The sequence below is a fragment of the Kribbella sp. NPDC050241 genome (assembly GCF_044459685.1).
Classification (GTDB): Bacteria; Actinomycetota; Actinomycetes; order Propionibacteriales; family Kribbellaceae; genus Kribbella.
This window is the reverse complement of sequence record NZ_JBITJE010000004.1, coordinates 1-54,880: the sequence shown is the minus strand read 5'-3', so window position 1 is coordinate 54,880 and position 54,880 is coordinate 1. Positions and strand designations below refer to the sequence as shown.

The 54,880-nt window shown below is 67.9% G+C and carries 58 protein-coding genes (1 of these 58 cut by a window edge); 31 read left to right on the top strand and 27 right to left on the bottom strand.

Features of this window, described 5'->3' with window-relative positions:
- A protein-coding gene (locus ACIBG5_RS20525; protein ID WP_396393077.1) for a quinone oxidoreductase family protein crosses the window boundary here: on the top strand, positions 1–62 show its final stretch. It extends 910 nt beyond the left edge of the window; only the last 62 of its 972 coding nucleotides appear in the window; the start codon falls outside the window, past its left edge; the stop codon is at positions 60–62.
- A 264-nt stretch (positions 63–326) separates the two neighbouring features.
- On the opposite strand, the gene ACIBG5_RS20520 is transcribed toward ACIBG5_RS20525, so the two are convergent.
- A complete protein-coding gene (locus tag ACIBG5_RS20520; RefSeq protein WP_396393076.1) occupies positions 327–791 on the bottom strand; it encodes a hypothetical protein in 465 nt (154 codons plus the stop codon).
- 181 nt (positions 792–972) lie between these two features.
- On the opposite strand from ACIBG5_RS20520, the gene ACIBG5_RS20515 reads away from it, so the two are divergent.
- From ACIBG5_RS20515 to ACIBG5_RS20470, 10 genes are all read left to right on the top strand, one after another.
- Positions 973–2,217: an MFS transporter gene (locus ACIBG5_RS20515; RefSeq protein ID WP_396393075.1), complete on the top strand. Its 1,245-nt coding sequence runs from the start codon at positions 973–975 to the stop codon at positions 2,215–2,217.
- 179 nt (positions 2,218–2,396) lie between these two features.
- Positions 2,397–3,737 (top strand): diguanylate cyclase, encoded by a 1,341-nt coding sequence (locus ACIBG5_RS20510; protein WP_396393074.1) that lies wholly within the window; start codon positions 2,397–2,399, stop codon positions 3,735–3,737.
- Between the two features lie 72 nt (positions 3,738–3,809).
- A complete protein-coding gene (locus tag ACIBG5_RS20505) occupies positions 3,810–3,959 on the top strand; it encodes a hypothetical protein (RefSeq protein WP_396393073.1) in 150 nt (49 codons plus the stop codon).
- A 78-nt stretch (positions 3,960–4,037) separates the two neighbouring features.
- Positions 4,038–5,264, top strand: a complete 1,227-nt coding sequence (locus tag ACIBG5_RS20500) for an ROK family transcriptional regulator (RefSeq protein ID WP_396393072.1) — start codon at positions 4,038–4,040, stop codon at positions 5,262–5,264.
- Entirely contained in the window at positions 5,261–6,559 is a 1,299-nt protein-coding gene (locus ACIBG5_RS20495; RefSeq protein ID WP_396393071.1) for an extracellular solute-binding protein, read from the top strand. The genes ACIBG5_RS20500 and ACIBG5_RS20495 overlap by 4 nt, the downstream gene beginning before the upstream one ends.
- 12 nt (positions 6,560–6,571) lie before the next feature.
- On the top strand, positions 6,572–7,546 hold the full coding sequence (locus tag ACIBG5_RS20490; protein ID WP_396393070.1) for a carbohydrate ABC transporter permease: 975 nt from the start codon (positions 6,572–6,574) through the stop codon (positions 7,544–7,546).
- Positions 7,543–8,382 carry a carbohydrate ABC transporter permease gene (locus tag ACIBG5_RS20485; RefSeq protein ID WP_396393069.1) on the top strand — a complete coding sequence of 280 codons (840 nt, stop codon included), beginning with the start codon at positions 7,543–7,545 and terminating at the stop codon, positions 8,380–8,382. The genes ACIBG5_RS20490 and ACIBG5_RS20485 overlap by 4 nt, the downstream gene beginning before the upstream one ends.
- A gap of 19 nt (positions 8,383–8,401) precedes the next feature.
- Positions 8,402–9,871, top strand: coding sequence for a glycoside hydrolase family 3 protein (locus ACIBG5_RS20480; protein WP_396393068.1), 1,470 nt, complete (start codon positions 8,402–8,404; stop codon positions 9,869–9,871).
- The gene (gene nagA / locus ACIBG5_RS20475; RefSeq protein WP_396393067.1) at positions 9,868–11,076 is read left to right on the top strand and encodes an N-acetylglucosamine-6-phosphate deacetylase; all 1,209 of its coding nucleotides are present in this window, start codon (positions 9,868–9,870) and stop codon (positions 11,074–11,076) included. The genes ACIBG5_RS20480 and nagA overlap by 4 nt, the downstream gene beginning before the upstream one ends.
- Positions 11,077–11,173: 97 nt before the next feature.
- Positions 11,174–12,022, top strand: coding sequence for a DeoR/GlpR family DNA-binding transcription regulator (locus ACIBG5_RS20470; protein WP_396393066.1), 849 nt, complete (start codon positions 11,174–11,176; stop codon positions 12,020–12,022).
- Positions 12,023–12,028: 6 nt separating this feature from the next.
- On the opposite strand, the gene ACIBG5_RS20465 is transcribed toward ACIBG5_RS20470, so the two are convergent.
- Genes ACIBG5_RS20465 through ACIBG5_RS20445 form a run of 5 tightly spaced genes read right to left on the bottom strand, consistent with a single transcriptional unit; the run spans position 12,029 to position 17,368 of the window.
- The gene (locus ACIBG5_RS20465; protein ID WP_360448247.1) at positions 12,029–12,889 is read right to left on the bottom strand and encodes a carbohydrate ABC transporter permease; all 861 of its coding nucleotides are present in this window, start codon (positions 12,887–12,889) and stop codon (positions 12,029–12,031) included.
- The gene (locus tag ACIBG5_RS20460) at positions 12,882–13,856 is read right to left on the bottom strand and encodes a sugar ABC transporter permease (RefSeq protein WP_360448248.1); all 975 of its coding nucleotides are present in this window, start codon (positions 13,854–13,856) and stop codon (positions 12,882–12,884) included. The genes ACIBG5_RS20465 and ACIBG5_RS20460 overlap by 8 nt, the downstream gene beginning before the upstream one ends.
- The gene (locus tag ACIBG5_RS20455) at positions 13,853–15,124 is read right to left on the bottom strand and encodes an ABC transporter substrate-binding protein (RefSeq protein ID WP_396393065.1); all 1,272 of its coding nucleotides are present in this window, start codon (positions 15,122–15,124) and stop codon (positions 13,853–13,855) included. Before ACIBG5_RS20455 ends, ACIBG5_RS20460 begins: the two co-directional genes overlap by 4 nt.
- The gene (locus ACIBG5_RS20450) at positions 15,121–16,296 is read right to left on the bottom strand and encodes an NAD(P)/FAD-dependent oxidoreductase (protein WP_396393064.1); all 1,176 of its coding nucleotides are present in this window, start codon (positions 16,294–16,296) and stop codon (positions 15,121–15,123) included. The genes ACIBG5_RS20455 and ACIBG5_RS20450 overlap by 4 nt, the downstream gene beginning before the upstream one ends.
- Entirely contained in the window at positions 16,283–17,368 is a 1,086-nt protein-coding gene (locus ACIBG5_RS20445) for an amidohydrolase family protein (protein WP_396393063.1), read from the bottom strand. Before ACIBG5_RS20445 ends, ACIBG5_RS20450 begins: the two co-directional genes overlap by 14 nt.
- Positions 17,369–17,562: 194 nt before the next feature.
- On the opposite strand from ACIBG5_RS20445, the gene ACIBG5_RS20440 reads away from it, so the two are divergent.
- Positions 17,563–19,860: a CehA/McbA family metallohydrolase gene (locus ACIBG5_RS20440; RefSeq protein WP_396393062.1), complete on the top strand. Its 2,298-nt coding sequence runs from the start codon at positions 17,563–17,565 to the stop codon at positions 19,858–19,860.
- Positions 19,860–20,288 (top strand): hypothetical protein, encoded by a 429-nt coding sequence (locus ACIBG5_RS20435; RefSeq protein WP_396393061.1) that lies wholly within the window; start codon positions 19,860–19,862, stop codon positions 20,286–20,288. Before ACIBG5_RS20440 ends, ACIBG5_RS20435 begins: the two co-directional genes overlap by 1 nt.
- On the opposite strand, the gene ACIBG5_RS20430 is transcribed toward ACIBG5_RS20435, so the two are convergent.
- Positions 20,269–20,424, bottom strand: a complete 156-nt coding sequence (locus tag ACIBG5_RS20430; protein WP_396393060.1) for a hypothetical protein — start codon at positions 20,422–20,424, stop codon at positions 20,269–20,271. The two genes, ACIBG5_RS20435 and ACIBG5_RS20430, sit on opposite strands and share 20 nt — an antisense overlap.
- 44 nt (positions 20,425–20,468) lie before the next feature.
- Between ACIBG5_RS20430 and ACIBG5_RS20425 the strand changes: the two genes are divergently transcribed.
- A complete protein-coding gene (locus ACIBG5_RS20425; RefSeq protein WP_396393059.1) occupies positions 20,469–21,446 on the top strand; it encodes a GlxA family transcriptional regulator in 978 nt (325 codons plus the stop codon).
- Here the strand turns inward: ACIBG5_RS20425 and ACIBG5_RS20420 are convergent.
- On the bottom strand, positions 21,419–22,378 hold the full coding sequence (locus ACIBG5_RS20420) for an AraC family transcriptional regulator N-terminal domain-containing protein (protein ID WP_396393058.1): 960 nt from the start codon (positions 22,376–22,378) through the stop codon (positions 21,419–21,421). The two genes, ACIBG5_RS20425 and ACIBG5_RS20420, sit on opposite strands and share 28 nt — an antisense overlap.
- A 160-nt stretch (positions 22,379–22,538) precedes the next feature.
- On the opposite strand from ACIBG5_RS20420, the gene ACIBG5_RS20415 reads away from it, so the two are divergent.
- Genes ACIBG5_RS20415 through ACIBG5_RS20400 form a run of 4 tightly spaced genes read left to right on the top strand, consistent with a single transcriptional unit; the run spans position 22,539 to position 26,373 of the window.
- Entirely contained in the window at positions 22,539–23,513 is a 975-nt protein-coding gene (locus ACIBG5_RS20415) for a zinc-binding dehydrogenase (RefSeq protein ID WP_396393057.1), read from the top strand.
- A 31-nt stretch (positions 23,514–23,544) separates the two neighbouring features.
- Positions 23,545–24,540, top strand: coding sequence for a sigma-70 family RNA polymerase sigma factor (locus ACIBG5_RS20410; RefSeq protein WP_396393056.1), 996 nt, complete (start codon positions 23,545–23,547; stop codon positions 24,538–24,540).
- A gap of 59 nt (positions 24,541–24,599) precedes the next feature.
- On the top strand, positions 24,600–24,965 hold the full coding sequence (locus ACIBG5_RS20405; RefSeq protein ID WP_396393055.1) for a hypothetical protein: 366 nt from the start codon (positions 24,600–24,602) through the stop codon (positions 24,963–24,965).
- Positions 24,958–26,373 (top strand): hypothetical protein, encoded by a 1,416-nt coding sequence (locus ACIBG5_RS20400; protein ID WP_396393054.1) that lies wholly within the window; start codon positions 24,958–24,960, stop codon positions 26,371–26,373. Before ACIBG5_RS20405 ends, ACIBG5_RS20400 begins: the two co-directional genes overlap by 8 nt.
- A gap of 41 nt (positions 26,374–26,414) precedes the next feature.
- Here ACIBG5_RS20400 and ACIBG5_RS20395 read toward each other — a convergent pair whose 3' ends face one another.
- Positions 26,415–27,890, bottom strand: a complete 1,476-nt coding sequence (locus ACIBG5_RS20395; RefSeq protein ID WP_396393053.1) for an MFS transporter — start codon at positions 27,888–27,890, stop codon at positions 26,415–26,417.
- An 84-nt stretch (positions 27,891–27,974) separates the two neighbouring features.
- Here ACIBG5_RS20395 and ACIBG5_RS20390 point away from each other — a divergent pair, with 84 nt between their 5' ends.
- The 3 genes from ACIBG5_RS20390 to ACIBG5_RS20380 are packed head-to-tail and all read left to right on the top strand — an operon-like array spanning position 27,975 to position 29,555.
- Complete coding sequence (locus ACIBG5_RS20390) at positions 27,975–28,610, top strand: TetR/AcrR family transcriptional regulator (protein ID WP_396393052.1); 636 nt, start codon at positions 27,975–27,977, stop codon at positions 28,608–28,610.
- A 29-nt stretch (positions 28,611–28,639) separates the two neighbouring features.
- On the top strand, positions 28,640–28,936 hold the full coding sequence (locus tag ACIBG5_RS20385) for a DUF167 domain-containing protein (RefSeq protein ID WP_396393051.1): 297 nt from the start codon (positions 28,640–28,642) through the stop codon (positions 28,934–28,936).
- Complete coding sequence (locus ACIBG5_RS20380; RefSeq protein ID WP_396393050.1) at positions 28,929–29,555, top strand: hypothetical protein; 627 nt, start codon at positions 28,929–28,931, stop codon at positions 29,553–29,555. The genes ACIBG5_RS20385 and ACIBG5_RS20380 overlap by 8 nt, the downstream gene beginning before the upstream one ends.
- 9 nt (positions 29,556–29,564) lie before the next feature.
- Here the strand turns inward: ACIBG5_RS20380 and ACIBG5_RS20375 are convergent, their stop codons facing one another.
- The 6 genes from ACIBG5_RS20375 to ACIBG5_RS20350 form a co-directional block, all read right to left on the bottom strand.
- Positions 29,565–30,779, bottom strand: a complete 1,215-nt coding sequence (locus ACIBG5_RS20375; RefSeq protein WP_396393049.1) for a nitrate/nitrite transporter — start codon at positions 30,777–30,779, stop codon at positions 29,565–29,567.
- On the bottom strand, positions 30,776–31,531 hold the full coding sequence (gene narI, locus ACIBG5_RS20370) for a respiratory nitrate reductase subunit gamma (RefSeq protein ID WP_396393048.1): 756 nt from the start codon (positions 31,529–31,531) through the stop codon (positions 30,776–30,778). The genes ACIBG5_RS20375 and narI overlap by 4 nt, the downstream gene beginning before the upstream one ends.
- The gene (narJ, locus tag ACIBG5_RS20365; RefSeq protein WP_396393047.1) at positions 31,528–32,148 is read right to left on the bottom strand and encodes a nitrate reductase molybdenum cofactor assembly chaperone; all 621 of its coding nucleotides are present in this window, start codon (positions 32,146–32,148) and stop codon (positions 31,528–31,530) included. The genes narI and narJ overlap by 4 nt, the downstream gene beginning before the upstream one ends.
- On the bottom strand, positions 32,145–33,812 hold the full coding sequence (gene narH / locus ACIBG5_RS20360; protein ID WP_396393046.1) for a nitrate reductase subunit beta: 1,668 nt from the start codon (positions 33,810–33,812) through the stop codon (positions 32,145–32,147). The genes narJ and narH overlap by 4 nt, the downstream gene beginning before the upstream one ends.
- Entirely contained in the window at positions 33,812–37,516 is a 3,705-nt protein-coding gene (locus tag ACIBG5_RS20355; protein ID WP_396393045.1) for a nitrate reductase subunit alpha, read from the bottom strand. Before ACIBG5_RS20355 ends, narH begins: the two co-directional genes overlap by 1 nt.
- A gap of 204 nt (positions 37,517–37,720) precedes the next feature.
- Positions 37,721–38,272, bottom strand: a complete 552-nt coding sequence (locus tag ACIBG5_RS20350; RefSeq protein WP_396393044.1) for a carboxymuconolactone decarboxylase family protein — start codon at positions 38,270–38,272, stop codon at positions 37,721–37,723.
- A gap of 122 nt (positions 38,273–38,394) precedes the next feature.
- Here ACIBG5_RS20350 and ACIBG5_RS20345 point away from each other — a divergent pair, with 122 nt between their 5' ends.
- Both ACIBG5_RS20345 and ACIBG5_RS20340 read left to right on the top strand, forming a co-directional pair.
- Positions 38,395–39,210, top strand: a complete 816-nt coding sequence (locus ACIBG5_RS20345; protein WP_396393043.1) for a helix-turn-helix domain-containing protein — start codon at positions 38,395–38,397, stop codon at positions 39,208–39,210.
- A 173-nt stretch (positions 39,211–39,383) separates the two neighbouring features.
- Complete coding sequence (locus ACIBG5_RS20340; protein ID WP_396393042.1) at positions 39,384–40,364, top strand: serine hydrolase domain-containing protein; 981 nt, start codon at positions 39,384–39,386, stop codon at positions 40,362–40,364.
- Between the two features lie 6 nt (positions 40,365–40,370).
- On the opposite strand, the gene ACIBG5_RS20335 is transcribed toward ACIBG5_RS20340, so the two are convergent.
- The 4 genes from ACIBG5_RS20335 to ACIBG5_RS20320 form a co-directional block, all read right to left on the bottom strand.
- Entirely contained in the window at positions 40,371–41,585 is a 1,215-nt protein-coding gene (locus ACIBG5_RS20335) for an RNA polymerase sigma factor (RefSeq protein WP_396393041.1), read from the bottom strand.
- The gene (locus tag ACIBG5_RS20330; RefSeq protein WP_396393040.1) at positions 41,585–42,001 is read right to left on the bottom strand and encodes a YciI family protein; all 417 of its coding nucleotides are present in this window, start codon (positions 41,999–42,001) and stop codon (positions 41,585–41,587) included. The genes ACIBG5_RS20335 and ACIBG5_RS20330 overlap by 1 nt, the downstream gene beginning before the upstream one ends.
- 174 nt (positions 42,002–42,175) lie before the next feature.
- The gene (locus ACIBG5_RS20325) at positions 42,176–43,093 is read right to left on the bottom strand and encodes an NADP-dependent oxidoreductase (protein ID WP_396393039.1); all 918 of its coding nucleotides are present in this window, start codon (positions 43,091–43,093) and stop codon (positions 42,176–42,178) included.
- Between the two features lie 56 nt (positions 43,094–43,149).
- Entirely contained in the window at positions 43,150–43,464 is a 315-nt protein-coding gene (locus tag ACIBG5_RS20320) for a DUF427 domain-containing protein (protein ID WP_396393038.1), read from the bottom strand.
- Between the two features lie 207 nt (positions 43,465–43,671).
- On the opposite strand from ACIBG5_RS20320, the gene ACIBG5_RS20315 reads away from it, so the two are divergent.
- Positions 43,672–43,956, top strand: coding sequence for a hypothetical protein (locus ACIBG5_RS20315; RefSeq protein WP_396393037.1), 285 nt, complete (start codon positions 43,672–43,674; stop codon positions 43,954–43,956).
- Between the two features lie 23 nt (positions 43,957–43,979).
- Positions 43,980–44,597 carry a TetR/AcrR family transcriptional regulator gene (locus ACIBG5_RS20310; protein WP_396393036.1) on the top strand — a complete coding sequence of 206 codons (618 nt, stop codon included), beginning with the start codon at positions 43,980–43,982 and terminating at the stop codon, positions 44,595–44,597.
- 12 nt (positions 44,598–44,609) lie between these two features.
- On the opposite strand, the gene ACIBG5_RS20305 is transcribed toward ACIBG5_RS20310, so the two are convergent.
- On the bottom strand, positions 44,610–45,533 hold the full coding sequence (locus ACIBG5_RS20305; RefSeq protein ID WP_396393035.1) for a GNAT family N-acetyltransferase: 924 nt from the start codon (positions 45,531–45,533) through the stop codon (positions 44,610–44,612).
- A gap of 172 nt (positions 45,534–45,705) precedes the next feature.
- Between ACIBG5_RS20305 and ACIBG5_RS20300 the strand changes: the two genes are divergently transcribed.
- Complete coding sequence (locus ACIBG5_RS20300; RefSeq protein ID WP_396393034.1) at positions 45,706–46,539, top strand: GNAT family N-acetyltransferase; 834 nt, start codon at positions 45,706–45,708, stop codon at positions 46,537–46,539.
- Here the strand turns inward: ACIBG5_RS20300 and ACIBG5_RS20295 are convergent.
- The 3 genes from ACIBG5_RS20295 to ACIBG5_RS20285 form a co-directional block, all read right to left on the bottom strand.
- Positions 46,536–47,477, bottom strand: coding sequence for a DUF1905 domain-containing protein (locus ACIBG5_RS20295; RefSeq protein WP_396393033.1), 942 nt, complete (start codon positions 47,475–47,477; stop codon positions 46,536–46,538). The two genes, ACIBG5_RS20300 and ACIBG5_RS20295, sit on opposite strands and share 4 nt — an antisense overlap.
- 72 nt (positions 47,478–47,549) lie before the next feature.
- Positions 47,550–47,735, bottom strand: a complete 186-nt coding sequence (locus ACIBG5_RS20290; RefSeq protein WP_396393032.1) for a hypothetical protein — start codon at positions 47,733–47,735, stop codon at positions 47,550–47,552.
- Between the two features lie 155 nt (positions 47,736–47,890).
- The gene (locus ACIBG5_RS20285) at positions 47,891–48,472 is read right to left on the bottom strand and encodes a hypothetical protein (protein ID WP_396393031.1); all 582 of its coding nucleotides are present in this window, start codon (positions 48,470–48,472) and stop codon (positions 47,891–47,893) included.
- Between the two features lie 167 nt (positions 48,473–48,639).
- On the opposite strand from ACIBG5_RS20285, the gene ACIBG5_RS20280 reads away from it, so the two are divergent.
- Positions 48,640–49,212, top strand: coding sequence for a TetR/AcrR family transcriptional regulator (locus ACIBG5_RS20280; RefSeq protein ID WP_396393030.1), 573 nt, complete (start codon positions 48,640–48,642; stop codon positions 49,210–49,212).
- Positions 49,213–49,314: 102 nt separating this feature from the next.
- Here the strand turns inward: ACIBG5_RS20280 and ACIBG5_RS20275 are convergent, their stop codons facing one another.
- Positions 49,315–49,617 (bottom strand): lipopolysaccharide assembly LapA domain-containing protein, encoded by a 303-nt coding sequence (locus tag ACIBG5_RS20275; protein ID WP_396393029.1) that lies wholly within the window; start codon positions 49,615–49,617, stop codon positions 49,315–49,317.
- 393 nt (positions 49,618–50,010) lie between these two features.
- Here ACIBG5_RS20275 and ACIBG5_RS20270 point away from each other — a divergent pair, with 393 nt between their 5' ends.
- The 4 genes from ACIBG5_RS20270 to ACIBG5_RS20255 all read left to right on the top strand — a co-directional run bounded on the left by ACIBG5_RS20270 (position 50,011) and on the right by ACIBG5_RS20255 (position 52,867).
- Positions 50,011–50,769: a DUF4118 domain-containing protein gene (locus ACIBG5_RS20270; RefSeq protein ID WP_396393028.1), complete on the top strand. Its 759-nt coding sequence runs from the start codon at positions 50,011–50,013 to the stop codon at positions 50,767–50,769.
- A 38-nt stretch (positions 50,770–50,807) separates the two neighbouring features.
- Positions 50,808–52,214, top strand: coding sequence for a serine hydrolase domain-containing protein (locus ACIBG5_RS20265; RefSeq protein ID WP_396393027.1), 1,407 nt, complete (start codon positions 50,808–50,810; stop codon positions 52,212–52,214).
- A gap of 159 nt (positions 52,215–52,373) precedes the next feature.
- Positions 52,374–52,499, top strand: a complete 126-nt coding sequence (locus ACIBG5_RS20260; protein WP_396393026.1) for a hypothetical protein — start codon at positions 52,374–52,376, stop codon at positions 52,497–52,499.
- A gap of 5 nt (positions 52,500–52,504) precedes the next feature.
- Complete coding sequence (locus ACIBG5_RS20255) at positions 52,505–52,867, top strand: hypothetical protein (RefSeq protein WP_396393025.1); 363 nt, start codon at positions 52,505–52,507, stop codon at positions 52,865–52,867.
- A gap of 35 nt (positions 52,868–52,902) precedes the next feature.
- On the opposite strand, the gene ACIBG5_RS20250 is transcribed toward ACIBG5_RS20255, so the two are convergent.
- The 3 genes from ACIBG5_RS20250 to ACIBG5_RS20240 form a co-directional block, all read right to left on the bottom strand.
- The gene (locus tag ACIBG5_RS20250) at positions 52,903–53,748 is read right to left on the bottom strand and encodes a universal stress protein (protein WP_396393024.1); all 846 of its coding nucleotides are present in this window, start codon (positions 53,746–53,748) and stop codon (positions 52,903–52,905) included.
- 46 nt (positions 53,749–53,794) lie between these two features.
- Positions 53,795–54,406 carry a hypothetical protein gene (locus tag ACIBG5_RS20245; protein ID WP_396393023.1) on the bottom strand — a complete coding sequence of 204 codons (612 nt, stop codon included), beginning with the start codon at positions 54,404–54,406 and terminating at the stop codon, positions 53,795–53,797.
- Positions 54,407–54,545: 139 nt separating this feature from the next.
- Complete coding sequence (locus ACIBG5_RS20240; protein WP_396393022.1) at positions 54,546–54,719, bottom strand: hypothetical protein; 174 nt, start codon at positions 54,717–54,719, stop codon at positions 54,546–54,548.
- Between the last annotated feature and the right edge of the window lie 161 nt (positions 54,720–54,880).

The window sequence follows — 54,880 nt, the reverse complement described above, 5'->3', positions numbered from 1 at the left end:
ACCAGGCGTTGGAGGCCGGCTTCTCAGAGGCCGCAATCGTCCTCCTGCCGGACAAGACCTAGGCGGAATCCGGCTCCGACGATTCCTTGGCCCTGGGATTGTCGCGTGGCGGTGGGTCCGTGGGCCTCTCGCGATGCCATCGGAGCGTCAGTCGCTGGATGAATGAATGACGTTTTGACCGTCGGTGCCGTGCATTGTCAGCAGTCATTTCTGACCACCTTCCCCGTTAATTTCCAGGCACCATACCTCCGCTCGCAGCCCAGAAGCATCGCCCCGGAGCATCTAGTGACGTTGAGTGAAAGCTGTCACGGTACGGAACTGCCGCCTCAACCGCTGTCCGCCTCGAGGTCTGTGGCGAGGCGAAGGAGGTTCTCGGCGACCGCCGCGCAACGCTCCTCAGCGTGGGATCGGGCCGATCCGGCGTACCGAAGCCGTGCGGAAACCGTGAGCGGATCGGATCGGACTTCGACCAGGCATCCCCCTGGTCTCGGCTGGACTCTGACGGACAGCCGGATCCAGCCACCCAGGCCGCTCCGCAGCCGCAGAACGAACTCGTGCGGCGGGTCCCACGCCTCGACGACCGCGATGGTCAGATGCCGATCGTAGGAATGTCTGCCATGCGGTTCGCGATCGGTGGCCTTCCGCACGACCGCGCCGACGTACGGCCATTTCGGGTCGATGTGCCCCACCGGCGGTACGGCGACGATCCACGCACCGAACAGACTCGCATCGCTCACGACGGCCATGACGGACTCGGCGCCGACCGCGCCGAACCGCCAAGCCATTACCACGTAAGCACTCTCTGTTCGCGAGACACACGGCGCTGAGTCGAAGTACGCGCCGAAGGCAACGAGTCGGCCGTCAGCACTCTAGCGGACCCAGTGACCACCTCGAGCTGCTTTGAAACCAGAGCGGCCCCCCGACTCGCCGCACCGGGTCGGTGGGCCTCGGGGGCGGGGTAACTTCGTCCTTATGACCCGCTCCGCCGAGTCCGCTCGTCCCGATCCGGCGGACAGACCCGCGACGTACGGCGAAGTGTTCGCCGTAGCGGAGTTCCGGTGGATGTGGGGCGCCCAGCTCGGGTCCGTGATCGGCGACCAGTTGGCTCGGGTCGCGCTCGCGGTGCTCGTGTTCGACCGGACGGGGTCGGCCGGTCTGTCGGCCGTCACGTACGCACTGACGTTCCTGCCGGACATCGCCGCCGGCCCACTGCTGTCGTGGCTTGCGGACCGCTTCCCGCGGCGCCGGGTGATGGTGTGGTGCGACGTCGCCCGAGCCGCGCTGGTCGCGTTGATGGCGATTCCTGGAGCGCCGATCTGGCTGCTGTGCGTGCTGCTGGTGGCCGTTCAGTTGCTGGCGGCACCATTCCAGTCCGCTCGGGCGGCCCTGTTGCCGGACATCCTGAGCGGCGACACCTATGTGCTGGCGAGTTCGGTGTCGAATGTGACCGCACAGGCCGCACAGCTGGCCGGTTTCGTGACTGGTGGCACCTTGGTGGCTGCCTTCGGGACGAGCCAGGCTCTGGCCGTCGATGCGGCCACGTTCCTCCTGTCCGCGGTGCTGGTCCGGCTCGGTGTCCGGGACCGCCCGTTGCCTACGGCCTCCAGTTCGGCGGACCGGGTCAGCTGGTGGGGTTCGTTGTCGGCTGGTGCTCGCTTGGTCTGGGGCGATCGACAATTGCGCTACCTGATCGCGCTCGCCTGTGTGGCGGGCTTCTACGTGAGTGTCGAAGGCCTTGCCGCGCCGTACGCCGCAGTCGTCGGCGGAGGGCCGCTCGCGGTCGGCCTGCTGCTCGCCGCGAACCCAGCCGGCCAGATGGTCGGCATGCTGCTGCTCACCCGACTCGCCCCCGCACGTCGATTGGCCCTGATGGGACCCCTGGCTGTCGGGTCGTGTGTCCCACTGATCGTCTGTCTGATCCACCCCGGTCTCTGGGTGACGGTCGCCCTGTGGGTGGTCTCGGGACTGTGTTCGTCGTACCAACTCGCCGCGAACGCGTCGTTCGTGCTGAACGTGCCGGACGCGCAGCGGGGCCAGGCCTTCGGCTTGGCCCGCACTGCGCTCATCGTGTCGCAGGGGCTCGGCGTCCTGGCCGCCGGCGCCGCGGCAGACCGGTGGCACCCCGCGTCGGTGGTAGCGATCGCGGGTGCCCTCGGGACTGCCGCTGCGCTCGGCGCGGCCATCGGCTACCGGCGTACGACGACTTCGCCGCACTAGCTAGGGTTGTGGGGGCAGGACAGCGTGGCTGCTCAGTGCCAGTCGTTGTTGCGCATGGCGACACACCTCCTCCCGGCATCCGGATCGTCCGCCGGCCGGTCAGCCTGAGGTGGTGACGTTGGGTGATTTCGCGGCTACCCTGGTCCGTGGACGAGTGAGGCTTGTTGGGGGACCGATTCATGTCGAGTATCCGGCATTGGCGATTGCGGCGGCGGCATCGCCGCCGAACCGATACCGCACGCCTGGGCGCCTGGCGCCTGAGCCGCTGGGGGTTGTGGTCGGCACCGACCGTAGTCGTCGGCTATGTCCTGGCCATCGACCTGAGCGCGTTCGCCCTGCTGATCGCTACTGTCGGTGCCATCGACATCCGGGTCCAGGACTGGATCTGGCTCGGCATGCTCGCGGTCGGCTCCGCCGTCCACGTCGAAGCGGCGCGCGGCATCGAGCGTCTCCGTGAGGTGGCCGCCGAAGGCGTCCCGTACGTGAACCTCAAAGGCATGTGGACGTTCGCCGGGGTCCTGGTCCTGCCACCGCCGCTGGCCTTCGCGTTGATCGCGCTGACGTACACCCACTCGTGGTTCCGGCTCCGCCGCGTCACCCCGTACCGCTGGTTCTTCTCCGCCGCCACCATCGTTCTGGCCGGCGCCGCCGCCGCGGTCTCCCTGGTCGCGCTCTCCCCCGACACCTACCCGGGCTATCCGCCCGGGCCGCTCGGCCTCGTCGCTGTCACCGTCGCCGGGCTCGCGTACTGGTTCGTGAACTACGCACTCGTGGTCGGCGCCGTCCTGCTGTCGAATCCGGACTCCGCGGCCCAGAAGGCGCTCGGCCGGCTGAGCGATCAGTTGATCGTCGCCGGATCACTTGGCCTGGGTGTTGCCACCGCCAGCCTGCTCAGGCATGAGCCCTGGACGGTCGTCGTACTGCTCCTGACCATCCTCGGTCTGCACCGGGCGCTCCTCGTCGGCCAGTTCCAGACCGCGGCGCGCACCGACCCGCAGACCGGCCTGGCCAACAGCGTGTTCTGGCACGAGATGGCCGGGAAGGAACTCGCGCGGGCGGCGCGGACCCAGACGTCGCTCGGCATCGTGTTCCTCGACCTGGACCACTTCAAGACCGTCAACGACACGCACGGACATCCGGCCGGCGACCAGGTCCTGAAGGCGATCGCGGACGAACTCCGCCGTGAAGTGCGGACCGACGATCTGGTCGGCAGGTTCGGCGGCGAAGAGTTCGCCGTACTACTGCCCACCACCGACCCGAAGGACACCACCGCGACCGGAGAGCGCATCCGGCACCGCATCGAGGCCCTCACCGTCACCATCACCACGCCCCGCGGCCAGACCACTCTCGACGGCCTCACCTGCTCCGTCGGCACCGCGACCTACCCCACCTGCGGGACGACCCTCGAGGAACTCATCCTCGCCGCCGACACCGCCACCTACGTCGCCAAGCAAGCCGGCCGAAACCGCGTCGTCACGGCCCCCGCCACCGAACCATCCGAAGACACCCCCGACAAGTAGCGACAGGCCCGTCAGGACAGGTACGACGCGACGACGTCGCGGACCCAGTCGGGACCAGTCGCCTACCTGGCTTTGAGCATCCCCGCTGTCATCGCCGGGTTAGCCTCCGCTGAGTTCGGCCTGCGCTCGACCGCGATCGTCTACAGCATCGGCCTGATCGCACTGTGCGCTCTGGCCCTCCTGATCCAGCGACTTCGCCGCCACCGGACGGCGACCGACTGATTCGCAGAATGCCTGGACAGGGACCACATCCCGGGATTACTGTCTCAGCTCAACTAATTCTATTCATCGTGAGAATAAATGACGAAGCTGGTGCGAGGCAGTGCCGGGACCCGGACGGCGAACCGCGGGGCGATCATCGCCGCGCTGCTGTCGGGTGCCGGGATCGACCGACGGCAACTGGTCGAGCAGACCGGACTGAGCTGGGCGACCGTGGCCCGGATCGTGGACGACCTGCTCGCCGACGGGCTGGCCCTGGAGCAGCACAAGATCGTCCGGGAAGGGCCGGGCCGGCAGGCTGCCGCGCTCGGGTTCAACCCGCGGTCCGGGCTGGTCTGCGGCATCGATCTCGGTGGCACGTACTGCCGGATGGTGATCGCCGACGGGATCGGTTCGGCGATCATCCGCTGCCGGGACGAGACACCGCGGGACCTGGGCGCCGCCGAGCTGGCGTCCTGGATCGCGGCCCGGGTGCTCGGTCTGGTCGAGCGGTACGGCGACGGCGTACCGCTGACGTCGGTCGCGATCGGCCTGCCCGGTGTGGTTGCCTCAAGCAAGGACCGGGTGGTCGGCGCGTTCAACCTGCCGCAGATCCTCGGCACCACCTTCGTCGAGACCGTCAGCGCCGAGCTCGGCGTACCGACGATCATCGACAACGACTCCAACCTGGCCCTGCTGGGTGAGCTGCACTACGGCGACCTGCCCAGGGACGAGACTGTCGTCCTGTTCAGCCTGGGCACCGGTCTCGGCTCGGCGGTCGCCATCAACCGGCAGGTGCTGGCCGGACCCGAGGGTCTGCTCGGCGAGTTCGGCCGGCTGCGGTTGCCCGGCCGCAAGGAACGCCTGCGGGACCTGCTGTCCGGTGCGGGACTGCTCGCGCTCGCGCAGGCGGCCGGCCATCAGCTCGGCTCGGCCAACGATGTGTTCGCCGACCCGAACCGTTTCGGCGGCCTCGTCGACGAGATCCACGAGGCGCTGCTGCACCTGGTGTCCATCGTCGCTCTGGCCTACGAGCCGAGCACGGTGGTCTTCACCGGCGGCTTCTCCGGTGCGTTCAGCGACTCCGTGCTGGAGACGGTGAGCGCCGAGACGTACGAGACCGTCGGTGTGCACAGCGATCTGCACCGATCCGTGCTCGGCGAGTCCGGCGGCCTGCTGGGTGCGATGGCCGCAGCACTGAGCGGTTACTACACCGCGATCGGGGTGGCGAGCCATCAGGTCGCCTCGATCACCACGTCCGCCCCCGGTGTCGTGGCCCAGCTGGACGGCTGCGCTGTCGACCAATCAGCGAAAGAGGAACCGACATGAAGCGTTGGAAGACGTTGGGTGTCATCGCGTCGATCTCAGCCGCGTTCGTCAGCCTGGCCGCCTGCGGCGGGTCCGACCCGAGCAAGGCAGCCCCGACGAACAAGCTCACGGTCTGGATGATGACCGGCGGCCCAGGCGACAACAAGATCATCGACGACGTGACCAAGCAGTTCCACCAGAAGCACCCCGACGTAGAGGTCAAGGTCGAGGTGCAGCAGTGGGACAACATCGTCACCAAGCTGACCACCGCGCTGGCCTCGGACAATCCGCCGGACATCGTTGAGATGGGCAACACCCAGACCCCGATGCTGACCGCCTCCGGCGCGTTAGCCGAGCTGACCGCCGACAAGGCCGGCTTCGAGTCGTCCGACAAGTGGCTGGCCGGCCTGGCCGGACCATCGACGTACCAGGACAAGTTGTACGCGACTCCGTTGTACGGCGGGACGAAGGTGGTCATGTACAGCAAGAAGATGTTCGCCGCGGCGGGTATCGACAAGCCGCCGGCCACCCTTGACGAGCTGGTCGCGGACTGCGCGACGCTGACCAAGGCGCACACCTCGATCCCCAACTTCTCCGCGTTCTACATGCCCGGTCAGTACTGGTTCGCCGGGATGCCGTTCCTGTTCGGCAAGGGCGGCAAGATCGCCACCGACGACAACGGCAAATGGACCGCGACGATGAGCAGCGCGGAGAACCAGGCCGGCCTGGCGGAGTGGAAGAAGTTCCAGAACGCCTGCTCGACGCCCTCCTCGATCGGCGCGAACACCGACAGTCCGGATCAGGACCAGCTCTTCGCCGATCAGAAGGCGGCCATGATCTACGTCAAGGCGTGGGAACCGGGCGCGGTGAAGGAGATCAACGCCAAGGCCGCCGCGGACGCCGGCTACTTCATCATGCCGGGCTACCAGGCCGGCTCGCCGCTGCCGGTGATCGTTGCCGGCTCCACCATCGGCATCGCGCAGAACAGCCCGAACAAGGAGACCGCGGTCGACTGGCTGAAGATCGTCACCGGTAAGACCTTCCAGCAGACGATGACGCAGACCATCCACCAACTCCCGGTCGTCACCGACTTCCTGCCGACCCAGAACGTGCCGGACGTGCTGAAGCTCGGCGCTCAGGCCGCGACCGTCAGCCAGGCCCTGCCGGCGACTCCGGGCGAGGCGACGTTGGAGACCGAGAGCTACAACGAGCAGTTCTTCTCCAAGATCGCCAAGGGCAGTGACATCGGCAGCGCCGCCGCGGAGTACGACAAACACGCGACCGAAGCGTTCAACGCCCAGTCCGGTCCGCGCTGACGGTAGCGGCTGATGACCTCGCTCACCCAAGCGCCGGAGGCGGGAACCGCCGCGCCGACGCCACCACGCAGCGACGAGGCGGTCCGGACGAACCGCCATGCCCGCTTCACGCCGTACGGGCTGGTCGGGCCGGCCGTGATCGCGTTCGCGGTCGTGCTCGGGTACCCGATGGTGCGGCTGATCTGGCTGTCGGTGCAGGACTTCGGTCCGCGGTCGCTGTTCACCGGGGAGGCGCCGTTCGTTGGCCTGGGCAACTTCACCCGGGTGCTCGGCGACAGCGACTTCTGGTCCGTCCTGCTCCGCACGCTGATCGTCAGCGTGGCCTGTGTCGCCGCGCTGATGGTCATCGGGTTCCTGCTCGCGTCGCTGCTGCGCCAGGTGTCGAGTTGGGCCCGGGTGATGCTGTCGGTCTGTCTGGTGCTGGTCTGGGCGATGCCGATGGTGTCCGCGTCGATGATCTGGCGGTGGCTGTTCGAGCCGCAGTACGGCGTACTGAACTGGGTGATCACGCAGCTCAAGGTCTTCGGTGACTTCTCCGCGCACGACTGGTTCGGGTCGCCGGGCCAGGCGCTGTTCCTGATCATCGCGCTGATCGTCTGGAAGGGGCTGCCGTTCGTGGCGCTGACCCTGTACGCCGCGATGGGCCAGATTCCCGACGACCTGTACGAGGCGGCCAGCCTGGACGGTGCCGGGCGGTGGTCGATGGCGCGCCATGTCACGCTGCCGATCCTCGGCCCGGTGCTCGCCGTACTCGTGCTGCTGGAAGTCATCTGGTCGGTCAACTCGTTCACGCCGTTCTGGGTGCTCACCCAGGGCGGCCCGGACGGCGGTACGACGACGCTCGGCGTCTACTCCTACCTCGAGGCCTTCACCCGCAACGACTACGGCGGCGGCGCGGCGATCGCGATCATCACCGTCATTCTGCTCGCCGCCCTGGCCGTGCTCTATGTACGACGGTTGTTCGCGCAAGGCGAGGTGACCGCATGAGGGCCGCGGGAGCGCCTGGCCGGAAGCGGACCGTGCCGAACGTGATCGCGGTCGTCGTCTCGCTGATCGTGATCTTCCCGGTCTACTGGATGTTCGCGACCGCGTTGAAGGAGCCGGGCAAGATCCTGTCGGCGACGCCGGAGTTCATCCCGTGGCCGATCAGTCTGGAGAACTTCCGTACGGCGCTCACCCACGGCTCGTTCCTGCATTACGTGCGCAACTCGATGCTGGTCTCGGTGTCGACCGTACTGATCGCACTGGCCGTTGCCCTCGGCGCCTCGATCGCGCTGGCCCGGTTCCGGTTCGTCGGCCGCCGGGCCTTCCTGATCGGGCTCGTGCTGGTCCAGATGGTGCCGGGATCGGCGATGGTGATCCCGCTCTACCTGATGCTGCGCTCGGTCGGGGCGATCGACTTCGTCCCCGGTCTGATCATCACCTACATGACCTTCGTGCTGCCCTTCACGATCTGGACGCTGCGCGGCTTCGTGCACGGGATCCCGCTGGAGCTGGAGGAGGCCGCGATGGTCGACGGCTGCGGCCGGTTCGGTGCCTTCTGGCACATCCAGCTCCCGCTGCTCGCCCCGGGCATCGTGGCCACCTCGATCTTCGCCTTCATCAGCGCGTGGGACGACTACCTGTTCGCCTACGTGTTCCTGAAGTCGCAGAGCAACTACACGCTGCCGGTCTGGCTGGTCTCGTTCCAGACCTCCGACGGCATCGACAACGGCGCCACCATCGCGGCGTCGGCGATCTTCTCGCTCCCGGTGCTGGTCGTCTTCCTGCTGGTCCAGCGCCGGCTGGTCGGCGGGATGACCAGCGGCGCCGTCAAAGGATGAATCCCCTCAGGAGGATGTTGTGAGTTCAGAGCTCGACCGGCTCGCCCATGGTGTGCTGTTCCCCGCACTCGGCCGGCCCGAAGTCCCCAACTGGGTCGGGCCGAGGATCGAGGCCGGCCTCGGCGGTTTCGTGATCTTCGGCAGAGACATCGTCGACGGCCCGCAGTTCCAGAGGTTGGCCGCCGAGCTGCACGGTCTGCGTGACCACGTCCTGCTGTCGATCGACGAGGAAGGCGGTGATGTCAGCCGGCTGGCGAACCTCGGCGGCTTCTCGATGCCCGGCAACCGGGCGCTCGGTGAGCTGAACGACGTCGAGCTGACCCGGCAGGCCGCGTTCCAGATCGGCCTGTCGCTGGTCGAGGCCGGGGTCGACTGGGACCTGGCGCCGGCGGTGGACACGGCCGTCAACCCGCTGAGCCCGAACGGGATCCGCTGCTTCGGAGCGGACCGCGACCTGGTCAGCCGGCACACGGCCGCCTGGGTGGAAGGCCTGCAGGCGGCCGGGGTCAGTGCATGTGCCAAGCACTACCCGGGCCACGGCATGAGCGGGACCGACGCGCACCTGGCGACGCCGCTCGTCGACGTCTCCCGGGAGGAGTTGCTGGCGAGCTACCTCGATCCGTTCCGCGCCGCGATCGAGGCCGGGGTCGACAGCATCATGGTGTCGCACGACCTGGTTCCGCAGCTGGACGACGTACCGGCGACGATCAGCAAGGTGCTGCTCACCGACATCCTGCGCGGAGAGCTCGGGTACGACGGAGTGGTGATCACCGATGCGTTGGAGATGTATGGGATCGCCGACGTGGCGCCGTTGCCAGAGGCCGCCGTACGGGCGATCGAGGCCGGAGCCGACGCGCTGTGCCTTGGATCGTGGGCGTTCCTCGACGACGTGGACGTGGCGGCTGCTGCGCTGGTCGAAGCCGTCGAGAGTGGAAGGCTGCCGTTGGAGCGGTTGCAGAGTGCCAACGATCGATTGGCTCGGCTCGGGACTCGGCCCAAGGCGGATGTCGGTTTGCGGGACGACGCACTCGGTGGGCGGCTTGCCGAGCAGGTGGTCGTAGCTCATGGGGATCCGGTACTGCGGAGTGACGCCGTACTGATCATCCGGCTGGAGCCGACGCACTCCCCCGCGGCCGGCTCGTCTGGCTGGGGCGTGGAGAAGCTGCTGCGGGACGCCGGGAAGGTTGTCGAGAGCATCGGGTTGTCGGGGCAGACGTACAACGGGCCTGGGATGGCTCGGGCGGGGGTCGGCGAATTCCGGTCTGAGTACGGCGCGGGCAGTCAGGTGGTGCTGATGGTTCGCGGCGCTCACCGGTTCGACTGGCAGGAGAAGCTGATCGGGGAGCTGCAGGGACAGCACCCGGACATGATCGTCGTCGACATGGGCGTCCCGGGCACGGACTACTCGGGCTTCGCCGGCTGGATCCAAACCTTCGGCAGCGCTCGCGTCTGCGCCGAAGCGGCCACCCGGCGGCTACTCGGCTCATGATCACCGTGGCCAACGCCCGCATCTGCACGCCGACCCTCCTCGAGGGCTGGCTGCAGCTCGAGCACGGCCACATCACCGCCCTCGGCCCCGGAGAACCACCGCACGACGCCGGCCGGCCGCTCGTAACACCCGCCCGTGACGCCGGCTCTGCCGGCGTCACGGGCGCGGAGGTTGAGCCGGGGCAGGGAGTGGTTGATGCCGGGGGACGGTGGGTGTTGCCCGGCTTTGTCGACACGCATTGCCACGGGGGTGGCGGAGCTGCCTTGTACTCCGGCAACACCGACGACGTCATCCAGGCCGCCAGTACTCACCTCGCGCAGGGCACCACCACGCTGATCGCCTCGGTCGCCACTATGCGGCTCGATCGGATGCTCGCCGCGGCCACCGCCATCGCTCGAGCCGTCGCCACCAACCAGGCACCGAACATCCGAGGCATCCACTTCGAAGGCCCGTTCCTGTCACCGAAGCGCCGCGGCGCACAGACCGAGTCCGCCCTCCTCACCCCCGACGAGCAGGTGTTCGCCGACCTGATCGACGCGGCCGACGGCCTGGCCGTCTCGATGACCATCGCCCCCGAACTCCCCGGCGCCACCGACCTCATCCACCGCCACCACGAGCAGATCACCTTCGCCGTAGGTCACACCGACGACGACGGATCCCACACCCGCCAGGCCTTCGACGCGGGCGCCCGTACGGCGACCCACCTCTTCAACGCGATGCCCACCATGACCCACCGCCATCCCGGCCCGGTCGGCGTCGCCCTCCTGGACGACCGTGTCGCCTGCGAATTGATTGCCGACGGCACCCACCTGTCCCCGGAAGCCCTGACCGTCGCGACCCGAACCGCGGGCCCGGACCGCTCGATCCTCGTCACCGACGCCATGGCCGCGACCGGCCTCGGCGACGGCGACTACTCGTACGCCGACCGCCACGTCACCGTCCACCACGGCATCGCCAAACTCCGCGGCACCGACACCCTCGCCGGCTCGGTCCACTTCCTCTCCGACGCACTGGCCAACGTGGTACGCCTCCTCCACCTGACTCCCCCACAAGCTGCCCCACTCGTCTCCACCAACGCCGCCCGCCACTACGGCTGGCAGGACCGCGGCACCATCGCCATCGGCCGGTCCGCCGACCTCGTCCTCCTCTCGGAAGACCTCACCGTTCACACCGTCTACCTGGCAGGCAAGCCCTTTGATCGCTAGCGCTCACCCTGACTGAGCGAAACCGCGACGGCGCGTGCGCGGTCCCTCACACTGAGGCGATCCATCCCGCCGTCCAGGCCGGAACGAGGTGATCGTCATGAGTACGGCAGCCCTCCCCGCGCACCACTCCTGGCAACCGTCCGCCCCCTCTCCCCGCCGTACTCAACGGCTGGCCGAGATCCTCGACCTGCTGACCACGCGCGGCGCGATGTCCGTCGGCGCCCTGTGTGGCGAGCTCCAGGTGTCACCGGCGACGCTGCGCCGGGACATGACCCATCTACAGGACCAGGGCCTCGTCTCCCGGACCCGCGGCGGTGCCCGGGCCAACACGGGGCCTGAACTGCCGGTCCGGCTGCGGGATACGAAGTCCCCGCTGGCCAAGCACGCGATCGCCGTCACGGCTGCTGCCCTGCTGCCGACCGACAGGCCGCTCGCCGTGGCGATCGGTGGCGGATCGACGACTGCCGAGGTCGCCCGGGAGCTCGGTCACCGGCAGCGGCTGACCATCGTGACGAACGCGCTCACCACCGCGGCCGCGGTGGCGGCGCGGCCGAACCTGCAGGTGATCATGACCGGTGGAGTGATCCGGGCGAGCTCGTTCGAGCTGGTCGGCAGTCTGGCGGAGAACGCCTTCAACGGGATCAACGTCAACCTGGCCATCCTCGGCGCCGACGGCGTCAGCGCGGCCCACGGCGTCACCACCCACGACCACACCGAGGCCCGCACGAATCACGCCATGGTGACCCATGCGCACCGGCTGATGGTGGTGGCCGACGGTTCCAAGGTCGGTCAGACGACCGTGGCCAAGGTCGCCGACGCGTCGGAGATCGACATCCTGGTCACCGATCCGTCGGCGGATCCGGACGAACTCGCCCGGCTCACCGGACTGGGCGTCACTGTGCATCTCGCCCGGATCTCCGCCGACGTCTCGCTCAGGCTCAGCTGACGCCGCTCAGCCCTTCACCCCGGAGAAGGCGATGCCGCTCATCAGGTGACGCTGGAAGACGATGAACACGATGATCACCGGCAGGCTCGCCAGCAGCGATCCGGCCATCAGCACCGGGAAGTTCGTCGTGTACTGCCCCTGCAGACTGGCCAGTCCCGCGGAGACCGGCATCTGCCGGGGATCCGAGTTGACCACCAGCGGCCAGAGCAGGTCGTTCCAGGACCAGATGATCACCAGTACGCCGAGCGCGATCATCCCGGGAGCACTCATCGGCAGCATGATCCGCCAGAAGATCTGCAGGATGTTCGCACCGTCGATCCGCGCGGCCTCCTCGATCTCCATCGGGATCTGCCGGAAGAACTGCCGCATGAGGAAGGTACCGAACGCACTGAACATGCCCGGCAGGAACAAGGCCGTCAGTGTGTTCAGCAGGCCCAGACCCTGCATGATCTGGTACTGCGGCAGCAGGAACACCTGGTACGGAACCATCGTCACCGACAGAAAGATCGCGAACAGTACGGCGTTGCCGCGGAACCGCATCCGGGCGAAGGCGAAGCCGGCCAGCGAACTGAACAGCACCTGGCCGACGGTCCGCGCGATGGTCATCAGCGTCGTGTTCATCAACTCCCGGCCGAACGGCAAGGCGCTGAAGACCGTCGTCACGTTCGACCACTGCGGTGAGTGCGGCAGGAACGTCGGCGGCACGCTCACCGACTCGCCGAAGGTCTGTAGCGAGGTCGAGAGCTGCCAGAGGAACGGCCCGACCATGAAGATCGCACCGAGGCACAGCACCAGATGCGCGATCGGGTGCCGCGGCCGAGAACGCCTGCGGCCTCGCCGGGCTGTCAGCTGAATCGAGTCAGCCATAGTGCACCCACCTCTTCTGCAGCCGGAACTGCGCCGCGGTCAGGATCAGGGTCGCGATGAGCAGCAGTACGCCGATCGCCGCCGCGTAACCTCCGTCGTGCTCGGCGAACCCGCGCTGGTAGAAGAGGTAGACCAGCGTCTCGGTCCTTTCGATCGCCGGAGACTGCTGGCCCACCATCAGATAGATCAGGTCGAACGCCTGCAGCGAGTTGATCACCGTGATCACCGTGACGAAGAAGATCGACGGCGTCAGCAGCGGAACCGTGACGTGGAAGAACTGCGCCAGCCGGCCGGCACCGTCCAGCTCGGCGGCCTCGTAGTAGTCGACCGGGATGCCGCGGATGCCGGACAGGAAGATCACCATGTTGTAGCCGATCGACCCCCAGACTCCGACGATGCTGATCGCGAAGATCGCGGTGGCGGGGTCGGAGAGCCAGTGCGGACCGTCGATGCCGATCTTGGACAGCAGCCAGTTGATCAGGCCGTAGTCCCCGTTGAAGAGCCACTTCCAGGTCAGGGCGACCGCGGCCGGCAACGTGACCACCGGCAGGAAGTACAGCGTGCGGTAGATGGTGACGCCGCGCATCCCGGGGAGACTGAGCAGTGCCGCCACGATCGCCGACAGCGGCACCGCGAGCAGCGTGATCGCGGTGATGATCGCCGTGTTGACGATGGCATGGAAGACGTCGGAGTCGGCGATCAGCGTGCGGTAGTTCTCCAGCCCCGACCAGGCGTGCCCACCGAAGGCTCCCCAACTGGTGAAGGAGTAGTAGATCGTCTGGAACGTCGGCCAGATCTCGAAGACGGCGAGTCCCGCGGCGGCCGGCAGCAGCAACATCAACGCCCACCAGCCGCTGTCCCGGGTCGGCGGTCGCGGCCGCCGGCGGCGAGCCGGGCCGGCCCGCCGACCGGTCTCACCGCCGGTCAGCACATCGGGTGGCGCTGTCGCGGTGCCCTGACTGCTCACTTCTTCTCCTTCGACAGCGCGCTGTTCATCGTCTCCGCCACACGGCGGGAGACGTCACCGACCGGGGCCTTGCCCGTCCAGGCCTCGGCGAACTGCTTGGTCACCTCGTCGCGCCAGACGGAGGTGTCGGTCGAGGCGGGGAACGGCTGGGCGTACTTCAGATGATCGACGAAGACCTGCAGGTCGAACTCCGGCATCGCCTTCGCGTACGCGTCGGCATGCCCCTGGTACGCCGGGATGACGGTGCCGGTCTTCGCCTGGATCTCGGCGGCCCGTTCGGATCCGAGGAACTGCAGGAACTGCCACGCCTGCTCGGGATGCTTGGTCTTGGCCGAGATGCTGTTCGCCAGCCCGTTGCTGTAGTAGTCCCGCTTCCCGGTCGGACCGGCAGGCAACGGCGCGATGCCGATGTTGGCCTTGCCGTACGGGACGGCGGCGATCTCCTCGGGCTCCCAGGATCCGCAGTACCTCATCGCGACCTTCCCGGAGGTGAGCATCGCGAGCGGATCGGTGTCGGTGGTCTGCTGCAACGTCGGCGAGACGTGGTACTTCGTGATCATGTCGGTCCAGAACTGGATGCCCTGGATCGTCGCGTCCTGGTCGTACCCGGAGCTCTTGCCGTCGGGTGAGATCACCTGCCCGCCGACCTGCGGCACGGTCAGGTACCAGCTCAGCTCGTCGGCTTCCGGTGCGACGAACCCGTAGACGCCCTTCTTCTGGTTGGTCAGCTTCTGGGCCGCGGCGATCACGTCGGTCCACTTCCAGGACGCGTCCGGGTGCTTCACTCCGGCGGCGTCGAAGAGCTTCTTGTTGTAGCAGAGCCCGAAGCCGTTGACGTCCTTCGGGATGCCGTACAGCTTGCCGTCGACCGTGTAGGCCTTGGTGACGGCCGGCACGTACACGCTCGTGTCCAGCTTCGACTTCTTGACCTGATCGTCGAGCGGAGCGATGCCACCGCCGATGGCGTAGTACTGGGCGTACACCATGGTCATCCAGAAGACATCGGGGCCGCTGCCCGCGGTGACGCTGGTCTGCAGCTTCGTCCAGTAGCTCTCCCAGGGCGTCACCTGGATCTGTACGTCGATGTTCGGGTGCTGGGTGTGGAACTCCTGGATGATCTGCTTCATGGCAGCCGCCTGGGCCTGGTCCCAGACGGCATAGGTAAGCGTGACCTGCTCGTCGCTGTCGCCGCCGGACTCGGAGGATCCCGAGCAGGCGGCCGCGGCGAACAACAGTGGGACGAGCAACAGACTCAGTAGACGCTTCATGCGGACTCCTTCATGAGTGGGCGGCCTGGGCTGAGGAAGTCGAGGCGGGCCGGCATCTGGTCGCCGAGTGCGTGCCGGGCCGCCAGGTCGCCGAGCAAGGGCCCGAGCGTCAGTCCCCACGCCCCCAGGCCGGTGGCGACGTGGATGGCGGGCGCTACCGCCCCTACCAAGGGCAGACCGTCGCTGGTGGCCGGGCGCAGACCGACCCTGGTCTCCAGGACCGTGGCGTCGGACAGACCGGGCGCCAGGTTCAGTGCGGCATTCAGGACGGACTGCTGTCCGCCGGCCGTGACGCGGGCGTCGAAGCCGACATCTTCGTGGGTCGCGCCAACGACGATGCGGTCGTCGAAGCCGAGCAGATAGCCGGCACCGGGTGTGTTGACCACCGGTCGCATGCCCGTCTGCTGGCCGTCGAGTCGCAGGTGCACGAGCTGCCCACGGATCGGCCGGATGTCGACCCGTACGCCGAACGCGGCCAGGTCTGCGCCCGCCCAGGCACCGGTGGCGAGCAGCACGGCCCGCCCCTCGATCACGCGGTGACCGACGCGGACCCGCGGTACCGGATGCTGCGGGTCCAGCATCCCGGTGCCGGGGATCACCTCGAGTCGGGCACCGTCGGACCGGGCCTGAGCGCGCCGGCGCGCCGCCGTCATCAGCCGGTCGTGCAGTCGCGACCCGACGACCCGGCCGACCTCGGCGATGAAGATTCCGCGCAGATCGCCGCGCAGTTCCGGCCAGTACCTGCGAAGGTCCGTGCCGTCGACCGTCTCGACCGGCTTGGTGACGCCATGCGCCCGACGCCCCTCTGGACGAGACAGGCGTTCGGTCACCGCGTCGAGGGCCGCCTGCTCGTGCGGATTGTTGCCGGCCACCACCAGTTCGCCGACCTGCTCGAACGTCGCAGAGCCGGCTCCGGACGGATCGACCGCGTCCAGCTCGGCCAGGAGACTGCGGTAGTAGCCGACGCATTCGGTGATCACCGACGTCCAGTCGGGCCGCTGCTCGCCACGATCGAGCGCGACCGGGGACACGATGCCCGCGCCGGCATCGGTCGCACGACCGGCCAGGCCGGCGTCGACGAGCGCGACCCGCGCGCCCTTTCGTACGCCGGCCAATGCCGCACTCGCTCCGACGATGCCGCCGCCGAGGATGATCAGGTCACAGTCCGCCATCGCTGTTCCCCGCCGGGGCTTGCGCGAGCGCCGGGATGAACGCGCGGGCGTTGTCGCCTTCGACCCGCGCGGCCAGCTCGTCCGGCAACCCGAGGCCCGAAATCGTCCAGCGCCCGTTCGGCGGCGGTTCGATCGACGAATACGCGAAGCCCTCGTCCGCGCTCGCCAGGAAGCGCTGGTACATCCGGTAGTCGGCGACCTCGGGCGGCGCGCAGTCGGTCCCGAGCAGCACGCGATCGGGATGCCGCTCGATCAGCGCCCGGGTACGTCGTGGCTGGCGGCCGAGCTCGGCGATCCGCGCGGCGAGGTCGATGCGGTAGTTCGGGTAGCGGTCGAGCATTTGCTCAACCCAGTCGAGGTTCTCCGCAAAGCAGCCGACATGGGCACCGATGAAGCGCACCTGCGGGTGTGCGGCGATGACGGCCTCGAGCGCGTCCAGTAGCCGCTGCAGCGGCGGGAACTCAGGCCCGTGGAAGTGCCAGTCGGGATGGCGCAGCAGCTCCTCGAGCCGTTCGTTGTGACGATCGAGTGGCTGGAAGAAGGCCGCCGGGTCGGCGGTGTGGATCAGGGCCGGCACACCCGACTCGGCCAGCGCGTCCCAGAGCGGTTCGAGCCGTTGATCATCGAGGAAGATCAGCTCGGAGTTCTCGTCGCGAATCCGGAGGCCGATGTCCTTCCAGAGCTTGAGTCCTGCCGCGCCACGGCGTACCGAGTCGGTCAGCGAGGCACCCATCCGGTCGCCCCAGCCGGGTGTCGCCGTGTCGCCCCAGTCCAGGCGTGCGAACGTCACGAAGCGGCCGGGGTACCGACGGTCGTAGCGATCGAGATTCGCCTCGAGCTCATCGGTCCATTCACCGTCGAGGTTGACGATGGTTGCCACGCCCGCCTCGTCCATCGTCTTGATCAGGGTGTCCGGATCGGGCGCCCGCCAGACTCCGGTGTTACGGCGTCCGAGATGGTTGTGTACGTCGACGATCGGCGCGGCCGGATCGGTCACGGTGGTCGTTGCGGTGGTCATCATCGAGACCGGCGCGAAGTCGCGCAGCCGGACATCAGCGAGTGGCTCGGGCATTCATCCCTCGATTCACAGCACGGTTGGAGAACCAGCCAGATCGAGGCCGACGCTAGGACCGCCGCCGAGCGGCGACCAGAAAACGATCAGTCGAAGTGATCGGTCGGTCGCGGTTGCTCCCGGCCGAACAAAGGAGATGACGAGGCAGGCGTTCGACCATAGGGTCGAAGTCCGGTGCACCATGAGGAGGCCTCGTGTTCCAACCGTTGCATGCGTCCGCGACCCGAGCCGTCGAGAAACTGCGCGACATCGGTGAACCGCTCCCCGAAGACCTCGCCGGCCGGTTGGCCAAGCTGGCGGACGACTCGCAGACCGATACCGTGCGGTCCGCCGCGGTCGAGGAGCTGCTGCGGCCGTACGTCCTGGTCGACGTGGAGATCGACGAGCGGGGCTACACGGCGAGCACGCCGGGCGCGGCGCCACCGCGACTGGTCCAGCACGGGTGGCGCAGCTTCCTGGTCCGGGTCGTGAACCCGCATCGCCTGCTGGGCGACCTGGCCGGCGGTCCGGGCGGCGTACTCGGACTGGTCGACCACCACAGCCACGCCGCGCGGATCACGCTGCACGACACGTTGACCGTCGTACCGCGGATCGAGAGCAGCTGGCTGCAGGCGAAGCTCGCCGGTCCGACCGACGTGTCAGGGCTCGATGTCGAGTACAAGGTCATGAGTCTGTACAGCCGCGATGGCGGGAGCCGTCGCGGCGAGCTTGCCTTCATCCTGGCCGTGGAGGAAGCGACGGAGAGCCTGACCCGGCCGCCGTTCGCGAAGGCCGGCCAGCGGATGGGGTTCGAGAGCCGCCAGTACGGCGCGGCGATCGAGTTCGACTGCCTGCCGGCCCGCGACGTCCGGTTCGACATCCGGGAGCCCGACGGCAGCAGTTGCGTGGCGGCGCTGACCGTCCGCGACTCGCAGCGGCGGGCGTACCCGTCGAAGGCGATGCGGCTGGCTCCCGACATGTTCTTCCACGAACACGTCTATCGGGCGACCGGCGAGGTGATCACACTCCCTGCCGGTCAGTACGAGATCTCGGCACGCCGCGGACCGGAGTACCGCGAAGTCCGCGTCGAGGTCGACGTGGAGGCCGACACCGAGGCGGTCACGATCGAGCTGGATCGCTGGGCCGATCCTGCCACCCGCGGCTACTACTCCGGCGACCCGCACATCCACGCGGGCGGCTGTTCGCACTACAGCGTGCCGTCCGAGGGCGTCAACCCGGAGACGATGATCCGGCACGTGCGTGGCGAAGGACTGTGGATGGGCAGCGTGCTCACCTGGGGGCCGTGCTACTACCACCAGAAGCAGTTCTTCAGCGGCTCGTCGATCAGTCCGCGCGCCGAGCTCGAGTACCCCGACATGCAGCGGGCGCAAGGCATGACCTGGGATCCACAGGATACCGACCACGACGGCCAGAGCCTGCTCCGGTACGACCTCGAGGTGTCGGGCTTCCCGTCCAGCCACTCCGGTCACGTCATCCTGCTCGGCCTCACCGACCAGGACTATCCCGGCACCAGGCTGATCGAGGACTGGCCGTCGTGGAACCTGCCGGTGATGCGCTGGGGTCACGCGCAGAACGCGATGGTCGGGTACGCGCACTGCGGGCTCGGCCTCGCGGTCGGCACGGAGGACCTGCCGAACTACATCATCCCGGAGTTCCAGTCGATCGGCTCCAACGAGATCATCGTCGACGTACCGCTCGGTGCCGCCGACTTCCAGTGCGGCGCCGAGTTCTCCCCCGCCGCCGAGATGAACGTCTGGTACCACCTGCTGAACGTCGGCTACCGCACTCTGATGCTCGGCGAGACCGACTACCCCTGCATCTACGACGACGGCCCGGGCGTCGGGCGTACGTACGTCCAGCTGCCCGAGCCGCCGCAGGGCGATCAGGCCCTGGAGGCGTGGCTCGGTGGTTTGAGGGAGGGCGCGTCGTACTTCGGCGACGGCCGCAGCCATATGTACGACTTCGCCGTCGATGGCGACACGGCCCGGGAGCGTAGCGTCGATGCGTCAGGACCGGTCCGGGTCAGCGCGACGGTCGCGGCGTGGTTGCCCGAGCAGCCGCCCGCGGCTCCGGCGGCCGGCCAGCCGGCGTACAGCGCACCGGTCGGCTGGCACATCGAGCGCGCCCGGATCGGCCAGACTCGCACTGTGCTGGTCGAGGTGCTGGTGAACGGCGTACCGGTCGGGTCCCAGGAGGTGCTTGCCGACGGCAACGAGCAGGCGGTCGAGTTCGAAGTACCGCTGGAACGGTCGTCCTGGGTGGCGCTGCGGATCCTGCGCAGCGTGCACACTCAGCCGATCTTCGTCGAGATCGCAGGCCGGCCGATCCGGGCCTCGCGTCGCAGCGCGCAGTGGCTGCACGACTCGGTCGACGCGCTGTGGAAGGCGAAGTCCGGCTTCATCCGCGAGACCGAGCGAGCGGAAGCGCGAGAGGCGTACGACGCCGCGCAGGTCGCCTACCTGACCCGTCGGGACGAATGCGAGGTGGACTGATGATTCACGGCGAGGCAGCCGGTTGTTGCGGCCCGGTCGACACCGCGGCGCCGATCTCGGTCGCGATCAACCCGGAGGCCCGGGTGAACGTCGCCCGGACCGCAACCCGGGTGGCGAGTCTGACCGCGGGCGACTGGCACACGATCGACGTCACCATCGTCAACCAGGGCTACGTGACGGGTCAGCTCGCGATCGAGAGCGACCCGGTGCCCGGTGTCGAACTGGACCTTCCCCTCCACGAACTCACCGGTGAACCACGCCAGGAGGGCGGCTTCCGGGTCCGCTTCAACGCTCCGACCGTCGTGGACATCACCCTGACGTTCCGAGCCCTCGGCGCCCTCGGCGGCCTGGCCAACCACAGCTCCCTGCACCTCCTCCTTCGCTCCACCGCACAGCACAGGAGGCCCCTCACCGTTCTGGGCGGCTGAAGTGTCGGAGGTGGTCTGCCGGGCGTGACAGCTGGTGGGCAATCCAGCCGAACAGGGCCAGCCACAGGACGGCGACGACGTACACGACGAGTTGGATGACGATGAGCACGCAGATCATCGTCGCGACGCTCGGCATAGCTCGACAGTGGCAAGAATGCCCACCTCCGATAGATTGTCGCCATGCATCGGATCGCGGTCGTTGCCGTCAACCACGTGAAGAGCCTCGAGCTTGCGATCCCCGGCCAGGTGTTCGGGACCGCCCACTCCCATGACAAACCGGCCGGGGCGGTGTTCGGCGATCCGCTGTACGACGTGATCGTGTGCGGGGAGCGACCTGACCTCGTGGTGTGCGGTCGCGGTGGGGTGGAGATGTTCCGGATGACCGCGCCGTACGACCTGTCCGCCGTACTGACCGCCGACACAGTGATCGTGCCGGGCGCACGCACGGACATGGAACCGTCCATCGAAGTACTCGATGTCCTTCGACAGGCGCACGGCCGTGGCACCAGGATCGCCTCGATCTGCTGTGGCGCTTTCATCCTGGCCGCCGCCGGCCTGCTCGACGGACGCCGGGCGACGACGCACTGGACCTCCGCCGCGGGATTCGCCGAACGCTTCCCGCGGGTCGAGGTCGACCCGAACGTGTTGTTCGTCGACGACGGCGATGTGCTGACGTCGGCCGGGGCAGCGACCGGACTCGACCTGTGTATCCACATGGTGCGCAACGACTTCGGCGCGGCGGTCGCAGCCGACGCCGCCCGCCATGTGGTGATCGCACCTCAGCGCGACGGCGACCAATCACAGTTCATCGTCCACCGGGACCCCACCGGCGCCAGTGGTTCGCTGGAGCCGACCATGCGGTGGGTGCGGGACCGTCTCGGTGAGCCGCTGACGCTGTCCGACATCGCGCAGCATGCGGCCATGAGTCCGCGTACGCTCAACCGCCACTTCCGCGAGGAGACCGGTACGACGCCACTGCAATGGCTACTCACCCAGCGCGTACGCCACGCCCAGGAACTCCTCGAAACCACAGCCCTGTCGATCGAGGACATCGCCAGACACTGTGGATTCGGCACCGCTATCAACCTGCGCCATCACTTCACCCGTCGAGTGAACATGTCGCCCCTCGCCTACCGCCGAGCCTTCCAACCCCGCTGAACCGGCGGCGCTGATGCTTCTGCCAACGCTCGGAGGCGCGCGGCGTCGCGTCCGGGCGGCAGGCCGAAATGGCGTCGGTACTCGCGGCTGAACTGCGAAGCGCTGTCATACCCCACGCGGAATCCAGTGGTGGCGACGTCTCCCGCACCGGACAGCAAGAGCAACCGGGACTGCTGCAGCCGCACCTGCTTCTGGAACTGGAGCGGACTGAAGGCAGTGACGGCCAGGAAGTTTCGATGGAACGACGACACACTCATTCCACACATGCCGGCCAGTTCCTGCACCCGCAGCGGCTGATCGTAGTTCTCGGTGATCCATCGAACCGCACGACTGATCTGCGTCAGTCCACTGTCGGTCATCGCGATCTGCCGCATCGCCGGACCCATTGGACCGTTGAGGAGATACCACAGGATCTCCCGCTCGATCATCGGCGCGAGGACATCACGATCCCCCGGACGCTCGATCAACGTCAGCATGCGTACGGCGGCGTCGATCATGGCCTCACTGGCATCGGCGACTCCGAGGGCCGCCACAGCCGGCTGACTCGGCCCTCGAGAAGCCTCCAGCAACAGCGTCGCAACGACCGAGGGACGGATGACGAGTCCGAAACCAAGGGCCGGTGTCGCCGCCGAAGCCTCGACGTAGTGGCCGGTGATCGGTAGGTCCACGGACGCGACGAGGTACTGCCCTTGGCGGTACTCGTACGTGCGGTCGCCCAACGCGATCCGCTTCGCGCCTTGGGCGATCAACGCCATCACGGTCCCGGATCGAGACGGGGTCGGCTCCCCGACTCGTGTCTCCGCGGACGCCAGCACGCCGTCGATCCGCGTGGTCTGGTCGGGACGAGCGTGCCTGGCGATGAGATCGACGAGCTCAGCCAGTCGGCGGGCGCGGCCGGCGCCTTGGGAGTCGAACGCAGCGCTCCGTTCCATGGGCAGGATCATACAATCCAAGGCACTCGTTGGCGCCGGATCTGATGGCCAGACCAGTAGGATCAGGCACGATCGATTCCTTTGTGCGGTGACCGGGATCTACATGGTGGGAGGCGCAGGCCTCTCTCATGTACGCCGAGAACGAAAGGCTCCCGCGACCATGCACGCGCTGCAGCAGACATCCCTCAACGGCCCGCAGGACATGCGCCTGATCACCGACGCTCCGGTGCCGAGCCCAGGCGGGGGCGAGGTCCTGATCCGCGTCGCCGCCGCGGGCGTCAACTTCGCCGACATCTCGAGGGCCCGCGGAACCTTCCTGGACGGTCCGCGGCCGCCATACCTGGCCGGGTTCGAGGCCGCTGGGGAGGTTGTTGCCGTGGGCAATGCTGTGACCGGCCCGAAGCCGGGGACTCGCGTCGTCGGCGTCGGCAACGGCGCTTTCGCCGAGTACATGGTGCTCCCCGCGGCGGCGGCGATGCCATTGCCCGCCGGCTGGACGGAGCAGCAGGCGCTGGGCCTCGTCGTGAACTGGCCGACCGCACTGGCCGCACTCAAGCCTCTGGGCGGCATCACCGCAGGGCAGACCGTGCTGATCCACGCGGCCGCGGGCGCGACCGGCCAGGCCGCGGTCACGATGGCCAAGCACTATGGTGCGACGGTCATAGCGACCGCCTCGCCGAGCAAGCACGAGACGGTGCTGGCAGCCGGTGCCGACCACGTCCTGGATTCTCTCGGCACCGACCTCGCCGCCGAGGTGCTGCAGCTGACCGACGGTAATGGCGCCGATCTGGTGCTGGAGTCGGCGGGCGGCGCCACCTTCGAGGCCAGCTTGGCCGCAGCCAAGCGGGTCACCGGCCGGGTCATCGTGTCTGGTCTGCCGGGCGGCGAGGCGGCGATCACCAACTGGGAGCTGGTGTACAAACACCAAGTCCACATCATCGGCTTCAACCTCGGCGTACTGATCGAGGCCGCACCGCAGGTCTTCGGCGAGGTCATGGGCGAGCTGTCCGCGCTGATCGCCGCCGGCGTGTTGCCGCCCGGCCGGCCCACGGCGTACGAACTGTCCGACGGCCCGAAAGCGCTCGCAGAACTGGAAGCCAGGGCAACCGTGGGCAAGCTGGCCTTGCTGCCCTGAGGATGCGGCATTCGATGGCTAGGCTCGCGGCGTGACATCGCATCTGCGGGCGGCAGCGGATCACGACAGGTTCACCGCCGAGACCGCGCGGTTCCGCCGGGAGTTGCTGGCGCACTGCTATCGCATGGTGGGCTCCGCGCACGACGCCGAGGACCTGGTGCAGGAGACCTATCTGCGGGCGTGGCGGTCGTACGCCGGCTTCGAAGGCCGGGCGTCGATCCGGTCATGGCTCTACAAGATCGCCACCAACGTCTGCCTGAGAGCGCTGAAGCCGCGCCCGATCCGGGTGCTGCCCTCGGGTCTGGCAGGCCCGTATGACGGACCGGATCGCGAACCGAGTCTCGTTGCGCCGGGTGAGGTCTCCTGGCTGGAACCGTTGCCGGACCAGTGGATCGCCCCGCCCGCCGACGATCCTGCCGCCGTCGTCGTCGCGCGCGAGTCGGTGCGGCTCGCGCTCATCGCCAGTCTGCAGCACCTGCCCGCTCGTCAACGGGCGATCCTCATCCTGCGCGACGTACTGGCGTTCTCCGCCGCGGAGACGGCGGAGGTTCTCGACACCACCGTCGCAGCGGTCAAGAGCGGTCTGCAGCGCGGCCGCGCCCGGTTGGGCGCGTTGCAGCCGGAGCCCGCGGAACTGCTCGAACCGACCGACCAACGCGCACGCGCACTGCTCGACGGCTACATCGCGGCCTTCGAGCGCTCCGACGCCGGCCTGCTGGAACAGGTACTGCGCGCGGACGCCACGTTGGAGGCGACGCCGTTCCGCGACTGGCAGTCGGGCCGGGCGACGTGCATCCACATACTCGACGCGTACGTACTGGGTGCACCCGGCGACTGGAGGATGATCCCGACCACCGCCAACGGCCAGCCGGCCGCCGCCGTGTACCACCGGATCCCGGACGGCACACTCCGAGCCGAAGGCGCCGTCGTACTGGCCCCCACCCCCACCGGCATCTCCGCCGTCATCAAGTTCCACGACCCCACGCTGGTCACGACCTTCGGCTTCCCCGACGTACTCCCGCGCTGACTTGTACGGCGCGGAGCCGTGGGATTGTGCTCGCAGATCCTGGCGTGTATGACTCCGACATGACTGCGCTTGAGGACGAGCTCGGCGAGTTGCTGCTGCTCGACGAGGACCAGCTCTACATCGCGCTGGCTCGGTCCGATCCCGCCAACGCCGACGTGATGTTCTCGCCGGTCGAGGCGCGCGAGACAGGTCGCCGTACCTTCGACCGCCTCGAGGAACCCCTCCGCCATCGGATCTGCGACGAGTGGAACTACTGCGCGAAGAAGAAGTCGTCCAACTTCGGCGACACGCTGACCCTCACCGCGGCCGTGGCGGACGTCATCGTCACGGTGCTGGGCGGTATCCCCGCCGGCACGGTGGCGACGCTGCTGGTCAAGAAGGGTCTGTCGAAGCTGTGCCGATGCCGTGCCGACGACGATGACTGACGAGGTCGACAAGGATCTGCGTGGTCGCTACTCCCCTCGGACCGACCACCTCTCCTTCACGCACCGCATCCCCGACGCCTTCCCGTACATCGAACTGTCCGTGACCTCGGCCGACATGGCTACGCCGATGGCCGGCTTGCTGGACGAGTTCGTGCATCGCGCGCAGTGGTCGCTGACCGCGGTCGGCATGGTGTACCGCGTCGGCTGCCATGTGCAGGTGCTCCACACCCTCGAACTACTGCGCCTGCTCGCAAGCGACGCGTCGCTGCGGGTCCCCACGCCATGGCTCACCGGAGACCTTCCCGCTGACACGGAAGCGGCACGCCACCTCACGGCGATCCGTGCCATCGAGTCGACCCAGCGATACCTCCTCGGGCAGCCCCTGGGCCACCCGATCGGCGAACTCTACGATGCATTGCGCGTCGCCCGCGCCGCACTCGACGACGCAAGCCCACTGCACTTCGGGACGTTCGGAACCTTCGGGTCGGAAGGTCTCTACGATGCGAGCGGCCGCCCGGAGAAGCTGACCAGCACGCAGAACATCCTCGAGAGCCATGCGAGCACCTTCGCCGTCGAGCTGCTCCGCGGCGTGTCCCGCAAACGGGCCCGAGGGTGGCTCGACGAGTACGTCGCGACGAATCACGTCGACGTCTACCGCACCCTCCAAGAGCTTGCCACCGTCGCGCGCAGCGACGCCGACAACGACTCGCTCCTGCGGCTCTCCGACTGGGCACTCGCCTGCCCGTTGACGCACGTGTACGGCGTACCGCCACCTCCTGACTACCTCGAGTCCGCCGTGCCGTATGCGCGCTTCGCCCTCGGACTGCAGCGATTTCCTCTGCTCACCAAGGCGTTCCATCGCAACGGTGTCCCCGATCCGACAGCCCGGCAACTCGTCGAGGCCGTCATCGCGGCGTACGGCGACATCCGGCCCGGTTTCGTCGATGTTCCGCCGGACCGCCGCAGAGAGATCGACGTCGCGCTGAGCGAGGTCGACGAGTGGCAGCAGAGGCAGCTGTCGACGCGCACCGACCCCGACATCATCACCAGCTTCACCAGGCTCATCACGATCGCGACGGCCCAGGCAGTTCAGCGCTATCTGGCCGGACTGCGAGAGATCCCCCGCGACGGCATGATGTTCGAGCCGACCCACGAACGGCTGGTCCGCATGTGTGCGATCTCCGATTCCCCCGTGATCGTCTATCCCGACGGCCTCGAGGTCTTCCTCTGCGAGCCGAACGACGACCCCGAACTCGAGTTGAGATTCCGTACGACGACCTTTGGGATCACCGCAGCGGCTCGCGCACTGCACGCGCCCGCCGCGGCCCAACCAGAGCACCTGCCCTTCGACCTCGCCGCTGTGCTCGAGTGGACCGGAGTAACCCCAGACCAAGTGAGCCCCCGGTGAGGCACCCCAAGATCCAACCTCGCACCACCTGAGCCGGGGGATCACTGCTCTACGCCGGGGCGGGCGGTCTTGGGGAGCAGGAAGCCGACGGCGAACGCGAGTGCGATCCCGCCGAGGGTTGCCAGCAGCGCCACCTGGGCGCCGTCGAGGGCGGCCAGGGAACGGGTCGCGGGCTCGGCGTCGGCGACCTTGCCCATGAAGATGGTCCCGATCACCGCGATACCGAGCGCGATCCCCACCTGCTCGAGCGAACCCAGCATGCCCGTGGCCGAGCCGACCTCCTCGTCGCGGACGCCGCCCAGGATGATGTCGAACAGCGGGACGAAGACCATACCCATCCCGGCGCCGCCGATCAGGTTGGGGACCACCAGGTCCCAGTGCCCGACGTTCAGCCCGGTCAGCGCGAGTACGCCGTACAGGCCGGTGAGCCCGATCGCCATCAGCGCGAGGCCGATGTGCAGCAGCTTGCGGCCGTACTTCTGCATCGCCATCCCGGACACCGCCGAACCGATCAGCGCCCCGAACGCCCATGGCGCCATCGCCAGGCTGGCGTGGATCGGGGTGTAGCCGAGGCCGACCTGGAGGAACATGCCCAGGACGAACGTGCCGGCCATCGCACCGAAGAAGACCACCGCGAACAGTACGCCGGACAAGTACGAGCGGCTCCGCAGCAGCCCGGGCTCAATCAGCGGAGTCGCGCCGCTGCGCTGCCGGCGGGACTGGTACGCACCGAACGCGGCGAGCATCGGCACCGACGCGACGAGCAGCGCCTTCGACCACAGCGGCCAGCCGATCTCGTGCCCCTGCACCAGCGGGTAGACCAGGGCAACCAGGCCGGCCCCGGCGATCAGCAGCCCAGGAATGTCCAGCGAGATCCGGCGGCCGTCGGCGGCCCTGGTGTTCGGCAGGTACTTGGCCGCGACGACGAAGGTGAAGATGCCGACCGGGATGTTCACCAGGAAGATCGCTCGCCAGCCGGTCCCGAGCAGATCCGCGTCGAGCAGCGTGCCGCCGATGATCGGGCCGATCACCGCTGACAGACCCATCACCGGACCGAAGAACCCGAACGCCTTGGCTCGCTCACCCGGCTCGAACAGGTCGCGGGCCAGTCCGAAGCCCTGCGGCAACATGATCGCGGCGAACGCACCTTGGGCGACGCGGGCGGCGATCAGCATCTCCGACGACACCGCGAGGCCGCAGAGGAACGAGATCACGGTGAACCCGCCGACGCCGATCAGCAGCGCCTGCTTCCGGCCGACCATGTCACCGAGGCGGCCGCCGACGAGGAGCAGGACTGCCAGAGCCATCGTGTACCCGGCGGCCATCCACTGAAGGCTCGCGTAGGAGCCGCCGAGGTCGGCGCGGATGCCGGGGGCGGCGACGTTCATCACGGTCGAGTCGAGCAGGTCCATCACCGACGCGGTGATGACCGCGGAGAAGGCGAGCCAGCGCCGGCGCTGCGGGGCGGCCTCGACTGCTGCTGTGCTGCTGGGGAGTACTGCGACTGCGGTCATCATCGGCTCCAGCTTCGAACGGAACGAACTGTTCTGTTCCAACTCTAGCGGAACGGAGCATTCCGTTCAAGTGATAGTCTTGGTGACATGACGAAAGCTCTGAGTGGCCGGCAGGCCCAGGCGGCCCGCAACGACGAGGTGATCCTGGGCGCGGCCCGGGCGGTGTTCATCGCCGATCCCGGTGCCCCCATCTCCGCGGTCGCGGAGCGTGCTGGGGTGGGTATCAGCGCGCTCTACCGGCGCTACGCGAGCAAGGAGGAGCTGCTCCGCAAGCTCTGCAGCGACGGGCTGGCCCGGTACATCGAGGAGTCGGAGAAGGCCCTGGCCGACGACCGCGAGCCGTGGGTTGCGTTCGGGGCGTTCCTGCACGCGCTGGTCGACGCCGACACCAATTCACTGACCCAGCGGCTGGCGGGGACGTTCACCCCGACTCCCGACCTCTGGCAGGACGCCGCCCGGGCGGCTGAGCTGAACCAGGCCATCTACACGCGGACGAAGGAACACCTCCGGCCGGGGATCGTGGTCGAGGACTTCGGGGTGATCCTCGAACAGATCACGTCGATCAAGTTCGGCGACGAGGCTCGGACGAACCAGCTCCGGCATCGGTACCTCACCCTGATGCTGGAGGCGATGCATCGGTCCGGAGAACAACCGGGCGGCGCGTCGGAACTCCCAGGACCGCCGCCGACCAACGACGAACTGACCGACCGCTGGCGTGCGTGACCAGGGATCCGTCGGGCGAGAATTCAGCCATGCGGATTCTGCTGCGGGTCAAACCGGGTGCCTCTCGGACCGCCGTCGGTGGCCGGTACGACGGTGCGGCCGGCCCGGCCCTGGTGGTCGCGGTGGCGGCCCGTGCGGTGGAAGGTCAGGCGACGAAAGCCGTCTTGGATGCGATCGCGGCGGCGTTCGGCGTACGACGTTCGGCCGTGACACTGGTGCGAGGCGCGACCAGCCGAGACAAGCTGGTCGAGGTCGAGGGCGACGACACCGAGATTCGGCTCAGACTCGAAAGACTCCTCGGCCGGTTGGGGGATCGCGATGCCTGATGTGTTGAGCGTGCTGGCCGGCCAGCAGTACGAGTGGGACGAGCACGACTCGTTGCGGCTGGACGAGCGCTATCGGACGCGGCATCTCCCGTTACTCACCGACCGGCCTCGCGATCTGCTCGGGCCGGATCCTGGGCCTGGCGAGTTCTGGCCGCCCGCGCGCTCGTTGGTCGTCCCACTACCGGACCCGCGCCCAGAGCCGTTCCTGTCGGCGCTGGCTGCTTCCAGTCTGGCCGAGTTGGTGTGGTGGCGCGGACTCGAGCTGAGGGCCGACCGGGTCCACGCGACGCTGGCGCACGGCAGTGACGAACCACGAAACCTCGACGCACCGATCGACCTCGTCATCCGCGGACCGTGGATCGGGCAGTTCAACACCGGCCGGATCTACCTTCCGGTCGAACCGGCCGACGAACAAGCCGCCCTCGCACTTGCCGTCGACCGGCCGCTGCTGGCCGGGTACCTCCAGCTGACCGCAGACGTCACCGGCAACGCCTACACCGAGCTCCGCCAGATCGTGGCAACCTTCCAACCCCTCCGAATCCCGGTCCGCGTCGCCCGCCTCCACGTCCTGGAGACAATGGACGACCTCGCCCTGAGATCCCGCATCCTGACCCGCTGACGGGATCCGTCAGGGCTTGGCTGTCGCCTCTCGTCTGCGCACGCCGAAGATCGTGTACGGCAGGGCGATCAGGGCGGTGGCGCACAGCAGGAGCAGGCCGACGGTGTAGCTGTGGTCTGCCTCGTCGTAGGTCACACCCATGACGAGCGGCGGGAAGAACCCACCGAGACCACCGGCCGCCCCGACAATGCCACTCACGCTGCCGACCCGCTCCTTCGGTGCCAGCGCGGCCACCCAGGCGAAGACGCCCCCGGTGCCGAGTCCGAGGAATGCGGCCAGGAGCACGAACGCGATACCGGCAGGAATCTCGGGTTGCGGCTGGAGCGCGACCACGACAGCGAGGATCGCCGCGCCGCCGAACGCCGTCGCGGCGACGGCCCGGGGCCCGACCCGGTCGGACAACACCCCGCCCAGTGGGCGCGCAACCACTGCTGCGATCGCGAATCCCGCCGTACGTGTCCCGGCACCGGTCAGGTCGAAGTCGTAGACATCCTTGAGGTACGTCGGTAGGTAGGTCGAGAACGCCACGAAGCCGCCGAAGGCGACGGCGTACAAGAACGCCATCTGCCAGGTCACGGGCAGCTTGGCGGCCGCGACCAGCTTGGGCACGACAGGATCGGCGTTGGACACCCAGATCGGCGAGTCACGCATCATCGTCCAGACGATGCCCGCGACGACCACGAGCGCCGCGGCGATGATGACATGGGTGGTTCCGTAGCCGAACCACTGGACGAAGCGGGGCGTGAAGAACGCGGACAGGGCGGTACCGCCCATGCCGGCGCCGAAGACGCCGGTCGCGAATCCGCGCCGGTCGGCCTCGAACCACGCGTTGGCGAACGGGATGCCGACCGCGAACGTTGTTCCGGCGATGCCGAGGAAGAAGCCGAAGAGCAGCAGCAGTCCATACGAGTCGAGGGCGCCGGCGATGCCGACCAGCAGCACGAACGGCGAGGTCGCCAGCAGCAGCACCGTGAACATCGTTCGACCGCCGAACCGGTCGGTGAGGGCACCTGCGAGGATCCGGCCGACCGACCCGACGAGCACCGGAGTCGCGACCAGCAGCGACTTCTGACCGGACGTGAGCCCCATCTCGTCGGCATACCGGACCCCCAGCGGAGCGATCATGTTCCAGGCCCAGAAACTGATCGTGAAGGCCAGGGTCGCCAAGGCCAGGTTCCTGGCCTGCCCCTGCTCGAGCGAGAGCTCGACACCGGCCGAGCTCATCGGGACTTCCGGTCTCGATCTCGTGTCCCGACCGGATTCCAGCCGGCCCGGGCGCGACCAGTCGGTGCCGGCGTACGGGCGTCGCGGCTTCGGTAGACGATGTACGGCCGGAAAAGGTAGTGCACCGGCGCCGTGAATGCGTGGACGAGCCGGGTGAAGGGCCACACGGCGAACAGCAGCATCCCGACCAGAGCGTGCACGTGGAACTGGATCGGGGCCTCGGCCATCGCGTCGACGTCGGGGTCCAGCCGGAAGATCGAGCGGAACCACGGGGAGACAGTCTCCCGGTAGTTGTGAGCCTCCGACCCTGCCCCTACTGATACCAGGGTGGTCCAGAGGCCGAGAGTGATCGCCCCGATCAGCAGTACGTACATCAGCTTGTCGTTGCGGGTGGTCGCCATGAAGACAGGACCCGTCGTACGACGACGTACGACGAGGATCACGATGCCGGCCAGCGTGCACACTCCCGCGATGCCACCGAAAAGCAGCGCGTTGAAGTGATACAGGCCCTCGGAGATCCCGACCGCCTCGGTCCAGTTCTCCGGGATGATCAGGCCGCCGACATGCCCGATGAAGACCACGAGGATGCCGAAGTGGAACAGCGGCGACCCGATCCGCAGCAGCCGTGACTCGTAGAGTTGTGACGAGCGCGTGGTCCAGCCGAACTTGTCGAATCGGTAGCGCCACACGGTTCCCAGCACGAGGGTCGCGATCACCAGGTAGGGCAGCACGCCCCACAGCAGCACGTTCATCGCTTGCCGGCCATTGGCAGCAGCCGCGGATCGAAGGGCTCCAGGCCGACCGTCTCGACAGGCGGCCCGCCGGCCATGGCCTGGACCGCCGCACGATCGACCGGTGACGGTCCCGGAAGGGTGGCGCACACGGCCGCGACCACACCGGCGTACGGCGTCCCATCCTCCTCGAGGCCGATCCGCAGCAGCTCGAGGCTGGGCCTGTACTCCCGCAACAACGCCTCGCCCGCGTCAGGATCGGCGATCGCCGCGAACTCCAGAACCAATGGCAAGTAGTCCGGCAGCTCGCCGCGGGTGTCGACGTGGAAGCCGCTGTTGCGGTAGCGCTGTTTGAAAGCGGCAAGCACCTGGCCGCGTCGCCGGGTATCGCCGTCGGTCCAGTAGGACAAGTAGAGGGCGTGCCGACGGGAGAGATCGAAGACGTCGACGTAGCTGCGCTGGAGTTCGCCGAGAGGAAGCTGCTCCAGCTGTTCGAGCAGCGCGTCGAGGCTCGCCACGCCCTGCTCAGCGAGCGCAGTCCGCAGCAGCGGCACCCGCTCGATCAGCTGCGCATCGGGATAGCCCAAGCACCACGACGCGGATTGCCGGACGACGCGGGCACGAGCCTGCCGGTTCATTGCGAGTCCCCTCGGTCACGGGGTGGGAACAGCCCTTCCGGCGCACCGTTGCCGTCCCAGTTGAGCAGGTTGACTCTGCCGCGCAGTTCCTCGCTGCTGGTCGGTGTCTCGCTGGTCTGGCGCTGCTTGAGCGCGTGGAAAGTCTCGACGGCGACCGGCACTGGACGGCCGCTCGCCTCGCCGAACGCCGCGGAGCCGTACATGCCCGGCCCTTCGTCGTAATCGAGCGAACAGCCGATCTCCTCGAGGTCATGTGCTTGTTCGACATGGGCCTTCGGGATCACGTAGCGCTCGTCGTACTTGGCGATAGCCATCAGGCGGTACATCTCGTACATGGCTTCCTCGGTCATCCCGACCGATGCGGGAATGGAGTCGTCCGGATCCCGCCCGAGGTTGACCGCGCGCATGTAGGAGCGCATCGCGGCGAGCTTGCGCAGCACGCCGTCGACAACGGCAGTCTCCCCCGCCGTGAAGAGCTCGGCGAGATACTCGATCGGAATGCGCAGCGCCTCGATCGCCCCGAAGAGCACGTCGCGATCCTCGGCGTCATGGCCTTGCCCGGACAGCAGATCGACGACCGGCGAGAGCGGCGGGACATACCAGACCATCGGCATCGTGCGGTACTCCGGGTGCAGAGGCAGCGCGACCCGGTACTTCTTCGCCAGCGCGTACACAGGTGAACGACGCGCCGCGTCCAACCAGTCCTCGGGGATCCCCTGGCCTCGCGCGCCGGCGATCACCGCGGGGTCCTCCGGATCGAGGAGCAGGTCCATCTGCGCCTCGTAGAGCTCGGCTTCCGGCACCGACGCGGCGGCTGTGACGGCGTCGGCGTCGTACAGGAAGAGGCCGAGGTAGCGCAGCCGGCCCACGCAGGTCTCCGCACAGACGGTCGGGATGCCGACCTCGACGCGGGGATAGCAGAACGTGCACTTCTCTGCCTTGCCCGACCTGTGATTGAAGTAGATCTTCTTGTACGGGCAGCCGGTGATGCACTGCCGCCACCCGCGGCAGCGATCCTGGTCGACGAGCACGATCCCGTCCTCGGTGCGCTTGTAGATCGCGCCCGACGGGCAGGAGGCCATGCAGGACGGATTGAGGCAGTGCTCGCAGATCCGCGGCAGGTAGAACATGAACGTCTGCTCGAACTCGAACTTGATCTTGTCCTCCGCCTCGCGGCGGATCTTCGCGACGATCGGGTCGAGGTGCCCCAGCTCCGGGGCGCCGCCGAGGTTGTCGTCCCAGTTCGCCGACCACGTGACCTTGGTGTCCTCGCCGGTGATCAGGGACTTCGGGCGTGCGACCGGAAAGTCGTCACCGAGGGGAGCATCGACGAGAGTCTTGTAGTCGTAGGTCCACGGCTCGTAGTAGTCGCTCAGCTCCGGCTGCACCGGGCTGGCGAAGATCGACAACAGACGCTTGAGCCGGCCTCCTGTCTTCAACCGGAGCCGGCCACGGGAGTTGACCTCCCAGCCACCGCGCCACTGGTCCTGATCCTCGTAGCGGCGCGGGTACCCCTGGCCGGGCCGGGTCTCGACATTGTTGAACCAGACGTACTCCGTGCCCGCACGGTTCGTCCACGCCTGCTTGCAGGTGACCGAGCAGGTCTGGCACCCGATGCACTTGTCAAGGTTCATCACCATGCCCAGCTGGGCCATGACGCGCATCAGTACGTCACCTCCTGGGACCGCTTGCGGACCGTCGACACCATGTCGCGCTGATTGCCGGTAGGCCCGAGGTAGTTGAACGTGTAGGACAGCTGGGCGTAGCCACCGATCAGGTGCGTGGGCTTGACCAGCAAACGGGTGACAGAGTTGTGGATGCCGCCCCGGCGCCCGGTCGCCTCGGACTTCGGCACGTCGATGGTCCGCTCCTGCGCGTGATGCACGTAGACGACGCCGCGTGGCATCCGGTGGCTGACGACCGCCCGCGCGACGAGTACGCCGTTCGCGTTGGTGCACTCGACCCACTCGTTGTCGTGCACCTCGATCGATTCGGCGTCCTGCGGGCTCATCCAGACCGTGGGACCGCCGCGCGACAGCGACAGCATGAAGAGGTTGTCCTGGTACTCGGAGTGGATCGACCACTTCGAGTGCGGCGTCAGGTAGCGCACCACGATCTGCAGCCGTCCGTCCGGTCCGAGCGCGGGCTCGCCGAACAGCCGGTGCATGTCCAGGGGCGGCCGGTACGTCGGCAGTGCCTCGCCGACGTCGGACATCCAGTCGTGATCGAGGTAGAAGTGCATCCGTCCGGTGAGCGTGTGAAACGGCTTGAGCCGCTCGATGTTGACCGTGAACGGCGCGTAGCGGCGTCCGCCGGTCTCAGACCCCGACCACTCCGGCGAGGTGATCACCGGCACCGGCGCGGCCTGGGTGTCGGCGAAGCTGATCCGCTTCTCCTCCGATCCTTCGGCAAGGTCGTGCAACGTCTTGCCGACCCGCTCCTCGAGCGAGCGGAAACCCTGTACCGCGAGGGCGCCGTTCGTGGTGCCGGAGAAGCGCAAGATCGCCTCTGCCAGGTGCTGGTCCGTGTCGATCGCGGGCCTCCCGGCCCCCGCGCCGGTCGGCATGACCCCGTTGCTGCGCGCCAGCGCCTGGACCTGCTCCCCGAGTTCGTAGGTGACGTTCTTGACCGTGAACCCCAGCGTGTCCGCGAGCGGACCGACCGACGCGAGCTTGTCGGCGATCGCGGTGTAATCGCGCTCCACCACAGAGAAAACGGGAGTGTTGACGCCTGGGACCGCAGCGACGCCTGGTTCCTGCCAGTCCCGGACGACGCCGCCGGCCTGCCTGGTTTCACCCGGGGTGTCGTGCTGAAGAGGGACAGCGACCAGATCGCGCCGGGTGCCGAGGTGCTCGACCGCGAGCTCCGAGAGCCGCCGAGCGATGGCATGGAAGGCGTCGAAGTCGGTGCGCGCTTCCCACGGCGGGTCGATCGCAGGGCTGAACGCGTGCACGAACGGGTGCATGTCGGTCGAGGACAGGTCGTGCTTCTCGTACCAGGTCGCGGCCGGCAGCACGACATCGGACAGCAGCGTCGTCGAGGTCATCCGGAAGTCGGCGGAGACCAGCAGGTCGAGCTTCCCCTCCGGCGGTTTCTGGTGCCAGGCGACGTCGGCCGGCCGCGGCGCCTCGGGGTTCTCCGAGCCCAGCAGGTTCGAGTGAGTGCCGAGCAGGTTCTTCAGGAAGTACTCGTTGCCCTTCGCCGACGAGCCGAAGAGATTCGAGCGCCAGAGCACCAGCGTGCGCGGCCAGGACTCCGGCGCGTCGATGTCGGCGATCGCCGGCCGCAGGCGCCCGTCCTGCAGCGCGTCCACGACGTACGACGCCGGGTCGCTCGCACGCCCCTCCTCGACGGCGGTGCTCGCCTCCTCCGCGACGTCGAGCGGATTCGCGGAGAACTGCGGATAGAACGGCATCCACCCGAGTCGTGCGGACTGCGCGATGGTGTCGGCAGTGTGCTTGTTCTTGAGATGGCCGCGCGCGAGCGGCGAACTCAGCGAATCGGCGGAGTAGCCGTCGTTGCGCCACTGACCCGTATGCATGTACCAGAACGACGTACCGGTCATGGTCCGTGGCGGCCGGCTCCAGTCCAGCGCGTTGGCCAGCGAGATCCAGCCGGTGATCGGACGGCACTTCTCCTGTCCGACGTAGTGCGCCCATCCGCCGCCGTTTCGACCCATCGACCCGGTGAGGATCAGCAGCGACAAGATCGCGCGATAGGTCGCGTCACCGTGGAACCACTGGCAGATTCCGGCGCCCATGATGATCATCGACCGGCCACCGGACTCCTCGGCATTGCGCGCGAACTCGCGCGCGATCCGGATGCATTGCTCAGCCGGAACGCTGGTGCGCTCGGCCTGCCAAGCCGGCGTGTACGGCGTACTCGCATCGTCGTACCCGGTCGGCCACTCCCCCGGCAGCCCGTCGCGAGCCACGCCGTACTGTGCCAGCATCAGATCGAAGACCGTGGTGACGAGGTGGCCGCCGACCCGGCGTGCGGGCACGCCACGGCGCAGGACCGAGCCGCTGCCGTCGGGATCGGTGAACGCGGGAAGCAGCACCTCGACGGGTTCACTCCCGTCGCCGGCCAGGGTCAGCGCCGGCGAGGCTTCCTCCAGGTCGAGGTTCCACCGTCCTATTCCGGAGTCTGCATAGCGAAATCCCATCGAGCCATTGGGAACCACCGGCTGTCCGGTCGCGCCGTCCAGGAACACGGTCTTCCACGCGTCCTCGGGTGCGGTGCCGCCCAGATCGGTGGAGGTCAGGAACTTGCCGGGAACCAGGCCCTCGCCGTTGTACTCGTCGAGCCGCACCAGGAAGGGCAGATCCGTGTAGGTGCGGACGTAGTCGACGAAGAACGGCGTACGACGGTCGACGAAGAACTCCTTGAGGAGGACATGACCCATGCTCATCGCGAGCGCAGCGTCGGTGCCTGCCTGTGCGGGCATCCACTCGTCCGCGAACTTGGTGTTGTCGGCGTAGTCCGGGCTGACCGTGACCACCTTGGTCCCGCGATAGCGGACCTCGGCCATCCAGTGCGCGTCCGGCGTGCGGGTGACGGGGACGTTCGAGCCCCACATCATCAGGTACGTCGCGTCCCACCAATCACCCGACTCGGGAACGTCGGTCTGGTCACCGAAGACCTGCGGGCTCGCCACGGGCAGGTCGGCGTACCAGTCGTAGAACGACGTCATCACGCCGCCGATGAGCTGGATGAACCGGGTGCCGACGCAGTGCGACACCATCGACATCGCCGGAATCGGGGAGAAGCCCGTGCAGCGGTCCGGGCCGTATGTCTTGATCGTGTGCACGTGGGCAGCGGCGACCATGTCGACGGCCTCCTGCCAACTCACACGTACCAGACCGCCCTTGCCGCGCGCCTGTTGATAGCGGCGGCGTTTCTCCGGATCGTTCACGACGTCCGCCCAGGCGAGCACCGGATCACCGAGCCGCTCGCGTGCCTCGCGGAACATCTCGACGAGCACCCCGCGGGCGTAGGGGTAGCGGACTCGCGTGGGCGAGTAGGTGTACCAGGAGAAGGCGGCGCCGCGCGGACATCCGCGAGGCTCGTACTCGGGCCGGTCAGGTCCCACCGAGGGATAGTCGGTCTCCTGGCTCTCCCAGGTGATGATCCCGTCCTTGACGTACACCTTCCACGAGCACGAACCGGTGCAGTTCACGCCGTGAGTCGAGCGCACGACTTTGTCGTGGCTCCAGCGATCCCGGTAGAACACGTCGCCCGCGCGGCCGCCCTGCCGGAACACCGCACGCCCGTCGCTGGTCTCCTCCCTCCGCGTGAAGAAGCGACCGAGCTTCAGAAGCGCGTCGCTGCCCGGACCGTCGAGACCTGCCGGACCAGCATTGCTCATGACGTCAAAGGTAAGGACAGTCCTCGCCACGGGTCCATACCTCGTCACAGCTGGGCGTGTCGATGCGAGTCTCGTGACGCCCGCTGCGTCGGTTCCTCGGGTGGGGCAGGCTTTGACGGCGTTGGCCAGACGTGGCTCACCGTAGCGGCGTACATCCGGGTCGTGGGCTCCGCCGAGTCCGCCGGCGCCGGCCTGGACAGACCCCTACGGCGCCGACCAGGTTGCCGGCCGAAGCGGTTCGTCGAGCTCGACTCGGCCGGCCAGGTTGTCCAGGGTGCCTACCAGTCCCGCGAAGGTGCACTCGGCAACGACCTCCAGCACGTCCGCCTCGGACAGTCCGGCTTCGGCCGTACGCCGAACGGTGCCCTCAGCAACTTTCCCTCGGGTGAGCACCAGCTCCCGCGCGAGTGCGTAGACCGCCGCCGCAGCGGAATCCGCGGGCTCGTCACCGGCGCGCATCCGCTCGAGGTCTGCGGCTGTGGCGCCGAGAGTTGCGAGCACGGTGCTGTGGAACGCAACGCCGTACCGGTTGTCGACCGCAACGCCGACGGCAAGGCCGGCCGTCTCCCGTAGCACCGGGTCGAGCGCACCGCCGGTGACCGCTCGCCGCAGTCCGTCGAAGGCGGCCAGCAGCGTGGGTGACGTGGCCGTCGTCGCGGCCAGGTTCGGCACGAAACCGAGGTCCTCGGCGATGCCTTCCAGCATCGCCTTCGACTCAGCCGGTGCCGTACTCGTGGTGTGCACAGTCAGATCCATCATTCTCTCCCTGCGGCCGACGGTCGCGGCCATGCCAGGACAGCGTGCTGCGCGGCGGTGTGGTGGCGCGATTCCCTCGTGGGGAAGGGAATCGCCGCGGTGCGGCGCCTATCCTTGGCCCCATGCGGGCAGCACCGGCGGATCCGGAGTTCGGCGACCTGTTGCGGCACTGGCGATCGGTCCGTCGGTTCAGCCAACTGGACCTCGCATCGGCCGCCGGGTCGACACCGCGGTATGTGAGCTTCGTCGAGACCGGACGGTCCCAGCCGAGCCGGGAGATGGTGGTGCGGCTGGCGCGGGCCCTCGACGTACCGCTGCGGGAACGGAACGGGCTGCTGCTCGCCGCCGGGTTCGCACCGCTCTACCCGGTGGCGGCGCTCGGCAGCGCGCAGCTCGCCCGGGTGGAGGAGGCGCTGGCGTCGATGCTCGAGCAGCACGAGCCCTACCCGGCGGTGGTGATGGACCGCGGCTGGAACGTGCTGCGGGCGAACCGCGGCGCCTCGCAGCTGTTCGGCACCCTGCTCGCCCCCGACCCGCTACCGGACCCGGCGAACGTGCTGCGGCTGATGATCGAGCCCGGACCGGTCCGCGCGGCCGTACTGAACTGGTCCTCGGTCGCACCGGCGCTGCTCGAACGCGCCGCCCGCGAGGCCGTCGGCGGCGTCTTCGACCGGGAGACAGCGGAGCTGGTACGCCGCCTGCGCTCCCGCCCGGACGTCAGCGCCGTACTCACCGGGCCATCGGTCACGGCACCGTCGGTACCCGTGATCGACGTACGGTTCGCGCTCGGTGATCTGGTGGTCGAGCTGTTCTCGGTCGTGTCCACCATCGGGACCCCGGTCGACGTCACCGCCCAGGAACTCCGCGTCGAGGCGTTCTTCCCCGCAAATCAGGCCACCCGAGACACCTGGCACCGTCTGACCGCGGCCGGTGGATGACTAGTCTCGGCCTATGAGTTCACAGACCATCGAGGCCAGGTTCGAGATCCTCGACTGGACGGAGATGCCGTACGACGAGCCCGCCGAAGTGCCGAAGCTCAGTTACCAATCACGATGCCAACAGCGATCGGGAAGTTGCGCCGGTTGGCGCGGGGCTGGGTTAGTGTGCGGAAATGGCGCAGGGGGAAATTGACAAGGTCGCTGAGGAGACCGGGTTCTCCGGTGTGGTCTGGATCGACCGTGCCGGCCAGGTCGAGTTCGCGAAGGCCTACGGGCTGGCCAACCGCACCTATCAGGTTCCCAACTCCCTCGACACCAGGTTCGGAATCGCCAGCGGCAGCAAGGGGTTCACCGCCCTGTCCGTGCTTTCACTGGTGCAGGACGGTGTGCTGGAGCTGAGCACCACCGCCCGATCCCTGCTCGGCGAGGATCTACCACTGATCGCGGATGACGTGACCGTCGAGCATCTCCTCACGCACACCTCTGGCATCGGTGACTACCTGGACGAAGAGGCCGACACTGAGATCACCGATTACATTGTCGGCGCGGCGCACGAGCTGACTACGACCGAGGCTTTCCTCCCGCTGCTGGACGGGCATCCCACCAAGTTCCGGGCCGGTGAGCGGTTCGCTTACTGCAATGGTGGTTTCGTGGTCCTCGCCCTGCTGGCGGAGCGGGCCAGTGGCGTCGGGTACCACGACCTGGTCCGGGAGCGGGTGCTCCGGCCCGCCGGCATGACCAGAACCGACTTCCTCCGCTCCGACGAGCTACCTGCTGACGCGGCCGTGGGCTACCTGCCGTTGGACGGGGTCGACCGTTCCAACGTCTTCCACCTGCCGGTGCTGGCCACCGGCGACGGTGGCATCCACACCACCGCCGCCGACATGTCCACCTTCTGGCGCGCGCTTTTCGCCGGCGACATCGTGAATTCCGTTGAAGAGGTCGTCCGGCCACGCCGCGACGTACCCGAGAAGTCCAGGCGCTACGGCCTCGGCTTCTGGCTGCACGAGAGCAACGACACGGCGATCCTGACCGGGTACGACGCCGGCGCGTCGTTCAAGTCGACGCACGACCCACACACCGGCACCACCTGCACCGTGCTTTCGAACACCTCCCCCGGCGCCTGGCCCATCGCGCGCGCTCTCACACCTTGAGGCAAGTCAGTCCAGCGCGGCTGCCTTGCGGAGCAGCACCGAGCGTTCGCGCTGGTTGGCGCACAGCCGGGCCGCCAGCTCCAGCTCGGCGCGCGCCTCCGGTCGCCGACCGAGGCGGGCCAGCAGCTCACCGCGTACGGTCGGAACCAGATGCGAACCGGAGAGCCGGTCCGAGGCGATCAGCTCGTCCACGATGGCCAGGGCTTGCGCCGGCCCCGAGGCCATGGCCACGGCGACCGCCCGGTTGAGCTCGACCACCGGCGAGGGCGCGACCCGGCCGAGCGCCTCGTAGAGCACCACGATCCGGTCCCAGTCGGTCGCTTCCACCGACGGAGCCGACGCGTGGACGGCGGCGATCGCAGCCTGCAGGCCGTAGGGGCCGAGCCCGCGAACCGATGCCTTGGCCAGCGCGGCCAGTCCACGGTGGACCGCCGAGAAGTCCCAACGCTGCCGGTCCTGGTCCGCCAGCAGGATCGGCGAACCGTCCGGGCCGGTCCGAGCCGGGAAGCGCGCGGCCGTCAGCTCGCACAGCGCGAGCAAGCCGTGGACCTCCGGCTCATCCGGCTGCAACGCGGCCAGCGTTCGCGCCAGCCGGATCGCCTCGTACGCGGCGTCGGGGCGTAGCAGCCGGTCCCCCGACGTGGCCGTCGACCCCTCTGTGAAGATCACGTAGACGACGCTGAGTACACCGCCCAACCGTTCCCGGCGCTCATCGGCCGGCGGCAGCTCGAACGGCACCCCAGCGGCCGCGATCGTCTTCTTCGCCCGGGTGATGCGGGCCTGCACGGTCGGCACAGGTACCAGGAACGCCCGGGCGATCTGTTCGGTGGACAGGCCGCCGACCACGCGCAGGGTCAGCGCCACCCGGGCCTCGCGGGAGAGCACCGGGTGGCAGCTGACGAACATCAGCGCCAGGATGTCGTCGTCGATCCGGTCGGGGTCGATGTCCTCGTGGACCACCGGGTCAGCCGCAAGGACGGCGTACCGGTCCTTCAGGGCGGTACGGCGGCGGATCGCGTCGATCGCCCGCCGCCGGGCCGTGGCCATCAGCCAGCCGGCCGGATCGGCCGGAGGGGTGAGCGGCCACGACACCAGCGCCGCGGCCACCGCCTCCTGGGCGGCGTCCTCGGCCAGGCCGAAATCGCCGGTGAACCGGGTCAGCGCGGCGACGATCCGCGCCGACTCGATCCGCCAGACGGCTTCGACCTCGGCCGCACTCATCAGCTCTGGCCGTCGCTCTCGGCCAAGGCCCCTTCCTTGACGAACTCCCCGCTGTCCTGCGGGACCTCGTCCTCCCCCGGCACCCGCCGGACCTCGATCTTGGACCCGCGGGCCGCCGGAACCCGCTTGGCCCACTCGACCGCCTCCTCCTTCGAGGCGACGTCGAGCAGGAAGAATCCCCCGAACAGTTCCTTGGTCTCCCCGTACGGCCCGTCCGTGACCACCGGGGCCTCGCCGCTGAAGTCGACCACGACGCCCAGGCCCGGATCGTCCAGCCCTTCGGCGGCGACGTAGACGCCGGCCTTGAACATGTCCTCGATGAACTGGCGGGTCGTGGTCATCATCTCGTCGATGTTCGCCATCATCGCCGCGTTCGACTCGTCGGTGCCCCGCATGATCAGCATGTACTTCGGCATCGCGCTCTCCTCGTCCGGCGGGGCCGCCTCTCGGCCCTCGCATCCACTGGTCGAACGAGCGACCCGCGGATCGACACGGCCCCCAAAACCAGTAATCCCTTACAGATCTTTACAGCACTCTGTGGCTGAAGCTGATCCACGACGAGGGTAGGACCGGTCGCTGTCCCCGAGTCCTTACGGACGAACGCGGATGATCGTCTTTCCCCTGACCCGCTCGGTCGGGTTGAAGGCGGCGACGGCGTCGTCGAGGGTCGCGACGGTGCCGATGACTGTCCGCAGTCGTCCGTCCCGCACGCGCCGGGCGATCTCGCCCAGCTGGGCACGGTCAGACACCACGACGAAGTCGATCGCCAGGCCGTCGACGGGACGCGCCTCGGGTGGGCCGGCGATGGTCACCAGCGTTCCCCCGGCTCGAACCAGACCCGCGGACCGCCGCCCGATGTCGCCGCCGAAGACATCGAACACCAGATCAACTCCGCCGACGTCCTCCAGAACGTCGTTCTCGAGATCGACGAACTCCTGTGCGCCGAAGTCGAGCGCGGTCTGCCGATCGACAGCGCGCCCGGTGCCAACGACGTAGGCGCCCGCCTCACGCGCGAGCTGCGTCACCATCGAACCGACACCACCGGCCGCACCGTGCACGAGGACGCTCTGGCCCGCCTGAAGACGGCCGTGCTCGAACAGTCCCTGCCACGCGGTCAGGCCCGAGATCGGCAGACTCGCGCCCACCGTGAAGTCAACGTCGCCCGGCAGCGGCGCAAGGTTACGTGCCTCAACTGCGGCGTACTCCGCCAGCGTGCCGTCGCGAGTCCAGTCCGTGAGTCCGAACACCCGCTGGCCCACCGACAGCCCCGTCGTTCCATAGCCGAGAGCACTGACCACCCCGGCCAGCTCATGCCCGGGAATCGACGGCGTCCGGTCCCGGCCGAGGCGATCGGTCCAGGTCGAGGGCCACGTCAGTTCACCCGGAGTGAATCCCGAGGCATGAACCTGAACGAGGACGTCGTTCCCCGCCGCCTCTGGATCCGGCCGCTCCGCCAACGTCATCGCGGCCGTTCCCGCGGCCTGATCCGTCACCACAATCGCCTTCATCCGGCACCTCCCTGCATCAGTCTCCCTCGCCGGCACTCTGCTGGCCGGTCCGCCGATCATCCGACGTGCACCTGCCGGGTGTCGAAGGCTACGTAGCCGGTGAAGTCGTGGCCGACCTGCTCGATGGCCGAATGCTTCGGGGCCGGGTACGTCCAGGCGGCGTCACGAAGCGTGTGTCTCGGCGTCGTCACATCGAAGTACTCCGCAGAGCCCTTCCACGGGCACACGTACGGCGTCGCCGACGGCTGAAGGGTGCCGATGACCAGTGAGTCCGGCGGGAAATAGCGGCTGCCTTCGATAACAACCACCGCGCCGGCGGCTGCCTCGGCCAGCAGCGTTCCGTCGGCAGTTGCTTTGACGTCTGTCCGCATCGTCTCGTTCTCCTTTGACGGCTGGTGATCGACCTTCGATGAATAAGGACTATACAGACCACAACAACGCTCGCAATCCTCGCTCCCGCCAGCCACGAAGCCTTGCCTACGAGACAGATCGCCCGTCGATTGCTTGATTCTAAATGGACAGCATGGTCCACTTTTAGACAAGGGCACGGCCCCATCCGCAGGAGGGCTTTCGCCGACATGAGCGCTGCACCGCAGTTCGTCGCCGCCGTCGCGATCCCGGCCGGCGCAACCCAGGTTGTCCTGTCCGGCACCCCCGGTCTGCTGAGCGACCTCGTTCAGGTCCGGTCCTGGCTCACCGACCCGGACGCCGTCGACACCTACGTGAAGGTTCGCAACGACGTCATCTCTCACCGGCCGGCTTATATGCTCTCAGTGGTGCCACAGCTGATCCGGCCCGATCTGCGCCTCGAGATCGAGGTCACCGCAGTCGTGACACACCAGGCGGCCGAACAGAACGAGTGAGCAACATGCCCGAGGGAGACACCGTGCCCGGAACCACCGCTACACGCCGCACGCCGCGTGGCCTGGAGACCCGTTCACGGATCGTCGAGTCGGCAGCCAACCTGTTCTACGTCAAAGGCGTCAACGCGACGACCCTCGACGACGTCCGACTGGCCAGCAGCACCAGCAAGTCCCAGCTGTACAACCACTTCGAGGACAAACTCGCGCTGATCCACGCCGTGATCGACGTGCAGTCGAAGTTCGTCCTCGCCCGCGAGGAACAGCGCCTGCGGGGTGTGAAGACTCTCAGCGGTCTGCGCCGCTGGCGTGACGCTCTGGTGCAGGCCAACTCACTACAGGACGGGTCGTACGGGTGCGCGCTGGGCGCGATGTCGATCGAGCTGTCCGACAACGACGAGCAGTCACGAAGAGCGCTCAACGCATCGTTCGATGCCTGGCAGCGGATACTCGTCGAAACCCTGACCCGGCTCCGCGAACTCGGCGTCCTCACCGAGGACGCGGACCCGCAACGCCTCGGGACCGGCCTGCTGGCTGCCCTCCAAGGGGGCTACGTGCTTGCACAGAACGCCCACAACTCCGCGCCGATGGCCATCGGGCTGGACATGGCCCTCGACCACATCGAGTCCTTCGCTCGCAGCTGAGCTCACGTTCACTCACCAGCGCGGGAGGTCCAGGTCGCCGCGTCGCAGGCGATAGACGTCCAGCAGAACGCCGTAGTACTTGTCGGTCTCGCCGACCCATTCCATTCCCATCCGGCGGGCGGCGGCAGCGGCCCGCCGGTTTCGCGGCCGCGTGACGGCGAAGACCTCGTCGACGCCGGAGTCGAACGCGTAGTGCGCGAGCGCGTGCCCGGCCTCGGCGGCCACGCCGCGGCCCCAGTGCGCCGCCGCGACCTGGATACCGATCTCGTAGTCGACCTCGTACGGAGGGAGAAGGAGTAGCGCTACCGCGCCGATCGTCTTGCCGGTCTCGAGATCGTCGACCTTCCAGCGACCGAGCGGCGCGGGCAGGGTCGCATCCTCGCTGACCCATTGCGAGAGCAGATCCCGCATCTCGGTCTCGGTGGTGATCCGGCCCATGGCCGGGGCGAGCCACCGAGCGACGTCCACGTCGCCGAAGATGGGCAGGGCCACAGCGGCGTCGTCTGTGGTCCAGGGGGCCAGCTGCAGGCGCGACGTACGGATGCGCCGGCCGTCGATCTTCGGTACGTCCAGCACCGGGGTCGAGGCTTTCTCCTCGTTCACGCCCGCCCGCGGTGCCCTGTCCGGAACCAGCGCCGCACCCGGATGCTCGGTGTCGACAATCGGCCTGTACGACGGGTGGTCGGCGATGTAGTCCGCGACGAAGGGGCAGTAGTTCGTCAGTGTCAGCATCTTGGCGGTGGCGTCGTCGAGAGCGACTCGGACGAGCTCGGTCGCGATGCCGGTGCCCCTGCGATCCGGGTCGACAGTGGTGTGGGTGAAGATGATGCGCTTTCCGTGCGGCCGGTACTTCAAGTGCCCGACGACGTGTCCGTCGGCGATCGCCTCGAACTGCCGCGTCTCAGGGTTGTCCCGTATCTGCAGGTCGCTACCCACCGTTCGGCTCCTCCAGCGGTCTCGTTGCGATGCCACTCGCCCACGTATCGATGAGGACCATACAGTCCACTGCTACGGCTGTCAAAGGCACTCCAGAGCTGTCTATGTCAGCCGCAAGAGGTCCTCCCCCGAGGATTTGACCCAACAGGTCGGCGGTGTAGCCTACGCAGAAATGGACTCTCTAGTCCACGCAGAGGATGAAGAAAGATACGAAACGGTGACTGAGAATTCCAGACACTTGCCGGGCAGCTACCGGCTCACCGGCGGTGAGGTCACAGTCGGAAACGTCATCGGGCAGACAACCCGGCAGCACACTGGACGAAGCGCTGTCAGCGTGACCGCCCGGATCCTCGATCTCGACGTGATGCTGGCCAACTGGGAAGGCCAAGCCGCCGCCGCGGACTCAGTCCTCCCACTGACGACGTTCCCCCTCCCGCTCGACTCCCTTCCAGCGAGCGTTCAGATCCGGATCGAGGCCACCCCGGCATCCGTGTCGTGCGTAGACGGTGACTGGCACATACGCCTGTGGTTTACCGACAGCGCCGGCCGCCAGCTGACCTGGCACTGCCTGGCCCGCCCCGGCCTGGACGGATCCGACCGCTTCTCGGCACCTCTCGCAGCGACACTCGTGGTCGACGACGTCCACCGAGTCGACCCGGCGGCGTCACCGCGAAACCTCCACAGGAGCCCACAATTGACGACCCCGACAGACCACAACGACCACGTGATCGCGATCCTCGATCACCCCGAGGACGAGTACTACGAAGTCACCAGCGGCGGCGATCGAGTCGGCATGCTGGTCTATCACGTGATCGGCACCAAGCTGACGATCACCCACACGTGGATCGCTGAATCCCACCGCGGACAAGGTCTCGCGTCGGTCCTGATACGTCACGCGCTCGACGACATCCGCACCAAGAGCGTGACCGTTTCGAACTACTGCCCGATCGTGGGCAGCTACATCGAGAAGAACCCCGAGTACGGCGACCTGCTCCACAACACCTAGAAGTCGATGCGCATGACGGCGCGACGGGTGCCAGGCCGGCTCACCTCGGCGAACCCGGCATCGGCGAACATGGCGAGAGTGCCGACGGACCCGCCGTCCACGAAGTCCGGGTAGCCCTCCACGGCGCGGGCGCCGCGTTCACGGGCGAAACCGGCGGCGGCGCGGGCGAGTGCGCGGCCGACTCCTCGGCGTCGGTAGCCGACCCGGATGACGAAGCAGGTCACGGCCCAGACGCTGATGTCGGTCTTGTCCTCGTTGCGACCCAGCCAGGGGATGCGGAAGTCGCGTAGCAGCCTCGGGTGATCGGCTCGCGGCGCGACGGCGCACCAGCCGACCGGCTCGCCGTCGAGATACGCGACCAGGCCGCTCGTCGCCCGCGCCTTCCGGTCTCCGCAGGCGGTCTGGTCGCGGAGCCGGGCCGCGAGCTCCTCGGGACCCTCAGAGTCCCAGGATTCCTTGGGCAGCATCCGGAACCGCTGGCACCAGCACCGTGCGGGGTCGCCGGTCGTGCCGAAGACCGCCTGTAGGTCCTCCCAGGTCGCCTGGTTGGCCGGAACGATCGTGAGCTGCTCGGCGGTGACCGGTTCCCGCGAGCCCGTCGGGCGAGGAACGTGCACCCGCTCGGCCGGACGCCGCTTCTGCTGACGGGGTGACGCGTCGAACGTGAGCCGAACATCCACCGCGTCGCCTGCATCCAGTCCTCCAGGCTTGCGCACGGCGTCCTTCAGCGGGAGCAGGTAGCCCCCGTCCTTCGGCCACAGCGACGTCTTCCACTCGGCGCTGCCGATCCGAGCGCGGATCGGCAGCATCCCCCAGCCGTAGCTGGCGGCCGAGCCCGCCGCCCGCAGGGCGACACATTCCTGCTCCGGTACGGGGACGAAGTAGTACGGCGCAGGACCACGCCACTCGATGACCGTGCCGCTGAACTCTTGCTCCATGGCCAGATGTTAGGCCCCATTCCGGACGTCCCGCTTCCGGATCCACCACTCGTGCCAGCGCGACTCGCGGTCCTAAGCAGCCATTCGCACGCCGGCCTCCTGAGCCCGCGAACTGCTCACGAACGTGGTGAAGCATGCCGCCGCCCGCAAGGTCGTCGTCCAGCTGGCGCGCACCGACGCGTTGCCCGGCTTCAGGTCATCGACGACGGCCGGGGGCTCGGCGGCGTGGATCTCGACGCCCGGTTGAGGAACGGGCACCTCGGCCTTGCGTCGCGGCGGATCAGGGTGGAGGCAGCCGGTGGATGGATGCGGCTGCGGGATGCCGAACCCCACGGCACAGTCGCCGAGGTGGAGGTCCCGCTGAACTGAACCGGACGAGCGGCTCAGACTGTTCCCATGCGCCAGCGTGGAGCTCAGCCCTTCAGAGCAAGGCGGTGCAGACGGATCGCGGAGATCAGGAAGAAGACCCCGCCCAGGATCGCGTAGCCGGCGACGGTGGTCAGTGAGGCCTTCGGCCCGCCTGCCATCAGGATGAAACCGCTGCCGGCGATGACGGAGATGCCGCCGCTGAGGATCATCGCCCACTGACCACCGAGCCGGTAGCGCAGAACCGCGACGATCAATTGGACGATGCCCGCAGTGATCGCCCACACGCCCCACACCCGCAACACACTCGGGATGCCGGAGGTGACCGCGACGGCCAATCCGACGGCGGCGAGCAGACTCAGGCCCATGTTCACGTAGAGCGGCGCCTTCGGCCGAGTAGCGCCCGAGGAGCGGAAGTCGATCACGGCCGCGGCGACGTCGAACAGTGGGTAGATCACCAGCAGGGCGACTGCTCCCGGGTTGATCGTCGTGGCGATCGCCATCATCAGGACCGCCCAGACGATGGCGAATCCGAAGCGGACGTAGTACAGGGTTCGCAGCGCCTTGGTGCCGGCGGCGGCACCAACCATTGAGCCGGTGGCGCCGATGGATTCGAATGAAGTGGACACCAGATTCCTCTCGAGATGGACGAACTGGGCGAATGCCCCCGACGCCACTCGTGTAGACAGAACGATCGGTACTGCCGAGCTTTGCAGCAAGCGTCGATCGTTGTCAAGACCGATCGTTCTGTCTGCTAGTCTCGACAGAGCACTTCAAGAGATCGGATGGGAAACGGATGTCGGAAGCACGGTCTCGACTGCTCGGCACTGCCACTGAGCTCTTCTACGCCGAGGGCCTGCATGCCGTGGGAGTCGACCGCGTGATCGCGAAGGCACAGGTGACTCGCGCCACGCTGTACAGGCACTTCCCGAGCAAGGATGACCTCATCGTCACCTACCTGGTGCAAGCCGACGAGGCGATCCGTAGGCAGGTAGATGCCGCGCGGGCTCAAGACGCCGACCCCGACGACATCATTCGCGCTGTCGGCCGGACCATCACTGATGACATCCAGAGAGCCGGCTTCCGAGGCTGCGCGTTCCTGAACGCCGCCGCCGAATACCCCGACCCGGCCCATCCGGTGCACCAGGCAGTTCTCAAGCACCGGCAGTGGTTTCTGGAAACCCTGACCGAACTCTTCTCCGGCACCGGGAAGATCGACCCGGAACCAGCGGCCCGGCACTTCGTCATGCTGCGAGACGGTGCCATGGCCGCCGGCTGCCTGACCGATCCGAAACCCATCTGCGAGACATTCCTGCGCGGGATCGAAGGCCTGCTCACCTATCGCAGTCGCCAGGAACCGGCGACCTGATCTGCGGTCAGGCTGTCATGGAGAATCAGCCGGGTGATCGGCCCGTGCAGGACGTCGATGGCCAAGCGGAGAAGACTGCTCTGCCGTCGTTGGCGGTGAGTATCAGGACGAGGCTTCAGCGCTGCGGCGGCGCATGAGGCGGCGCAGTTGGGTCATGCGGGCGGCACCGATCGTCGTCGCCACGATGGTCGTAGCGACTCCGGCGATGAACAGGGCCAGGGCGAGCGGCAGGGAGCCCTCCATCCAGAGGAAGTGGACGTCGACGCTGCCGGTGTTCTGCAGCATGAAGATGATCAGTACGACGAGTCCGACCACGGCGGCGCAGATCCCGAGCCACGCGGCACTGATCCGGGTGCGTGGCACCCGGGGCGGCAACGGTTTCGAGAGCTCGTCGACGGCCGACATCGGCGCGCCATCTGCCGGCGTGGCTGCTGCTGGGGGTTTGGGTGTGTTTCGGGTGCGGTGAAGTACCGACATGACGTCCCCTACGGGAGGGCCGGTGTGGCTGGCAGCCTCAAGGTGGGATGTCGTCGATTCCGGAACTACTCCCACAGTACGCCTGTCTGGACCGGAAAAACCGCCGAGGCGGTCGCAGACCAGACCGAAGCCCTCCCCCACCGCACGGAGGTCGGGGCCTGTTCCAATCACCAGTTCACCTGCAGGTATTTGAGGAGGGGGCCCTTCCTCGAGGCCACAGCAATAATCGCGGTCGGTGCCTCGCGCGCGGCTTCGAACTCGGACCTGGGTCGGACCGGCCCCGAGCCCGGACGCTTCGCGACGACGAAGCATCATGGTGGGATGCGAGTCCATCTCTCCGAGCGATCCCGTACGGCGGTCGTCGCGGGAGCCGGCGCCGTTCCGGCGCTGGTGTGCGCGGCGATGGTGCCGTTCCGGGCACGGATCGAGAACACCAGTATCGCCCTACTGCTCGTCCTCGTCGTGGTCTCAGCTGCGGCGACCGGCGTCCGCTGGGCAGGAATCGTTGCCGCCCTGTCGGGCGCGGCATGCTGGGCCTTCTTCCTCACTCAGCCGTACCAGCAGATCATCATCACCGAGCGGGCTGACATCCAGACTGCAGCTCTACTCACACTGGTAGGCATCGCGGCCGCGCTGATTCTCTGGGGACGGCGCAAGCGGCACACCCACGCGAACGAGCAGCAGGCCCAGCTCAGCGGCATTCTCCGAACCGCGGGCATCGTCGCGGCTGGAAGCTCACACACCGAGGGTGTGATCGAGCATGTCGCAGACCAACTCGTCGAGTTGCTGGGAATCGACGACTGCTACTTCGACAGTGACATCCGGAACGAAGCGCCTGCCGCGCTGGTCCGTGACGGCACAGTCGTGCGCCGCGGTCGAGATCTCGACGTCGAGCGATTCGGGTTGCCCACCGACTGCGAAATCGAGCTTCGAGTGCACCACAACGGCGTCACCCGCGGCCGCTTCCTTCTGGTCGCGTCGACCCGGCTGGCCCTTCCGTCGCTCGCACAACGACAGGTCGCCGTCGCCCTGGCAGACCAGGTCGGAGCAGCCTTGGCGACACACGACAGATCCTCGTGACCCAAGGGGTGCCCCCGGTGGGACGCGACTGTCTGGCCATGGATCAGGAGGCTTTGCTGCCGCGGTCGGTGCCGTCGGAAGAGGGTGTCGACGCGACCGGTGTGTCGGGCTTGCTGGAGCGGCTCGAGGAGCAAGGGATCGAGTGCCACTCCCTGATGGTGGTGCGCCATGGCCGGGTGATCGCGGAAGGGTGGTGGGCGCCGTACTCGGCCGAACGCCCGCATCTGCTGTACTCGTTGACGAAGTCGATCGTCGGCGTCGCGGTGGGTCTGGCAGTTGACGACGGTCTCATCGCGCTTGATGACCGCGTGGTCGACATCCTCCCCGAGCACGTCCCCGACCCGGTGTCCGCCCGTGCCGCGGAGCTGACCGTCCACCATCTCTTGAGTATGTCGACAGGGCACGAGGACGACGTTCTCGAAGCCGCGTGGGCACTCGAGCCACACGATCTGGTCCGAGGGTTCCTGCGGATCGCTCCCGACGCACCGGTCGGATCGCTCCATGCCTACAACAACCCGACCACCTTCGTGCTGGCGCGGATGATCGAGCGTGTCACCGGTCGCGACCTGCCGGAGCTGCTGAGTCAACGGCTGTTCGGCCCGATGGAAGTGAACATCGTCGACTGGGAACGCCTGCGCAGCGGGGTCACCTTCGGCTTCCACGGGGCTTACCTGACAACCGAGGCGATTGCCGCGTTCGGCCTCTTGCTGTTGCAGGGCGGGCAATGGCGGGGCCACCAATTGGTGTCGCAACGCTGGGTGGAGACGGCTACGCGGCGCCAGATCGAGACCCTCCAGTTCGAGGACGGCTCGCGGGAGCCTGACTGGCTGGAAGGGTACGGCTACCACTTCTGGCGATCGCGCTACGGATACCGAGGTGATGGTGCAATGGGGCAACTGTGCTTGGTCGTCCCCGAGCAGGACCTGGTGGTAGCCGTCACCGCGGCAACAACCAACACGCAAGCTCTGCTCGCACTGATCTGGGATCAGCTCCTGCCCAGCGTGGACAAGCCCGGCTCCGCAGCGGACGACCGCGCTCTCGCCGATCGTCTCCGGCAGCTGACCCTGCCCGTCGTCACCGGCGACCACCGTCCGCGAACCTCAGCCGGCGGAGTTGTCGACGCCGCAACGGAAGCGTCGGCCCTGCCGTCGGGATCGACGGTTTCGATCGAACCACGCCCTGATGGCTGGTCGCTACGGATCGATGCCGATGGCAACACCTTCGACGTCCCCGTCGGCCACGGCCACTGGCAGGAAAGCTCACCACTCGGCCGACCGGTCGTCGCAGCCGGCGGCTGGTACGGCGACGTGTTCGAGGCCGACCTGTTCGTCATCACCACCCCGAGCCGAGTCCGGGTCGTCATCGACTCAGACCGGGTCACCACCACCTGGAACATCGTGCCCCTGGTCGGCCCGAACCTCATTGACAACTGCGATCACCCCTGATCACCCGCCCAGACCGATCCTGAAGCGGCGTTGCGGCCGAACTACATTCCCAGTGGGACCTTCGGTGCCCACCGAGCAGGACCTTCCGCCCTCGCGGCGCCGGGCAAGCCCGCCTTGACTGGAAGTCGAGAATTCCTGAGGAGCCGCACCGTGGACGTCGTGATCAGAACTCGGAGACTGACCAAGCGATTCGGATACGGCACCGCTCTGGACGCCCTCGATCTGGACGCACCGGCCGGCGCCATCCTGTCCGGCCGCGACGTCGCCACCGCACGCGGCGGCTGAGTCCCATGCCTGTGTTCCGCCGACGCGACCTGGCCGCATCCGCCGTGATCGTCGTACTGCTCGCGCTCTACCTGCCGTTCCTTGCCCTCGGCACCTTCCTCGGCATCGGCAGCACCGACGAGATGACCTGCGCCGTCCTGATCCTGACCGGAGCAACCGTGATCCTGCTCGCAGACGACGACCGCTCCGACGCTGCCTCGTGGCTCACCCCGATCCTCGCCACCGCCGCAGTCGCGTGCGCCGCACTGTCACTCCTTTCAGCCGCAGGCACCCTCCTGCCTGTCTCCGTCGCCACGACGGTGACCCTCTGGTCCGTCCAGCTCGCCGAGCACGTCACCTTCACTCCCAACCCGCTCAGGCGACCCTGATGACATAGACGCCCGCTGCCGGCGATGGAATCTGCTCAGCTCTGCCGTCGGCGGACGACCGCGACCGGAGAGTCGGCGTGGTGCAGGAGGCTCTGACTGACGGACCCGAGCACCAGGCCGGCGACCCCACCGCGCCCGCGCGAGCCGACGACGACAAGCGACGCATCGTTCGACAGGTCGACCAGCTTCGCACTGGCTCGTCCCTCGAGCAGCGAGGTCTTCACGTGCACCGCGGGATGCTTCGCCTGGTACGGCGCGAGGCTCTCAGCGAGCCGGTTCTTCAGCGACTCGCTGGCACTCTCGGCCGACTCGACATGCCGCTCCTGCGGGTGCCAGAAGTGGACGACCGTCAGTGGCTGACCGGACGCAGAAGCCTGCTCGAACGCGAAAGCCACCGCCTCGTCCGAGTCCTCCGAGCCGTCCGTGCCGACGACCACCGGTCCGGTACGACGCTCGCCGCGGACAACAACCACCGGGCAGGGCGCCTGGGCCGAGACCGATGTCGCCACCGAGCCGAGTACCGCGGCGGACATCTTGTTGCGCGACCGCGTACCGACGACGACCATGTCGGCTTCCGCGGCCTCGGCCAGGATCGCGTCGGCCGGGGCCAGGTTCGCCAGCCACCCGGACCCGCGCTCGTAGCCGAGTCGGTCCTGCGCGAAGCGAACCGCCGCGTCCAACTCCTCCTGATACCTGTCGACCGGCGCCGGTATCGGGACATACCCTTCGACACCCAGCCCCGACCAACTGCCCGACTCCTGCAGATAGGCGCGAACGACCCGCACCGCCGACCCACGCTCCCGCGCGGCCTCAACCGCCCAGCGCAGCGCGATCTGGCTCTCCGGCGTCTCATCGACACCTACCATGATGAACTTGCCCATCGATCCTCTTTCCTTCACTGCTCGGGTGCTGACGAGAGAGTGCCGACTAGGTGCTGCGGTACCGCCAGCGTGGTCCGACCCGGGCCCATTCACGGTCCCAGTCGCGCAGGCGGCGGCGGTCGAGGGGCACGACGGACAGCCTGGCCAGGCCCGCAATCAGCAGCCACGACAGCATCGCCGTACTCAGACCGACCCCGCCACCGACCGCCGCGCCGTCGCCGGGCCGTCGAGGTGGCGTGGTGATCTCACCGGCCGGATCGAGCCAGATCGTGACCTCGGAGTCCTTCGCCGTTCCGAGCGGCACATTGGCTCGTGCCTGGCGCGGCCATCCGGCCGGATCGGTCCAGGACACCGGCACCCTCGCTGTCGCCTGCGCGCCGGCCTCCGGGATCATCGGCGGCGTGTCCTCCAACGCTCGCGCCTGAACCTGCGTCATCGTCGATCGGCGTTCGGCCTCAGATCGTTCGATGGAGCGCGTGACGGAACTACTCACCGCCACCGCGACCGGAATCATCACAACAGCGACCAGGACCGCGGTCAGCACGACCAGCGACTGGATTCGATCGAGCCCGCGGCGCAGGGGGTTGCGGCCGAGCCCCAGCCGACGCGCGAGCATCAGCCCCCACGAAGGCACGTTCCGGTTGCCCGCCCTGCCCATCGCGCACTCCTCGACGGCGTCGGTAGCAAACGCCTTCGGCTCCCCCTGCACTCCTCACAATGGCCCGCGCACAGCGATTCGACCAGAGTCCAAAGTCCTCGGATCGTCGCACGAGTGATCGCCCCGACCCCTCCGGAGTTCAGACGAAGGAAGACCTCGTCTCGTCCCCCTCCTGCGCGTAATCGAGCTGCAACGGACGGCGACCGCGCCGCCGTCGCTCGGCCTCTGCCGTGATCTCGGCTCCGAGCAGTACGGCGTACGCGGTCGGCTTCGCGGCATCCAGCCCGGGAACGTGCCGCCGTTCGTCGTTCATCAGGTCGAGGAACCGGCCTGCCGGACGTTGTCCGCCGAGTCCTTCGCCCCGTCCGCGACCTGCTGCGCCGCCGAGCGACCCTCGTCCGCCACGTCGGTCGCAGCCTCGGATGCGGACTGCTTGACCTTGTCGACAGCCTGCTGCGCCGGCTCCTGCAGGTT

Bases quoted from the DNA above. Each gene is read 5' to 3' on its own strand.
- ACIBG5_RS20515 (WP_396393075.1), top strand. From the start codon at position 973: ATGACCCGCTCCGCCGAGTCCGCTCGTCCCGATCCGGCGGACAGACCC.
- ACIBG5_RS20510 (WP_396393074.1), top strand. From the start codon at position 2,397: ATGTCGAGTATCCGGCATTGGCGATTGCGGCGGCGGCATCGCCGCCGA.
- ACIBG5_RS20500 (WP_396393072.1), top strand. From the start codon at position 4,038: ATGACGAAGCTGGTGCGAGGCAGTGCCGGGACCCGGACGGCGAACCGC.
- ACIBG5_RS20495 (WP_396393071.1), top strand. From the start codon at position 5,261: ATGAAGCGTTGGAAGACGTTGGGTGTCATCGCGTCGATCTCAGCCGCG.
- ACIBG5_RS20490 (WP_396393070.1), top strand. From the start codon at position 6,572: ATGACCTCGCTCACCCAAGCGCCGGAGGCGGGAACCGCCGCGCCGACG.
- ACIBG5_RS20485 (WP_396393069.1), top strand. From the start codon at position 7,543: ATGAGGGCCGCGGGAGCGCCTGGCCGGAAGCGGACCGTGCCGAACGTG.
- nagA (WP_396393067.1), top strand. From the start codon at position 9,868: ATGATCACCGTGGCCAACGCCCGCATCTGCACGCCGACCCTCCTCGAG.
- ACIBG5_RS20470 (WP_396393066.1), top strand. From the start codon at position 11,174: ATGAGTACGGCAGCCCTCCCCGCGCACCACTCCTGGCAACCGTCCGCC.
- ACIBG5_RS20465 (WP_360448247.1), bottom strand. From the start codon at position 12,889: ATGGCTGACTCGATTCAGCTGACAGCCCGGCGAGGCCGCAGGCGTTCT.
- ACIBG5_RS20455 (WP_396393065.1), bottom strand. From the start codon at position 15,124: ATGAAGCGTCTACTGAGTCTGTTGCTCGTCCCACTGTTGTTCGCCGCG.
- ACIBG5_RS20450 (WP_396393064.1), bottom strand. From the start codon at position 16,296: ATGGCGGACTGTGACCTGATCATCCTCGGCGGCGGCATCGTCGGAGCG.
- ACIBG5_RS20445 (WP_396393063.1), bottom strand. From the start codon at position 17,368: ATGCCCGAGCCACTCGCTGATGTCCGGCTGCGCGACTTCGCGCCGGTC.
- ACIBG5_RS20435 (WP_396393061.1), top strand. From the start codon at position 19,860: ATGATTCACGGCGAGGCAGCCGGTTGTTGCGGCCCGGTCGACACCGCG.
- ACIBG5_RS20430 (WP_396393060.1), bottom strand. From the start codon at position 20,424: ATGCCGAGCGTCGCGACGATGATCTGCGTGCTCATCGTCATCCAACTC.
- ACIBG5_RS20425 (WP_396393059.1), top strand. From the start codon at position 20,469: ATGCATCGGATCGCGGTCGTTGCCGTCAACCACGTGAAGAGCCTCGAG.
- ACIBG5_RS20420 (WP_396393058.1), bottom strand. From the start codon at position 22,378: ATGGAACGGAGCGCTGCGTTCGACTCCCAAGGCGCCGGCCGCGCCCGC.
- ACIBG5_RS20415 (WP_396393057.1), top strand. From the start codon at position 22,539: ATGCACGCGCTGCAGCAGACATCCCTCAACGGCCCGCAGGACATGCGC.
- ACIBG5_RS20405 (WP_396393055.1), top strand. From the start codon at position 24,600: ATGACTGCGCTTGAGGACGAGCTCGGCGAGTTGCTGCTGCTCGACGAG.
- ACIBG5_RS20400 (WP_396393054.1), top strand. From the start codon at position 24,958: ATGACTGACGAGGTCGACAAGGATCTGCGTGGTCGCTACTCCCCTCGG.
- ACIBG5_RS20395 (WP_396393053.1), bottom strand. From the start codon at position 27,890: ATGATGACCGCAGTCGCAGTACTCCCCAGCAGCACAGCAGCAGTCGAG.
- ACIBG5_RS20390 (WP_396393052.1), top strand. From the start codon at position 27,975: ATGACGAAAGCTCTGAGTGGCCGGCAGGCCCAGGCGGCCCGCAACGAC.
- ACIBG5_RS20385 (WP_396393051.1), top strand. From the start codon at position 28,640: ATGCGGATTCTGCTGCGGGTCAAACCGGGTGCCTCTCGGACCGCCGTC.
- ACIBG5_RS20380 (WP_396393050.1), top strand. From the start codon at position 28,929: ATGCCTGATGTGTTGAGCGTGCTGGCCGGCCAGCAGTACGAGTGGGAC.
- ACIBG5_RS20375 (WP_396393049.1), bottom strand. From the start codon at position 30,779: ATGAGCTCGGCCGGTGTCGAGCTCTCGCTCGAGCAGGGGCAGGCCAGG.
- narI (WP_396393048.1), bottom strand. From the start codon at position 31,531: ATGAACGTGCTGCTGTGGGGCGTGCTGCCCTACCTGGTGATCGCGACC.
- narJ (WP_396393047.1), bottom strand. From the start codon at position 32,148: ATGAACCGGCAGGCTCGTGCCCGCGTCGTCCGGCAATCCGCGTCGTGG.
- narH (WP_396393046.1), bottom strand. From the start codon at position 33,812: ATGCGCGTCATGGCCCAGCTGGGCATGGTGATGAACCTTGACAAGTGC.
- ACIBG5_RS20355 (WP_396393045.1), bottom strand. From the start codon at position 37,516: ATGAGCAATGCTGGTCCGGCAGGTCTCGACGGTCCGGGCAGCGACGCG.
- ACIBG5_RS20350 (WP_396393044.1), bottom strand. From the start codon at position 38,272: ATGGATCTGACTGTGCACACCACGAGTACGGCACCGGCTGAGTCGAAG.
- ACIBG5_RS20345 (WP_396393043.1), top strand. From the start codon at position 38,395: ATGCGGGCAGCACCGGCGGATCCGGAGTTCGGCGACCTGTTGCGGCAC.
- ACIBG5_RS20340 (WP_396393042.1), top strand. From the start codon at position 39,384: ATGGCGCAGGGGGAAATTGACAAGGTCGCTGAGGAGACCGGGTTCTCC.
- ACIBG5_RS20335 (WP_396393041.1), bottom strand. From the start codon at position 41,585: ATGAGTGCGGCCGAGGTCGAAGCCGTCTGGCGGATCGAGTCGGCGCGG.
- ACIBG5_RS20330 (WP_396393040.1), bottom strand. From the start codon at position 42,001: ATGCCGAAGTACATGCTGATCATGCGGGGCACCGACGAGTCGAACGCG.
- ACIBG5_RS20325 (WP_396393039.1), bottom strand. From the start codon at position 43,093: ATGAAGGCGATTGTGGTGACGGATCAGGCCGCGGGAACGGCCGCGATG.
- ACIBG5_RS20320 (WP_396393038.1), bottom strand. From the start codon at position 43,464: ATGCGGACAGACGTCAAAGCAACTGCCGACGGAACGCTGCTGGCCGAG.
- ACIBG5_RS20315 (WP_396393037.1), top strand. From the start codon at position 43,672: ATGAGCGCTGCACCGCAGTTCGTCGCCGCCGTCGCGATCCCGGCCGGC.
- ACIBG5_RS20300 (WP_396393034.1), top strand. From the start codon at position 45,706: ATGGACTCTCTAGTCCACGCAGAGGATGAAGAAAGATACGAAACGGTG.
- ACIBG5_RS20295 (WP_396393033.1), bottom strand. From the start codon at position 47,477: ATGGAGCAAGAGTTCAGCGGCACGGTCATCGAGTGGCGTGGTCCTGCG.
- ACIBG5_RS20280 (WP_396393030.1), top strand. From the start codon at position 48,640: ATGTCGGAAGCACGGTCTCGACTGCTCGGCACTGCCACTGAGCTCTTC.
- ACIBG5_RS20275 (WP_396393029.1), bottom strand. From the start codon at position 49,617: ATGTCGGCCGTCGACGAGCTCTCGAAACCGTTGCCGCCCCGGGTGCCA.
- ACIBG5_RS20270 (WP_396393028.1), top strand. From the start codon at position 50,011: ATGCGAGTCCATCTCTCCGAGCGATCCCGTACGGCGGTCGTCGCGGGA.
- ACIBG5_RS20265 (WP_396393027.1), top strand. From the start codon at position 50,808: ATGGATCAGGAGGCTTTGCTGCCGCGGTCGGTGCCGTCGGAAGAGGGT.
- ACIBG5_RS20255 (WP_396393025.1), top strand. From the start codon at position 52,505: ATGCCTGTGTTCCGCCGACGCGACCTGGCCGCATCCGCCGTGATCGTC.
- ACIBG5_RS20250 (WP_396393024.1), bottom strand. From the start codon at position 53,748: ATGGGCAAGTTCATCATGGTAGGTGTCGATGAGACGCCGGAGAGCCAG.
- ACIBG5_RS20245 (WP_396393023.1), bottom strand. From the start codon at position 54,406: ATGGGCAGGGCGGGCAACCGGAACGTGCCTTCGTGGGGGCTGATGCTC.
- ACIBG5_RS20240 (WP_396393022.1), bottom strand. From the start codon at position 54,719: ATGAACGACGAACGGCGGCACGTTCCCGGGCTGGATGCCGCGAAGCCG.